42 protein-coding genes and 1 pseudogene are annotated in these 50949 nt (G+C 40.2%); 27 read left to right on the top strand and 16 right to left on the bottom strand.

Going from position 1 to position 50949, the window contains the following annotated elements:
- The 6 genes and pseudogenes from trxB to BUC45_RS07550 form a co-directional block, all read left to right on the top strand.
- Positions 1 to 1243: thioredoxin-disulfide reductase (trxB, locus tag BUC45_RS07530; protein WP_296971345.1), on the top strand; the 1243-nt coding region annotated here is incomplete at its 5' end.
- Between the two features lie 366 nt (positions 1244 to 1609).
- Complete coding sequence (locus BUC45_RS07535; protein WP_296971347.1) at positions 1610 to 2365, top strand: exodeoxyribonuclease III; 756 nt, start codon at positions 1610 to 1612, stop codon at positions 2363 to 2365.
- Between the two features lie 127 nt (positions 2366 to 2492).
- A complete protein-coding gene (locus BUC45_RS07540) occupies positions 2493 to 3404 on the top strand; it encodes a metallophosphoesterase (protein WP_296971348.1) in 912 nt (303 codons plus the stop codon).
- Between the two features lie 119 nt (positions 3405 to 3523).
- The gene (locus BUC45_RS07545; protein ID WP_296971350.1) at positions 3524 to 4555 is read left to right on the top strand and encodes a Na+-transporting methylmalonyl-CoA/oxaloacetate decarboxylase subunit beta; all 1032 of its coding nucleotides are present in this window, start codon (positions 3524 to 3526) and stop codon (positions 4553 to 4555) included.
- A gap of 98 nt (positions 4556 to 4653) precedes the next feature.
- Positions 4654 to 4731, top strand: a pseudogene (locus BUC45_RS12005) (GNAT family N-acetyltransferase); the annotation flags it as partial.
- A gap of 58 nt (positions 4732 to 4789) precedes the next feature.
- The gene (locus BUC45_RS07550) at positions 4790 to 5122 is read left to right on the top strand and encodes a hypothetical protein (RefSeq protein ID WP_296971353.1); all 333 of its coding nucleotides are present in this window, start codon (positions 4790 to 4792) and stop codon (positions 5120 to 5122) included.
- A 19-nt stretch (positions 5123 to 5141) separates the two neighbouring features.
- Here BUC45_RS07550 and BUC45_RS07555 read toward each other — a convergent pair whose 3' ends face one another.
- The gene (locus BUC45_RS07555; protein ID WP_296971355.1) at positions 5142 to 5582 is read right to left on the bottom strand and encodes a YaiI/YqxD family protein; all 441 of its coding nucleotides are present in this window, start codon (positions 5580 to 5582) and stop codon (positions 5142 to 5144) included.
- A gap of 218 nt (positions 5583 to 5800) precedes the next feature.
- Here BUC45_RS07555 and BUC45_RS07560 point away from each other — a divergent pair, with 218 nt between their 5' ends.
- Positions 5801 to 6367, top strand: a complete 567-nt coding sequence (locus BUC45_RS07560) for a biotin transporter BioY (protein WP_296971357.1) — start codon at positions 5801 to 5803, stop codon at positions 6365 to 6367.
- Positions 6368 to 6382: 15 nt separating this feature from the next.
- Entirely contained in the window at positions 6383 to 7378 is a 996-nt protein-coding gene (gene bioB, locus BUC45_RS07565) for a biotin synthase BioB (protein ID WP_366749939.1), read from the top strand.
- Positions 7379 to 7425: 47 nt separating this feature from the next.
- Here the strand turns inward: bioB and amrB are convergent, their stop codons facing one another.
- Complete coding sequence (gene amrB / locus BUC45_RS07570; RefSeq protein ID WP_296971360.1) at positions 7426 to 8307, bottom strand: AmmeMemoRadiSam system protein B; 882 nt, start codon at positions 8305 to 8307, stop codon at positions 7426 to 7428.
- Entirely contained in the window at positions 8304 to 13145 is a 4842-nt protein-coding gene (locus BUC45_RS07575; protein ID WP_296971362.1) for an Ig-like domain-containing protein, read from the bottom strand. Before BUC45_RS07575 ends, amrB begins: the two co-directional genes overlap by 4 nt.
- Positions 13146 to 13343: 198 nt before the next feature.
- On the opposite strand from BUC45_RS07575, the gene BUC45_RS07580 reads away from it, so the two are divergent.
- Together BUC45_RS07580 and BUC45_RS07585 are read left to right on the top strand one after the other, a co-directional pair.
- Complete coding sequence (locus BUC45_RS07580) at positions 13344 to 14075, top strand: DUF1538 domain-containing protein (RefSeq protein ID WP_296971364.1); 732 nt, start codon at positions 13344 to 13346, stop codon at positions 14073 to 14075.
- Positions 14076 to 14089: 14 nt separating this feature from the next.
- Positions 14090 to 14419 (top strand): P-II family nitrogen regulator, encoded by a 330-nt coding sequence (locus tag BUC45_RS07585; protein ID WP_296971365.1) that lies wholly within the window; start codon positions 14090 to 14092, stop codon positions 14417 to 14419.
- Positions 14420 to 14479: 60 nt separating this feature from the next.
- On the opposite strand, the gene speE is transcribed toward BUC45_RS07585, so the two are convergent.
- Entirely contained in the window at positions 14480 to 15343 is an 864-nt protein-coding gene (speE, locus tag BUC45_RS07590) for a polyamine aminopropyltransferase (RefSeq protein WP_296971366.1), read from the bottom strand.
- A 263-nt stretch (positions 15344 to 15606) separates the two neighbouring features.
- Here speE and BUC45_RS07595 point away from each other — a divergent pair, with 263 nt between their 5' ends.
- On the top strand, positions 15607 to 16110 hold the full coding sequence (locus BUC45_RS07595) for a flavin reductase family protein (RefSeq protein ID WP_296971367.1): 504 nt from the start codon (positions 15607 to 15609) through the stop codon (positions 16108 to 16110).
- Positions 16111 to 16269: 159 nt separating this feature from the next.
- On the opposite strand, the gene BUC45_RS07600 is transcribed toward BUC45_RS07595, so the two are convergent.
- The 3 genes from BUC45_RS07600 to BUC45_RS07610 form a co-directional block, all read right to left on the bottom strand.
- Positions 16270 to 16923 (bottom strand): endonuclease III domain-containing protein, encoded by a 654-nt coding sequence (locus tag BUC45_RS07600; protein ID WP_296971369.1) that lies wholly within the window; start codon positions 16921 to 16923, stop codon positions 16270 to 16272.
- A gap of 17 nt (positions 16924 to 16940) precedes the next feature.
- The gene (locus BUC45_RS07605) at positions 16941 to 17771 is read right to left on the bottom strand and encodes a DegV family protein (RefSeq protein ID WP_296971371.1); all 831 of its coding nucleotides are present in this window, start codon (positions 17769 to 17771) and stop codon (positions 16941 to 16943) included.
- A gap of 166 nt (positions 17772 to 17937) precedes the next feature.
- A complete protein-coding gene (locus tag BUC45_RS07610; RefSeq protein WP_013779569.1) occupies positions 17938 to 18669 on the bottom strand; it encodes an NAD-dependent deacylase in 732 nt (243 codons plus the stop codon).
- Positions 18670 to 19824: 1155 nt separating this feature from the next.
- Here BUC45_RS07610 and BUC45_RS07615 point away from each other — a divergent pair.
- From BUC45_RS07615 to BUC45_RS07635, 5 genes are all read left to right on the top strand, one after another.
- Positions 19825 to 21600 (top strand): sigma 54-interacting transcriptional regulator, encoded by a 1776-nt coding sequence (locus BUC45_RS07615; protein ID WP_296971373.1) that lies wholly within the window; start codon positions 19825 to 19827, stop codon positions 21598 to 21600.
- Between the two features lie 534 nt (positions 21601 to 22134).
- Positions 22135 to 23409: an L-serine ammonia-lyase, iron-sulfur-dependent, subunit alpha gene (locus BUC45_RS07620; RefSeq protein ID WP_296971374.1), complete on the top strand. Its 1275-nt coding sequence runs from the start codon at positions 22135 to 22137 to the stop codon at positions 23407 to 23409.
- 117 nt (positions 23410 to 23526) lie between these two features.
- Positions 23527 to 24720, top strand: coding sequence for a dicarboxylate/amino acid:cation symporter (locus BUC45_RS07625; RefSeq protein WP_296971376.1), 1194 nt, complete (start codon positions 23527 to 23529; stop codon positions 24718 to 24720).
- 278 nt (positions 24721 to 24998) lie between these two features.
- Positions 24999 to 25913 carry a 4-hydroxy-tetrahydrodipicolinate synthase gene (locus BUC45_RS07630; protein ID WP_296971379.1) on the top strand — a complete coding sequence of 305 codons (915 nt, stop codon included), beginning with the start codon at positions 24999 to 25001 and terminating at the stop codon, positions 25911 to 25913.
- A 181-nt stretch (positions 25914 to 26094) separates the two neighbouring features.
- On the top strand, positions 26095 to 27459 hold the full coding sequence (locus tag BUC45_RS07635) for an FAD-dependent oxidoreductase (protein WP_296971381.1): 1365 nt from the start codon (positions 26095 to 26097) through the stop codon (positions 27457 to 27459).
- Positions 27460 to 27466: 7 nt separating this feature from the next.
- Here the strand turns inward: BUC45_RS07635 and BUC45_RS07640 are convergent, their stop codons facing one another.
- From BUC45_RS07640 to BUC45_RS07650, 3 genes are all read right to left on the bottom strand, one after another.
- Positions 27467 to 28438 (bottom strand): HD domain-containing phosphohydrolase, encoded by a 972-nt coding sequence (locus BUC45_RS07640; protein ID WP_296971382.1) that lies wholly within the window; start codon positions 28436 to 28438, stop codon positions 27467 to 27469.
- Positions 28439 to 28536: 98 nt separating this feature from the next.
- Positions 28537 to 30642, bottom strand: a complete 2106-nt coding sequence (locus BUC45_RS07645) for a PAS domain S-box protein (RefSeq protein WP_296971384.1) — start codon at positions 30640 to 30642, stop codon at positions 28537 to 28539.
- 395 nt (positions 30643 to 31037) lie between these two features.
- Complete coding sequence (locus BUC45_RS07650) at positions 31038 to 33056, bottom strand: methyl-accepting chemotaxis protein (RefSeq protein ID WP_296971385.1); 2019 nt, start codon at positions 33054 to 33056, stop codon at positions 31038 to 31040.
- A 304-nt stretch (positions 33057 to 33360) separates the two neighbouring features.
- On the opposite strand from BUC45_RS07650, the gene BUC45_RS07655 reads away from it, so the two are divergent.
- Positions 33361 to 34029 (top strand): GntR family transcriptional regulator, encoded by a 669-nt coding sequence (locus tag BUC45_RS07655; protein WP_296971387.1) that lies wholly within the window; start codon positions 33361 to 33363, stop codon positions 34027 to 34029.
- A gap of 6 nt (positions 34030 to 34035) precedes the next feature.
- Here the strand turns inward: BUC45_RS07655 and BUC45_RS07660 are convergent, their stop codons facing one another.
- The gene (locus BUC45_RS07660) at positions 34036 to 35529 is read right to left on the bottom strand and encodes a PLP-dependent aminotransferase family protein (RefSeq protein WP_296971388.1); all 1494 of its coding nucleotides are present in this window, start codon (positions 35527 to 35529) and stop codon (positions 34036 to 34038) included.
- A gap of 185 nt (positions 35530 to 35714) precedes the next feature.
- Between BUC45_RS07660 and pdxS the strand changes: the two genes are divergently transcribed.
- Positions 35715 to 36569: a pyridoxal 5'-phosphate synthase lyase subunit PdxS gene (pdxS, locus tag BUC45_RS07665; RefSeq protein ID WP_296971390.1), complete on the top strand. Its 855-nt coding sequence runs from the start codon at positions 35715 to 35717 to the stop codon at positions 36567 to 36569.
- Positions 36570 to 36864: 295 nt separating this feature from the next.
- Complete coding sequence (locus tag BUC45_RS07670) at positions 36865 to 37329, top strand: chemotaxis protein CheX (RefSeq protein WP_276792124.1); 465 nt, start codon at positions 36865 to 36867, stop codon at positions 37327 to 37329.
- Positions 37330 to 37667: 338 nt separating this feature from the next.
- On the opposite strand, the gene BUC45_RS07675 is transcribed toward BUC45_RS07670, so the two are convergent.
- A complete protein-coding gene (locus tag BUC45_RS07675; protein ID WP_276792122.1) occupies positions 37668 to 38747 on the bottom strand; it encodes an ATP-dependent 6-phosphofructokinase in 1080 nt (359 codons plus the stop codon).
- A 335-nt stretch (positions 38748 to 39082) separates the two neighbouring features.
- Between BUC45_RS07675 and BUC45_RS07680 the strand changes: the two genes are divergently transcribed.
- The 6 genes from BUC45_RS07680 to ilvD all read left to right on the top strand — a co-directional run bounded on the left by BUC45_RS07680 (position 39083) and on the right by ilvD (position 44537).
- The gene (locus tag BUC45_RS07680) at positions 39083 to 39499 is read left to right on the top strand and encodes an ATPase, T2SS/T4P/T4SS family (protein ID WP_276792120.1); all 417 of its coding nucleotides are present in this window, start codon (positions 39083 to 39085) and stop codon (positions 39497 to 39499) included.
- Positions 39500 to 39602: 103 nt separating this feature from the next.
- The gene (locus tag BUC45_RS07685; protein ID WP_276792117.1) at positions 39603 to 40661 is read left to right on the top strand and encodes a type IV pilus twitching motility protein PilT; all 1059 of its coding nucleotides are present in this window, start codon (positions 39603 to 39605) and stop codon (positions 40659 to 40661) included.
- A gap of 106 nt (positions 40662 to 40767) precedes the next feature.
- Positions 40768 to 41148, top strand: coding sequence for a type II secretion system protein (locus BUC45_RS07690; RefSeq protein WP_296971391.1), 381 nt, complete (start codon positions 40768 to 40770; stop codon positions 41146 to 41148).
- Between the two features lie 300 nt (positions 41149 to 41448).
- A complete protein-coding gene (locus BUC45_RS07695) occupies positions 41449 to 42192 on the top strand; it encodes an A24 family peptidase (protein WP_276792113.1) in 744 nt (247 codons plus the stop codon).
- A gap of 153 nt (positions 42193 to 42345) precedes the next feature.
- On the top strand, positions 42346 to 42882 hold the full coding sequence (ilvN, locus tag BUC45_RS07700; RefSeq protein WP_296971392.1) for an acetolactate synthase small subunit: 537 nt from the start codon (positions 42346 to 42348) through the stop codon (positions 42880 to 42882).
- Positions 42879 to 44537, top strand: coding sequence for a dihydroxy-acid dehydratase (ilvD, locus tag BUC45_RS07705; protein WP_296971394.1), 1659 nt, complete (start codon positions 42879 to 42881; stop codon positions 44535 to 44537). Before ilvN ends, ilvD begins: the two co-directional genes overlap by 4 nt.
- Before the next feature lie 150 nt (positions 44538 to 44687).
- Here the strand turns inward: ilvD and BUC45_RS07710 are convergent, their stop codons facing one another.
- The 4 genes from BUC45_RS07710 to BUC45_RS07725 form a co-directional block, all read right to left on the bottom strand.
- Positions 44688 to 45686: an ABC transporter permease subunit gene (locus BUC45_RS07710; protein ID WP_296971395.1), complete on the bottom strand. Its 999-nt coding sequence runs from the start codon at positions 45684 to 45686 to the stop codon at positions 44688 to 44690.
- The gene (locus BUC45_RS07715) at positions 45679 to 46632 is read right to left on the bottom strand and encodes an ABC transporter ATP-binding protein (RefSeq protein WP_296971398.1); all 954 of its coding nucleotides are present in this window, start codon (positions 46630 to 46632) and stop codon (positions 45679 to 45681) included. The genes BUC45_RS07710 and BUC45_RS07715 overlap by 8 nt, the downstream gene beginning before the upstream one ends.
- 2 nt (positions 46633 to 46634) lie before the next feature.
- On the bottom strand, positions 46635 to 47810 hold the full coding sequence (locus BUC45_RS07720; RefSeq protein ID WP_296971400.1) for an NEW3 domain-containing protein: 1176 nt from the start codon (positions 47808 to 47810) through the stop codon (positions 46635 to 46637).
- 250 nt (positions 47811 to 48060) lie between these two features.
- Positions 48061 to 48435, bottom strand: a complete 375-nt coding sequence (locus tag BUC45_RS07725; RefSeq protein WP_296971402.1) for a LysM peptidoglycan-binding domain-containing protein — start codon at positions 48433 to 48435, stop codon at positions 48061 to 48063.
- Positions 48436 to 48773: 338 nt separating this feature from the next.
- On the opposite strand from BUC45_RS07725, the gene BUC45_RS07730 reads away from it, so the two are divergent.
- Positions 48774 to 49277, top strand: coding sequence for an NAD(P)H-dependent oxidoreductase subunit E (locus tag BUC45_RS07730; protein WP_296971405.1), 504 nt, complete (start codon positions 48774 to 48776; stop codon positions 49275 to 49277).
- The coding region (locus BUC45_RS07735; RefSeq protein ID WP_296971406.1) for a NuoF family protein at positions 49261 to 50949 on the top strand (1689 nt) is incomplete at its 3' end. The genes BUC45_RS07730 and BUC45_RS07735, both read left to right, overlap by 17 nt.

Below are 50949 nucleotides of genomic sequence, written 5' to 3' on the forward strand. Positions count from 1 at the left end.
GCCGGACAAAAAAGTTGAAAATTATGATGTCATAGTCATCGGAGGCGGAGCAGCAGGCATGACGGCAGCGATATATGCCGGACGAGCCAGGCTTTCCACGCTGCTTATTGAAAAGACGCTTATGGGAGGTCTTGCAACTTATACTAACGAAATAGAAAACTATCCGGGTTTCCCTGAAGGCATCAACGGGGAAGGTCTTATGAAACTTTTTGAAAGCCAGATGAAAAAATTTAATGTCAAGACAAAGCTTGCTGATGTGCGGCAGGTGGATTTAAGTGGCGATACTAAAATAGTAAAAACCCTTCGCACTGATTATCATGCAAAAGCAGTGGTTATTGCCACAGGCGGCAAACCCAGACTTACCGGTGCAAGGGGAGAGGATAAGTTTTTATTCGGTCGCGGCATATCATTTTGCGCAACCTGCGATGCAGCTTATTACACAGATAAAGAGGTTCTTGTAGTGGGCAGCGGCGATGCGGCTATTGAAGAGGCGATTTTCCTTTCAAGGTTTGCCAAAAAAATATATATCTCGGTAATTCACGATGAGGGAATCATGGACGCCAATAAAGTAGCCCAGGAGCAGGCTATGAAAAATGAAAAGCTGAGCTTTATCTGGAATAGCGTAGTAGATGAATTTGTAGGCGAAGAACAGCTGGAAAAGGTAATGCTGAAAAACATAAAAACCGGAGAGAAGATTCCAGTTAAAGTCGATGGTTGTTTCTTATTCATCGGTTACCTGCCGAATACCGAGATTTTCCGCGGTATAGTAGATATGAATGAGCGGGGCTATATAATTACCGATGAAAACATGCAGACAAATATTCCCGGGGTCTATGCGGTAGGAGATGTGCGTGAAAAATCTCTGCGTCAAGTTGCAACGGCTGTAGGGGATGGAGCCGTAGCAGGCTACATGGTTGAAAGATATATTGAAGAAACCAATGTTTTTCAGAGGGAATTCAAAGAATACACAGGTATGCAGCTTGTTATGTGCTATGACCCTACTGATGCAGTAAGCCGAGAGAAATTAGCTATTGTAGAGAAATTTGCTAAAGAAAATCCGGAAATCAAACTCAACAAAATCGATGTATATAAAGGCAAAAGCATGGCTAAAAGACTCGGCGTTGAAGGCGATCCCTGCCTTGTAGTTATGAATGACGGCTATACAGATTATACAATACCGCTTGCAGAACTTAACGAAGATATGCTAAAACATCTCGATCACAAGCAAGCTGCCAACCTGTAAATTTTGTAAAATTTTAAACACCTTCCGAGGTTATCAAACACAATCCCGGAAGGTGTTTTTATAATGGAATCATTTCTTAATTATTCAGGATTTTATGATTGCAGCTTCTGCACTGTACGGTATAATTTAAAAAGATGGATTAAAGCAATATCTTAAGAAAGATTCTACCGTAGAAAGTTAATTTTAGCCCAGAAATGTCAATATATTGTTTTAGATTTAATAAAAACGCTATATGTTGACCATCAATTTGAGAAAACAGGGTTTTTACATTAGAATCCATAAATAATATATAATCAGTATATCGCGATATCGTGGAAAAAATTTTTGACTTATATGAACTTAAAACTAAACTGGAGGTTTGTTATAGTGAAAGCAGTTTCATGGAATGTCAACGGTCTTAGAGCGTGTTTAGGTAAGGGCTTTTTGGAGTATTTCAAAGAGGTTGATGCCGATATATTTGCAATACAAGAAACAAAACTGCAAGAGGGGCAAGTAGAGCTTGAACTGGAAGGCTATGAGCAGTATTGGAATTATGCGGTCAAAAAGGGATATTCCGGAACAGCAGTTTTTACAAAGATAAGTCCCTTATCGGTTGCATATGGGATAGATATAGAGGAACATGATGCGGAGGGCAGGGTTATAACCCTTGAATTTGAGGATTTTTATTTTGTAAATGTGTATGTGCCCAATTCTCAAAGAGGTCTGACCCGCTTAGATTACAGGATGAAATGGGAGGATGATTTTCGAGAATATCTCATAAAGTTAGACGGTATAAAACCGGTGATCTGCTGCGGGGATAAAAACGTGGCTCACCAGGAAATAGATTTAAAAAACCCTAAAAGCAACAGAAAAAATGCAGGCTTTACCGATGAGGAGCGGCAGAAGATGACAGAGCTGCTCGATTCCGGTTTTATCGATGCCTTTAGGTATCTTTATCCGGACAAAAAAGATGCTTATACTTGGTGGTCTTATATGTTTAATGCGCGAGAAAGGAATATTGGTTGGAGAATTGATTATTTCATCGTATCCGAAAGATTAAAAGATAAAATAAAGGATGTGGAGATTCACTCACATGTCATGGGAAGTGACCATTGTCCGGTGCTTTTGGATATCGACATTTAAAAGCGAAAAAGGCGAATCCGCCGCTAGATAAAATGAAAAAACATAGAATCGGGAATTTTTATTCAAATAAGCAAAAAACGAACAAAACCATATCACAGATTTATTATTCTGACAGCAGGAGAGGAAAATGAAAATTACAGGCAAATATAGTAAATTGCGTATCGGAATTGTTTCAGGCATAATAATCGGCATTCTTGCGTTTCTTTATGTTGAAGCTAACAGCCTACAAATAACCGAATATACTATTACATCCCCTAAAATCCCCGAGGAATTTGAAGGTTTTAAGATACTACAATTGTCGGATTTGCATAGTAAGGAGTTTGGAAGGGATAATATACGTCTTATAGAACAAATCAAAGCTCAAAACCCTGACATTATTGTGGCAACTGGTGATATGCTAAATTCAGGCAATGATAACGGACAGGTATTTTATAATTTGGCAAAAGAACTGGTGAAAGAGTTTAAACTGTATTACATAAAAGGGAATCACGAGCAAATAGCTGAGTTTAAGGCGCAAGGAGCAGGCTCTGGCTGGTTTGACTCTTATATGGATGAATTGAGAAACTTAGGTGTCATTATATTAGATAATGATAAAGTCGAGTTAAAAAAAGGCGATGCCTCAATAAATCTTTATGGTCTTGAAATTTCGCTTCTCCTTTACAGGGGAAGATACTCTTCCAATTATAATGGAGAGAAATCCATAGATGTACCTGGCATTGAAAAAAAATTAGGCGGGTGTGAAAGAAAAAAATACAACATACTGCTCACGCATAACCCGGCGTATTTCCAGATATACAGCCAGTGGGGTGCAGATCTTGTTTTGTCAGGTCATATTCACGGAGGAATTGTAAGGCTGCCGTTTTTAGGCGGACTGCTTTCCCCTGACGCCACATTTTTCCCAAAATACGATGCGGGTGAATTTGAACTTGGCGACTCAAAGATGATAGTAAGCAGGGGATTGGGCAACAGCACTCTAAAACTTCGAGTCTTCAACCGCCCTGAAATAATAACCATTACCCTATGTAGGGGCGGTCATTGACCGCTTGGCAACACAATTTGCTGATGATGACATGTATTATAGGGCTTAGATACCATTATTATTGTTATTGGTACATTAGCGCTTTTGACAGCTACGTGATTAGAGCAGGAGGTTAATTAATGAAAGTATATTTTACTTCAAGTTTATGGTGCAAAGGTAAAGGGTTTTGGGGGTTTAGCCAGCGGACAAACTGGCAGTTTGAATATGAAGGGGCGAAATGCTACATCCCTGCTGTATATCGTTTTTCAGGCGGTATTGTTTTTGACATTATTACCATTTTAGATGAAATAAAACTACGCAAGTTTTTTGAAAAGTATGTGGACATTGAAGCAACATTAACACCTTTACAGCGGCGCTGTTTAGAACAGGAGCATCCTTATCAGGCGATACCAATAAGTGAAATATGGATAAACGGCAAGCAGGTAATAGACGGATATTCGTCTAGCAGCGCTATGAGCATACCATGGATTGGGCAAGATGAAAAATTGACACTTGTGCAAAAGGCATACTCATCGATTTTAAAGGATGGAACCTGCTTTGCCTGTGAACGTTTTTGCGTGCCATATCCTCCGGCAGATTCTAAAATTCAAAAGCTGCTGCGCTTTTTACGTATGGACAAAGTAAGCGGAATAAAGCTGCTGACATACCCTGTTAAACGATTTATACCTTTGGACATACATTTTGAAATGTCAGTTGATGAAAAGGAGAAACAGCTTTGCTTTAATCATCCCATTACAGGAATAAAGCATATACTGTATTTTCAGGGGGCAGAGTTCATAGAACTTCCCGTTGAAGCAAGCGGCAACCGCAATCTTTACATTCTGCAGTCAATGTATGAAATAGAGCCTGCCTTGCCGCAAGGAGACAATTTGCAGTTTGGAAGCAGTATTGACAAGTTGCTTGAGATAACAGATGATAAATTCATGCCAGCATCTAGCGCGTCTATTGGCATTATTGGCGGAGCTGACGGTCCCACTTCAATTTTCATTTCATCAAAGGAAGACGAAAAGCCTCAGCCCCACGGTTTACACGGACTTCCGTTACACAGTTGCTATTGTGTACCAAGCTTTCAAAAGGAAGATACCTTCCACTTTGTCCTTGAAGGCATCAATATCAAAGACTGCGACAGCAAAGAATATAATTTTCAATAACTTGTTGCATAATTGTAAAAGTTACAAAAGCAAAGCACTGTCATCCTGAGCGAAGCAAAGAATCTTATGACGCATTCTCTGTATAATGTATATCAGTGGGATTTTACGATATTGAATCGTATGTGTATAATCCAATTGAAGGAGCAAGATATATGGAGTTAAAATTAAAAGATTAATAAAACAGCTTGACTATCACCTTGAGTGTTAGCTTATGATTGTCTTGAGGTGATAATTATGTTTATTAAAGAAGTATGCACAATAACAAAACTGACTAATCAAAAAGAATTAAGTCTTGACCGAGAAAAGGCAAAACAACTGCTGCTTGATAAGCTAAGAAAAGGTGATAAAAATGTTAAAACGAGCATTGAAATTTGCTATAGGACCAAGCTTAGGAATAACTTTGGGAGCGTAATCATCCCACGGATTATATTCCCACACCTATATAATGAAACGTATCCACCAATACTCCTACAGGCCGGTTTAAATTTTGTTGTAATTTATATTGTGTCCTCTTTAGTTTCTCTGCTCATTGAATGGATAAAATCAAGGGCACAAAGCAAGCAATAATGTCTTTTCGAAACACTTTTCAGTGAGAGAGTTTTTCTATTAAATACCGAAGATTTCTTTCAAATTTTGCGTCTTGTTCCGGTTCTCTTTTTTTAAACTTTGTGTATTTGTGGTGCCTGCTGCGGATTTCCCTATTGATATGCCTTCGGGTAAGCAGCTGCTGGATATTTTCAGAAGAAATTATCAGGCCGTTTTGATTGATACAAAAAGCTTCCTTGGCAAGTGCCATTGCTGCTAAACCATAATCCTGAGTTATGACGATATCGCCTTTTGAAGCGTGATTTGCGATATAGTAATCTGCACTGTCCGGCGACTGGTCCACCGTAACAATTGTTGCGTAATTATCTTCCAAATAATGGGAAAAGTTTTTAACTACAACTATTTTCAAATCGTAGGATTTAGCTGTTTTTATGGCTATATCTACAACAGGGCAGCCGTCTGCGTCTACAAAAATTTTCATAATAATCACCGTCTCCATTATATCATATCAAGTAACTATAAATGGCTAGTAAAATTCCAAAATACTTGAAAATATTAAATACTAAGCTGTGTAAAGAAGTACAGCCACATCAACATGTAATATCCACATGTATTGTCAACCATAAACTAAATTTAAGTTGACAATTACCTCTCCCTTTAGTATTATAAGAGAAAATATTCTAGGAAGGGGTAATTTTTATGAACATAAAGACTAGAGATATGGTTTTAATAGCTTTATTTGCCGCACTTACGGCAATCGGGGCATTTATCAAAATACCTACCCCGCTTGTCCCTTTTACGCTGCAATATTTGTTTTGTGCTTATTCAGGTATTCTGCTGGGTGCAAAACGGGGTCTTTGCTCACAACTTTTGTATTTAGGCGTTGGCTTGATGGGTTTCCCGGTTTTTACTCAGGGAGGCGGCCCCATGTATATTTTCCAACCGACATTTGGCTACATAATAGGTTTTTCACTTTGTGCATATATTATAGGCAAACTTACAGAAAGATTGGATAAAATCACACTGACCAGCCTACTAAGCCCCATTTTGGCGGGTATGTCTATTGTGTACTCATGCGGTATTATTCACTTATATTTAATTATGAATTTTTATTTGGGCAAACCTATGTCATTTAAGGCAGCTGTAATTGCAGGATTATTCCCATTTGTGTTTTCTGATTTGATTTACAGTGTAATAATCGCCCTTACAGCTACGGCAATCGTGCCTTCACTCCGAAAATTAGGTTTAGCAGGTGAATCTCATTAAATTTATTAAAACCTCATGGAGGTCATATATTTGAAAAGCCTTATTCAAGCAGTCACAGACAAAATCTTGTCAGGTGAAACGATAAATTTTGCTGAAGCTGTAAAAATGATAAATATTGCTGAAAATGATGAAATTGCACTAGAAGCTTTATATGAGGGTGCCAATATAATTCGAGAAGACTTTATGGGTAAGAAAGTTGATTTATGTGCAATCATTAATGGAAAATCAGGCAAATGTTCAGAAAACTGCCGCTTCTGTGCCCAATCGGCCCATTATGATACTAAAATCGATAATCACGGGTTTCTGGAATATGAAGAAATATTGAAAAGGGCATTGGATATGGAAGACCAAGGAGTAGTCAGGTTCTCAATAGTTACTTCTGGTAAAGGCATCCACAATGAAGATGAATTAAAAAAGCTGGGGGAAATTTATTGGCAGCTTAAAAAAGATACAAATCTCAAATTATGTGCCTCACATGGCATAATATCCTATGAACAGGCAGTATATCTTAGGAAAGTAGGTGTAACTACTTATCATCATAATCTTGAAACAAGTAGGTGGTTTTTTCCAAGGATATGCACCACCCATACCTATGATGAGCGTGTAAACACCATAAAAAATGTGCAGAAAGCGAGCCTTGATGTGTGCTGTGGCGGTATCATAGGTATGGGAGAAACCCTTGAGGACAGGATAAGTATGGCTTTTGAGATGAAAGAGCTTGGAGTAAAGTCTGTTCCAATAAATATATTAACTCCCATAAAAGGTACACCACTTCAAGACAAACAGATTTTATCACCTTTTGAAATATTGAAGACAATGGCTGTATTTAGGTATATCCTTCCAGATGCTCATATACGTTATGCCGGTGGACGAATGGCTCTTGAATCCCATCAGATTAAAGGATTCAAAGCAGGGATAAATGCCGCCTTGGTCGGTAATTACCTAACTACATCGGGAAGTAATATAGAGGAAGATAAGAAAATGATAAAGGCGGCAGGCCTTGAACTGTAAGATCAAAAAAGAGGTATTCTTTTAAATTTAGGATACCTCTTTTCTATCTATTTTTGAAATAAGATGGTCATGTAGCTTGTAGTTTCTATCATATCATTGCCCAGCAAAATACCTGAGTTGGTATTGTCAAGGACGGTAAAGTCAGTGATACCCATGTTTTCCATGGCAAAAAACAGGATGCCCAGAGCCGAAGGAGAGTCCAGGTGGTCGTTGTCCATGGCAAAAATGCGATCCCAGTCTTTTTCCCTTATAGCTTTCAGGGTTTCAGAGTCCATCTGTACTGCCTCTTGACTTGCCAGATAGTGTGAGAAATCGACAGATGCTACTATCACCGCATCTTTTCTGAGCAAGGGAGAAAGGTGCTCAGCCAGTTGTTCTGCCTCCTTTTTTGGTACATCATGGTGGCATATGATGGGCACAACTTTGGTGTTTGGCAGATAATACTTTACAAAAGGCATGAGGTTACCCATGGAGTGTTCGGTGCTAAAGGCATAATCGTCCTGCTTTACCATATGTGTGGCCAGCAAATAGTCAACTGCCTCTTTATCTACCTCCACAGTGCCAAAGGGTGTCTGCCATCCCAGGCTGCTGACAAGAATTCGAGAGCCGATGTTTTTATGGTTTGGCCCCACCAAAATTAGCAAGTTGGGCGGTGCATCCTGTATTTTTGAAAAGACATCGGCTATCATTTGGTGTGCCAGCAGATGATGAGGCACTACGGCCCCGCAAATCTTTTCATTCCAAAGCTCTTTTTTGACTGAGTATTCCGGGGTAAAATACCTTGGGTCAAAGAAGTTGTTGGGGTGGGTTGGTGCGGGGGCAGAGGGGGCAAAAGTCGGAAGCGTTTCTGCCCTTCTCGTCTCCCTTACGATGCCCGTCAATACCAATCCAAGGCAAATAATTATAAAAAGTGTAGCAACTTTTTTCATTTAATACTCATCCTATCCCCTTTAGTTACACTGTAAACCACACCGCTATTCACATGTTGTATTATGGCAGGCTCAGCCGCAAATTCTCCGGGATTGATGACCCTTGCATAGTAATTCAAGTTCCGATTCTTCTTTTCATAAACTGCAAATATCACCTTTTGGCCATCTACCTGCACAGGATATCTTGTGTAATCATTACCCGCACCATGATAGTGCGGCCTTTCAACTATCTTTAATCCTGCCGGAAGAAAATCAGTTATGATATATGGACCATCGGGGGCTGTCTGGCCGAACTCATAAGCGATGTTTACCTTTATTAAATCACCGGCATTAAAAGAAGTCTGGGCCCTGCCTGAAACCGCTTCATAGCTACGTGTTAGTTTAACGCCATCAGTAATGGATACTAAAGAAGTGTCAAAGGCAGCGGGATAAACAGCGGTAATTCCTACTTTGCCCTTAATATTTTCAAATTTTAGTTTAGCAAGTTTTTCTGGCGAAAGCAGCAGGCAAAAAGTTTCTTGAGGTTCAAGCACTACCTTTTCGCTTTTACCGTCCACGCGATAATCAAAACTTACGGCGTTTTTCGAAAGCCTGGGCAGAGCTTTTTCCAAAAACATCAACTGCTCCGCATAAAGAAGGATATCCTTTGTTGAGTTATCCAAGACATAGGCTGCAAGCTTGTTTTGTTCATCCAGATTCAGTCCGGCACAGACTATTGATGCAAGTGCCGTAGCCTCCAGTATGTCATCCTGATCCTGGCCACACTTTATCCGCATTTGAGTTTTCAGGTCTTCTCCATTTTGCTTTAAAATGCTCTTTATCCACTGAGATGCTGAAGGCTCATCACCGATTTCCAAAAAGGCCATGGCAAGATAGAGCTGCTCTTTTACAGTCAAGTCCTTTTGTGTTGACAGAAGTTTAAGCTCTGTAAGCACCGGTTCGTTTAAAGCTGAAAGACCGTATAGAGCAATAATGCTTCTTTCCCGGCTTTCTTTAGGATCTTCTGCAATTTTATAAAAGTAATCGGCAAACGATGATTTGTCAAAGACGCTACCGTAAAGTGAAACAAGTTTTGCCGAAAGCTCTAAATCTTGATCACTATAAGGTAAAACGGCAATGCCGCCTTCCTGTGTTTGATATTCCAGTAGATTCAAATTTTCGCCGCTTTTACCAGGCAGCGCCAAATTCAAATCCGGGAAATACTCCTCCAGCAGGCTTTGCGCTTTAAGTGGTGCGATTTTCTGGTCTATGCGGCTGCCATCGGACCAACTTAGTTTAAGCAGCATTCTTAAGTATTGGCTGCGCTCATAATCTGTGAATGTTAAACTTGTAGGTGTATTTTCTGCTCCCCTTATTTGAAGGTTTTCCTCCATCAGCCAAAAATCAACTTGCTGTTTCGTAACAAGGCTGTCTACAACATTAAAACTCAGTGTCAGCTTGTCTGTAAGCCCATCCGCAGTTTTTCCGGTTACGGTCAAGTCATACTTGCCCTTTTGTAAAGCCGGCAGCTGCCAATAAGCAGCGTCAAAGGCATTTTTAGTCAGTGTCTCGGATATAGTTTTTCCCGGGCCTTTAAGCGCTGTTTCATAAGCAACCGATGTACCGGATTTTAGTTTGTTGCCAAAGGCACGCAGGGGTATCATAGGCTGATCGCCTGTTAGATATGTGTCATTTATAACTGTGCTTACAAAAAAGGGCAGCTTGACGATAACCGGTGCAGTTTTGGTGGCAGCAAAAAGATCATCGGTTACCGCTTGGCAAGTAAGCCTCCAAGATGTAAGATTATCCGGCACTTTAAATGAAAACTTTGCCTTTCCCTGCCTGTTGGTGCTTACTGTTTTGAATAGCACTGCATCTTTAAAGTCTTTTCGTTCAGAACCTCCCTCGCCGCCGCCTTCAGCACCACCCGACAACGAATCGGCGGTTTCATGAGTAAAGCCGGTTATATATATGCCTGAACCATAAATATCGCCATAAATATCACCTAGTATATCCGCATACTGCTGGCGTAGAGCATAGAGCGCCTCATCCACCAGGTTTAAATTCACCAGTGCCTCAACCGGTCTGCCGCTGCTATCGGTGACTTCTACTTCAACGTTAACAGTATCTTTGGGATTATATTCCTTTTGGTCTGTCTTAATGTCAATGTTAAGAGCCTTTTCGGTCCTGTCATACATTACAATAAATTCATATGCCTCATGATAATTTCGGCCGTCAAAATAGACTCCCTTGACCCAAAAGTTAGGAATGAGCTCCTGCTTAAATGCCGTATTAAAATCGGCAGTATCTTGCACATGACTTTCGAGTATGCCGTTTTGAGCTGTAAAGAACAAGAAACCATTTGGCCTGGAAGAAATTGGCGACTCATTCTGCTTCATGGAAAGTTCGACCGCTTCATTGGTTTTATATGAGGCTTTGCCTTCCAGGTAATACCATGTATAATCGTAGATCCTAGGCCTACCGTTTCCTGAAATCGTATATTCATATACGGCAGGATTGCCCTTAAAATCTATGGCGGTAAGTTCAACTCTATAGGATTCCTCATTTTTCACAGGGAAAGTAAAGGTAGCCTTACCCTCTTTGTCGGTGGTTACCTGAGTTTCGGATTCCAAGACCTTGCTGTATTCGTATTCATACCTGGTTTGCACCTTTTTATTTATAAAATCATAGTATTTTCCTGCCTCGTATTTTTCCCACACATCCCGGTAGATGCGAACATTTACCGGGTGATTGGCAGCAGGGCCGCTTTTATATGCATCTTCATCCCATGGATCTGCCTGGCCGCTGTTTACCTTATCGATGGTAAGCCTGTCTATGTCTATTCCAATGGCGGCAGTACCATTTTTTACATCGCCTGAAGCGTCAATGCAGATATCATTGTTTAACACAAATAAAGCAGTTTCAGTTTCAATTTCCCCGGCTTCCGGCAGCTTAGCAGTGAGAAATAGGCAGGAATGCTGCAAAAAGCCGTATTGCTCCTGTTTGAATTCAGGAGAAAAGCTTATTATGGCATTGCCCTCGCTATCTGTAGTAGTGCTGCCGTTTCCATAGTTTCGGATATAGTATTCCAAAGGGGTATCAGGTACAGGTGTTCCCTCAAAAAAAGCTGCCTTAACCTGAAAATCAACCTTATCGCCTACATATACGGCTTTTTTTGAGGGAACCACTTCCAACTGGTAGGATGGTTTGCTGTAAGTTGCAACTTCAAAGCCTCTGGAGGTAATCACAAGGTCTTCGAACTTTACCTCTAGGAAATAATAACCGGGAGTCAAATTGGGAAGCTTCATATTTCCTATGAAACTAAAATCATCTAAGGGAATTTCTTTGCTGTCTATAGTAGGGTTATCCCGTAATTCTGACGATAGCAGCGATACCGTAACTTTATTAATATTCTTTGCCTTGTCGGCCCTTGGCTTTATAATACCCCAGAAATTGACAGTACTATCTGGTTTATACAGTGTTCTGTCAAGATAGAGATATTTCCAGTAATCTTTTGCAAAATCATCTTCAAGCTCGGTATCAGGATACATTTGATAGTAGGGATAAATAGCGGCTACTGCTTCCTTATTGTCTTTAGAAACAACAGCATATACTCCGTCAATGGCATCATTAGAAGTGGACAGCTTAGCCAACCCCGTATCATCAGTGGTTGATGATTTGCCATTTCCATAGAACTGTACCTTTGCTCCCGATACCGGCTTGCCGGATGATAAATCATTTACCCAGACAAGGTTTTGTTTTTTGCCTACGGCTGCATAGATGGCAAGGTCTGTAACTTGAAACCATATCTGGCGAATGTTGTTTTGCACATTAGCCTGAGCTATGTAGTAACCGGCAGGCATGACCTCGGGAAATTCGATAAATTTGGTAGATTCAACATCCATAACCGGTGCTGAGAATTTAGCCACAGATTGCAGCTTGGAAACATCTTCTAAATAAGTTTGCCGGCTGCGAAATGCCCAGAAAGGTATTTTTTGCTTTTCCTGAAGGGCTCTAATATAATCATTTGCAGTTTTATATCTGTAAACGGTAAAATCTATATTTTTGGGCAACTGCATGCTGTCCCAGCTATAATAGCCAAATTGGAAAATAGGTTTTTCAGAAGTTGAAAATTCACTGATGGATTTGTGAAAATTAAAACCTAAACCATCTTGGGATTCTTCCTGAGTTTCAAACTGAAATGTAAAGTCTTCTTTAAGGGTTTGGCGGCTTGCGGAAAGCGGCAGGCCTTTCTTAATCGTAACGGTGTAAAGGGTGTCCGGTTCCAAGCTTTTAGGAACAAATACGGCTGTCTTTTTGTGTAACTCAAAACTTCCCTCGACATTTGGGCTGATAGTAAAAAACTCTGACAGCTTGTCAAAATTCAGATGGCTGAAGGTGATTTCTATTCCGGTGTTTGTGGGCACACCGGTGGCTTGGTGGCGGGGAAGAGTAGATACGACCTTAAAATCCCCCTTGGTCTGAAACGCCCATTTAAGAGGGGTTTCATCGCCGACAGACAGGGTGAACTTATAGATTTTTTGCGGTTCAAGAGGCGCTTTTGGTGTTACAAGCACCTTTTGCTTATCTTTACTATCCCTTGCCACAGTAAAATCCACGGCAGGTTCAACGGAAAGGTTTTCGCGGATGAATCTCGGATCTAGAGCAGATTTTGCAGAAAGAATAAATGCTGTATCAGAGTCAGCGCCTGCGCTGTCCTGTTTAGTAGGTTCCATAGTGATTTCTGATGCCAGAGCGGCTGTAGTAGGGTTATTCCTATTTATGTATAAACTTGCGCCAAAAACCAACAGTATCACTACTGCAAGAGATAGGGCCAAATAACGCTTTGATTTTTGCATTTTGTCATCTCCTCAAAAACACCTTTTCATAATACAGACGTTAAGTCAAGCAAAATAGTTCCAAGTTAAAAAAATAAAAGAGAAATATGCTCAAAAGGAAGTTTCAATTTTCTATACATACTTGACACAAGCTGATTATATGGATAACCTGATAATATAAGGTATAATAAGGTGTGGGGATTTAAAAAAAGAAGCAAATTGAAAAAAGCGAGAGGAGTTGGTATATGGATGAGCTTTTTTGATGTATTAAAGGCTTTTTGGGAAACAGCAAAAAATGTTTTGCCGATAGTAATATTTTTATGCATTTTTCGGTTAATTGTTTTGCGGAAACCTATTGAAGAAATAAAGACATTGGTATTAGGGACACTGCTCAGTATTATAGGCCTTCATTTGTTTTTAAAGGGAATATCCCTTAGCTTGATTCCTTTAGGGGATTCCGTAGGGAGAGACCTTGTAGTATTGAATAATAAATACTTAATAGCAATATTTGCCTTTGTGGTAGGGTTTTTTGCAACAATGGTCGAGCCGGGTCTTAAGGCACTTGCTTTGGAAGTCGAGGAGATTTCCACCGGAGCCATACCGATGAACGTGCTGATAAATGCTGTTGGCATAGGATTTGGCCTGGGGATGAGTATTGGCATTGTAAAGATATTAAATAATATCCCAACTAAAACCATTCTTTTTCCCGTACTGCTTTTGGCAATGATTTTAGGCTATTTTGCGCCCAGAGAATTCGTCGATATCGCCATAGACTCAGCCAGCGCTACTACCGGTCCGGTTAATATACCGCTTAACATGGCCATTGCCTTAGGCCTTTCAAAAATACTGGAAACTTCAGATCCATTGCTCAACGGCTTTGGAATAATAGGGCTAACCTCTATGGGAGCGGTGATTTCAGTGCTGGTGCTGGGTATATTGAGCAGGATTTAAGAGGAGGGGTTAAAATGTCTGAAATTATGGCTGTTGTTGCCATCGTGGAAAGGGGCAAAGCCGATTATGTGGTAAACCGTGCCAAAAAGGTAGGTGCACAAGGTGCTACTATATTATACGGCAGGGGTACAGGAGAAAGTGAAGCAAAGAAATTTTTGAATGTGCATATCGAGTCCTCGAAGGAGATTATCATAATTTTAACTGAAAAAGAGAAATGCAAGCAGATATTTGACGAGGTAGTGGAAGCGGGCAGGCTTAAAGAGCCAGGAACGGGCATTATTTTTACATTTCCCGTATCAAATCTGGTGGGCCTGCATCATCGTGAAAACTTTTCACTTAACTAAAAATGCGGCACTGTTTCGGCCTCTTAAAGGCAGGCAGTGCCGCAGCAATGGACTAATCAGTCAATTATCATCTAATAGTTTTTCTATAAATTTTGGGAGGATAAAACAGCTTTCCAAAATTTCTTTGTTTATATATTGAGTATCTTTATCGAATTTTTCGGGATCTGGTTTCCAGTATTTTTTAGAACCCATGGTGAAGGTCCAGAATCCACCTGGATATGTCGGTACCGTAGCCATATATGTTTTTACAATGGGGAAAAGACTGTTTAAGTTTTTGTATATTTTGACCATCATCTCAGAATAGAAAATGGGAGATTCGCTCTGACACACCATCAATCCATCTTCACGCAAATTGCGGTATATATCTTTGTAAAATTCAAGCTCAAAAAGCTTAACTGCCGGTCCGACAGGATCTGAAGAATCAATGATAATCACATCATACAAATAATCCCGCTGCTCCTTTACAAAGGCGGTGCCATCTTCAAAGATAAAATTCACTCTTGGGTCAGACAGGTTTCCCGACACTTTCGGCAAATACTTCCTGCAGGTCTGAACTACCATTTCATCTATTTCTACCATGTCAATTCTTTCCACATTGGGATACTTGGTTACTTCCCTAGCGGCACCACAGTCGCCGCCGCCGATTATGAGCACATTTTTTGGGTTGGGATGAATATTTAGGGGTACATGAGCAATCATCTCATTGTATATATATCCGTCATTGCTGGTTGTTTGAATAGCATCATCCAGTACCAGCATTGGGCCGAAGTCGTAAGAATCAAGTATCATTATCTGCTGAATTGGGGAGTTCCCTTGGTATATGATTTCCTTTATGCGGTAATCAATTTTAAGATTATTGCGGTCAACTTCGGTGAACCATATATCATCACCTATTTTCTTCAAACATTCTTCCATTTGCATCATAGAAAAACCCCCTCGTGTTTTTTGAGTTTCAATGTTCCTATAAATGATAGCATGTATTATTAAATTTATCAAAAATCACAACAAAGATACTTCACTACGTTCAGGATTACAAGTCGTTTTCAGCCTCTGAATAGTAACAATATTTTTAGTTTATTTTGCAGGAAAAAAGAACTGGCGTAGAAAAAACCAGCAAATTGATATATAATTGAAATAGTGGCACAATAGTATAAGAAAGAAGCAATGTGAATTGGAGGGGATTTATCGTGAAAGAACTACATATTGCTAAGGTATCTGAAAAAATAATAAATGAGCTGCCGGATGGAGCCTTACTTACAGTAGAATCCAACGGCAAGTTAAACACAATGGCCATAGGCTGGGCCACCTTAGGCCGTGTATGGAATAAGCCTATATTAACGGTTATGGTGAGATTTTCCCGATTTACTCATGATGTAATCAAAAATGCCGATTCCTTTACGGTGAGTTTTTCGACGGAAGGTAAGCTAAAAGAGATTATAGCCAAGTGCGGAAGCAAAAGCGGAAGGGATATTGATAAGTTTAAAGAATATAATCTCACTCCCAAATATGTGGAGGGCATAGAATCACCCTACATCGCCGAAGGGGATTTGCATATTGTCTGCAAGATAGTTTACAAAAATACCATGGAACCGGAACTGCTCTCAGACGAGATAAAAGACCGTTGGTATAAAGACAACGATTACCATACCATTTATTACGGAGAAGTCGTTAAAGTGCTTAAGAATGAATAAAAAACACATGCCCGCATCTTTAAAGTAATGATGCGGGCATGTATTTAGCAAAGTCGGGGAAACAACACCTTTGAAACAAGGCCATTTTAGAACAACAGGCCTTGCTTTAAGTTGTATACCATTATCTTTGCAGGGGGAGCTTTCTATGCTTAAATTGATTTATATGTTTGAACAATGATTTTTTACAGGACACTCGTTACAAAGAGGTTTTTTGTTTTTACAATAGTCCTTTCCCAGACGCACTATTAAAGCATGATATTCATTGAAAAGATTCACATCAGAGGGAAGGTTACTCATAAAAAAATCCTGCATTTGGCTATATTTTACATCATCAGGCAAGAATCCCAGACGAGAAAAGATTCTTCGCGTATAGGCATCAACTACGAAGATGGGTTTTTCAGCCGCATATAAGATAATTGAGTCGGCAGTTTCCGGTCCTATGCCTTTAATGCTCAGAAGCTCTGCACGCATGTTGGGAATGCTTTTTTCAAACAGGGAATAAATATCCCCGCCATAGTTTTGTTTGATATATCGACAAAAGTTTTTCAGCTTAAGGGCTTTTTGATTATAATACATAGTGGATTTTATAAGAGCGGCAAGTTTATCTTTATCTACTGCAAGTACGGCATCTAATGACAGAAGGCCTTCTGCCTTTAGGTTATCAATAGCCTTTTCGACATTTTTCCAGGAAACACTCTGAGTTAAAATAGCCCCGACAATGATTTCAAAATCATCATCAGCAGGCCACCAGTGCTGTGGACCAAAAGCTTCAAGCAATTTGTCATATATTTTTACTAAGGTTTCTTTCGGCAAAAAATCTGACCTCCCTGCTAAAAAGTTATAACAAGGCCGCCTACGCCTGTGTAAGCTCCAACAGTGGGGCCTGTTGGATAAACCAGGACTTGTAAAGGATTATATCTATTTATAAGTTCGGCCTTCAAAAATTCTGCATCCTGAAGATTTTGGGCATGTGTAATGTAAATGGTTTTGTTTGAAAAATCCTGCTTTCCCCTTTCGCCGATTAAGGAAATAAGGCGCTCCAAAGCCCTTTTGTTGCCGCGGACTTTTTCCAAAGGCACAACCTCACCTTCGATACCCTCACATATGAGTTTGATATTCATTATATTAGCAACGGTTCCCTGAAACCGAGTTATGCGGCCGCCTTTTACGATATTCTCAAGGGTTTGCAGGTATATAAATATGGTCATATTTCGGCGAAACTCTGAAAGAGCATCAACAATCTCATCCATGCAGTGTCCAGAGTCCCTAAGTTCCACTGCCTTCATAATTTGCAGGGCGTGTCCCGGCGATGCGGCAAGTGAATCAAAAACCGTAACAGGGATGGATGTCATGGTTTTTGCCACGTTTGCCGACTGAAAAGTCCCGCTGAGCTTTGAGGAAATAGTAATACATAAAATTTCATCTCCAGGTGAAGCCGTTTCCTCAAAGACCTTTAAAAAAGCTGCCGGAGAAGGTTGAGCTGTCTTAGGCAGCGTGCTTGACGCTGTCATTTTACTGTAAAATTCTTCCGGAGTAATATCTATTTTTTCCTTATATTCTTCGTCTGAAAACCTGATAGTTAAAGGAACAATAGGGATATTATGGCGTGCAAGAAATTCATCTGGCAAGTCGCAGGAGCTGTCGGTAACAATGTGTATCAATATTTATCCTCCTCGTTATAATAAAGTTATAGTTTGACAACTATATATCTTTTATATCTCACTATTGTTGTGAGATAATGTTTGTACAGATAGAAGTCGTAGGTTTCCACCCTGAAGCATAGTCTTCCGCCTTAAGGTATGCACCTTCTTAAGATGTATTAATTTACTAATAGTAGATATCTAATTTTTCCGCAATACTTTCAAAGACTTTGCCAGCAGTGTCATGAATTACCACTTCAGCTCGTTCATCGAAAGGAGTGGGTTCCCGATTGATTATGATGAATTTTTCACAGTAGAGCGGAATTTCTGCCACAGGATAAACCTGCAAACTGCTGCCAGCGATTATCAAAAGATCGCATTTTTGTACTTGTTCCAAAGCCCTATAAAAATCTCCGCTCATAGGGTCGCCAAAAAGCACCACATCAGGCCGTATCAGACCACCACATGTACATCGAGGGGGATTTATCCCCTTGGAAAATTGATTAACCAGTTCATCAAATTCGTATTTTTTGGCACAATTCATACAGTGGGCTGTACGGAGATGCCCATGAACCTCAAAAAGGTTTTTTGAGCCTGCCTTGTAGTGAAGATTATCGATGTTTTGAGTGATGATGCCACGAAGATAGCCCGCCTTTTCCATGGCAGCTATTACACGGTGTGTTACATTAGGTTCGGCATCCGCATATTTAGACCATTGAGTGATATTAAATTCGAAGAATTCCTTCGGATTTGACAGCATATACGATATACTGGCCATTTCGGCCGGATTGACTTTCTCCCAAAGCCCAGTGCCCTTACTGCGATAATCGGGGATGCCACTTTCAGTGCTAATTCCGGCACCGGTTAGAGCCATTGCGTATCGAGCGGATTTTAAAAGTTGAACTATCCTGTCAATCATTAAAATCACCTCTTTACTACTGACTATAGTTCACTACTATATTATAGCGAAATTTGCTATCTTTTTCTACTTTATTATATTAATCTGGCTGTCTCCTGCCGTTATGACAGAATAAAAAGGCAAAAAATGATTATAAGGTAGAAATCTTTTTTAAAATTTATGGTAGCATATAGCGTGTCTGACAATAATTAGGGAATAAAATATTGATATTTTTAGGTCAAAATCAACTTTGTACAGCAGAATAAAAAGTAAATTAATTTTGATTCCAGTACGGAAACCCTCAGAATTATCAATATCTGTAGGGGAGACCATTGGTCTCCCGCGTTTTTATAACAAAAACAATATATAGATATTTTACGGTAAAACTGACTTTTTACAGTGGAATCAATGTTGTTTTAGTCAGATTAAAAAAGGGAATTCGAGCAATTTATAGAATATTAGCTTAGGGCAAAATGTTTCCCAAGTAAAATGATGCGCTATCGTGAAGCTGGCGGTCAGTGACTGCTTCTACAGGACTGAGAATCATGCGTTATTGTAAGGGGATAGTCTGGTACAGCGGGCGGTCGATGACCGCCCCTACTGGGCAATACGTATGTTATATGCGCAAAAACCAGATATGTCGGCATTACATATATTGCATACGGAAAACCAGACATGCTGGTAATACGTATATTGCATACGGAAAGCCCGACACTGTTGACAATACGCATGTTGTATACAAAAAAACCAACATAGCTGGCAGTTCATATAAGGTTATATACGGAAAACCCGATATGCTGGTAATACGTGCGTTTATATGCGCAAAAACCCGACATGCCAGTAATACACATGTTACGTCCGGAACCACGACATGTTGGCAATACGTATGTTATATGCGCAAAAACCAGACATGTTGTTAAATCGTTTGTTTCTGTAGGGGAGACCATTGGTCTCCCGCCTATTGCACAATATTAACTTTATTGGACAGCCTGTTGTTACACGTGATTATCTTTGTTTTCCTGATCATAACACATTATTATCCTTGGCATCTGGCCTATTCTTGCCATATATTATTGACTTTGGTGGTTGGTCTGCTCTTGTTATGAGATGTGGCCTTTTATCCACATATACAATACATATTTTTAATAAAAAGAATGAGTAAGTGGAGGTATTATAATGCCTTTAGAAAACCTAGAAAAGGAACTGCAGGAAATAGCTGAGGCGATAATGTCTGTTACAGGTCTTGATGTAACTATCCTTGACGGTTCATTGAAACGAATTGCCGGAACAGGTAAGTATTATGCAAAAATAGGCAAATATGCAGCAAAAAATTCTGTTTTCGAAAAATGCATAAAAACCGGCAAACAGTATGTTATTACAGAACCAAGAACATGTGAAGAATGCGTAAACTGCAGCGGCAAGCAAAACTGCCGTGAAGAGGCTGAAGTTTGTTATCCCATAGAAAGCGACAGCGGTATTGCGGGAGTAATTGGCATGATAGCCTTTAGCCCTGAACAAAAAGAGGCCTTCATAAAAAACCGGCTTAACTATATGAACTTTGTAAGCCGTATGAGCAAACTCATAGCTTCAAGTATTAAGGAAAAAATTTTACATCAGGAGTTGCAGTATAAGTCTATTGAACTTAAAACAATTATCGATTCAGTAGATGAGGGAATTATTGCGATCGACGATGATAGGAAAATTTTATGCATAAATAATTGGACATGCCGGATGTTCGATATAAACGCTGAAGATGTTGTGGGGGAAGACATAGACGAAATTCTTCCAGGTAATGGCATAACGAAGGTTTTGAAGACAAACAATGAAATAAAAGACCAAGAGGAAATAATAAATGTAAACGGCAAAAGCCATCGATTTCTGCTTTCGGCAAAGCCAATAATTTTTAAGCATAAGGCAGCGGGAGTAGTGGCTAGCTTAAAAGATTTTAACAAATTACGCCGCTCGATTTTCAAAATCAGTGAAAACCCTGAAACCTTTACATTTAATAAAATCTTAGGCAGCAGTCCCACATTTACCATGGTAAAGGAGCAGGCAAGGCAAATAGCAAGCCAAGATATAACAGTATTACTTCTCGGCGAAAGCGGCACAGGGAAGGAACTTTTCGCAAGGGCTATACATCATGAAAGCTTGAGAAGGCATGAAATATTTTTGCCTATTAATTGTGGCGCCATTCCCGACAGCTTGATAGAAAGCGAATTGTTCGGCTATGAGAAGGGTACATTTACCGGTGCAAATCCAAAAGGGAAAGTAGGTAAATTTGAAAGCGCAAACGGCGGGACAGTTTTTTTAGATGAAATAGGTGATTTGCCGCTTCATATGCAGGTTAAAATTCTAAGGGTGCTCCAAGAGAAAGAAATATATAGAGTGGGAGGAGTTTTGCCCATTAAAGTAGATGTGAGGATAATAGCCGCCACTAATAAAGACCTTCAGGCGATGGTGCAGAGAGGTGAATTTCGCGAAGATTTATTCTATCGATTAAATGTAGTTCCAATTAAAATTCCGCCACTTAGAGAGCATCCTGAGGATATTTTGGAACTAGCTGAGGTCTTTTTCAGGCGATATACGAAGATTTATCACAAGAATCTTAAAGGAATTTCAAAAGAGGCAAAAAAGATTTTATTGAATTATACGTATCCCGGAAACGTCCGAGAACTAGAGAATCTCATAGAGTATGGCATAATTTTTGAAAAGAGCGAGTTTCTTGAGGGCAAAACGCTTCTAAAAAAAATTGGTGTAGGAAATACCCCTGATACGGCGGAAACGGGAGGACTTAAAGAAATGGTGGCAAGATATGAAAAACAAATAATCCAGGATTTGATGCGCCATTATGGAGAAAGCACAGAAGCCAAACAAAAAATAGCTGAAAAACTCAACATAAGCACCGCTACATTATACCGCAAGTTAAAAGAATTAGATTTGACAAATCAATAGGTGTAATTTAAGAACAATAACGGTCCAGCTTAAAATGGATCATTTGCCGTAATCTTCATATCAGAAGAGTTTTTACACTGGAATCAAAGTTGATTTTACTGTAGAAACCTTCTTTTTTTGTGCTATTCTAAATTAAAAACTTTAATAAATATTTTAATGTCTGAGTTAACTTTTTAGTAAGTAGGGTCAAAATTACTGAAAAATGTAAATAACCTGTCTTGAATTCTCATAAATGATAATTCTACTATCAAATTTGAGAAATGACGCATTTTAGCCGCTGGAGATACTTTATGCATTTGCCTTTTCGCATTTTTGATAATAATAAATTAATTTTTTAATATTATCTGAAACTACTTATTGTTATTTAATCCCCTGCAAATGTTGATTGTATGCAATTTCTAGGCATATTAGAATATTTAATTGCATTTATGGCACATAATTTGCATTAATATATTTACGAAGATATGCGCACAAAAAGTTTAAACAATTCAATATGCCAAAAATACTAATTATACAGTCACAAGGAGGGGTAATATGGCGATAGTGATAAATGCACTCTTACTTGACATACTAAAAGACCAGGTAACTCCTGCACTGGGTTGTACAGAGCCCATAGCAGTAGCTTTAGCCGTAGCCAAGGCCAAGGAAACCCTTGGTAGCTTACCAGAAAAGGTAGAAATTAAGGTAGACAGGAATATATTCAAAAACGCCCTTGCCGTTGGAATACCCGGAACCAAAGAAAAGGGCCTTTATATGGCTTCGGCGCTGGCGCTTGTGGCAGGTAAGTCGGAGTATAAGCTAGAAGTATTGAAAGATATAACTGAAGAAGATATACTAAAGGCTCATGAAATTATAGATAGCAATATTATTTATGTTGCCATTGCCGAAAAAATAGTCGGATTATATGTAGAGGTTACCGCATTTTGCAATCAAGAAAAAAGCAAAGTCGTTATAAAAGATAAACATGATAATATAGTTTTGGTAGAAAAAAACGGCAAAATTATATTTAAACAAGAATCGGTAGGCACAGATAAGGTTTCATTAAAAGAGAATATTAAAAAAATGAGTATAAGGGATTTTAAGGAATTTGTAGAACAAATAGATACGAACGATTTGGGCTTGGTTGCTAAAGGAATCAAAATGAATAAAAAGATGGCCGAAGCAGGTATAAGCAGCAAATACGGTAGAGCTTTAAGCGGCGGGGTCTGCATCGAAGATATGAATTATAAAGAATATGCCAAATTTCTCACCTCAACTGCAAGCTATGCGCGTATGTCGGGCTATCCTCTTCCCGTTATGAGCTGTGCAGGCAGCGGTAACCATGGTCTTACCGCCATACTGCCCGTAGTTGCCGTGGGAGAGAAAAAGCAAATGGATGACGAAAAGATAATCAGAGCAGTCACTTTAAGTCTACTGGTTACCATCTATGTAAAAAGTTACACAGGCACTCTTTCCCCTGTCTGCGGGTGCGGGGTGGCCGCGGGGGTGGGTGCCAGTGCAGGTATTGCATATATATTGGGAGGCAGTCTCGAACAAATTGAAGGTGCTATCAAAAACATGATAGGCACTATGGCGGGAATCATTTGCGACGGCGGCAAACCTGGCTGTGCTTTTAAACTTTCCATCTCTGTAGATGCTGCATTGGAGTCGGCCTCGATGGCATTAAATGACATTGTAATATCCTCTGATGATGGAATTGTAGACGAAACGGCCGAAAAAACCATACAAAATCTTGGCAAGGTGTCAACTGACGGTATGATAAATACCGATAAAACAATTTTGGAGGTGATGTTGGGGAAATGCCAATAATTATGGTATTATTGATGATATACTGATAATTTTCATCCATAACCACATTTTGAAGGTATGGATGATGTTGTTAAATACCATATTATATGTATAAATTATAATTAGGAGGTGTTTTTAATGTCAAAAAACAAAGGGGGCAGCAGTTTAATAGTCAAACTGCTGGTAAGTATTGTTATCGGTATTATTCTCGGTCTTATAGTTCCAGAAAATGTTATGGTAGTCATAGAGACTATTAAGTATTTCCTAGGTCAGATAATCTTCTTTACAATTCCTTTGGTGATCCTGGGATTCATAGCACCTGCAATAGCTGAACTTAAATCTAATGCTAGCCGATTTATGACTGTTACTATTTTATTGGCATATCTATCATCGGTAGGAGCTGCAGCATTCGCAATGATTTCAGGATACGCTATAATACCGCATTTATCGATTGCTTCAAACTTAGGTAATTTAAGAGAAATTCCAAATCCTATAATAGAACTTAACATACCTCAAGTATTCAGTGTAATGAGTGCGTTGGCATTAGCTTTAATGGTAGGCATTGCAGCTGCAAATACTAAAGCTGAGACTGTAAAGAAATTATTGCAAGAATTTCAAAAAATGGTCTTATATATCGTTCAAAATATCGTGATTCCTATACTGCCTGTTTTTATTGCTTCAACTTTTGCGGGCCTTGCCTATGAAGGTAGTATAACAAGACAACTTCCTGTTTTTCTACAAATAATAGTCCTTGTTATACTTGGCCACTTAATATGGCTTACAGTACTGTATACACTGGGCGGGGTTATATCCGGCAAAAATCCTTTAAATGTTGTAAAACACTATGGCCCCGCATATATGACAGCGGTAGGTACCATGTCAAGTGCTGCAACACTGCCGATAGCTTTAGAGTGTATCCATAAAAATAATGAAATACCGAGGCATATTCAAGATTTTGTAATACCGCTTTGCAATACTGTTCACCTTTGCGGTTCTGTACTTACGGAAACATTTTTTGTAATGGCTGTTTCTAAAATCCTCTATGGCACGATGCCGCCGCTTACGCAGATGATAACATTTATCTTTCTTTTAGGACTTTTTGGTGTTGCTGCACCGGGAGTGCCGGGCGGAACGGTTATGGCATCCTTGGGCCTTATTACAAGTGTACTTGGTTTTGATCAGGCAGGAGTTGCCATGGTGCTTTCTATCTTCGCACTTCAGGACAGCTTTGGAACAGCGTGTAATGTCACAGGGGATGGTGCAATAGCTCTTATGGTAACAGGAATTGCAGAGAAATATATGAAGGATGATGGGTCGGAAGATTATGCCTGATAAATGCTTCTAGCGAAGGGTTTTAAAATAATTCAGTATTAGTAAAGCAAACATAAAATGGAATAAAGAGCAAGACTGATGCCTTGTATTATAGGTTAGCGAAAAAGCCCGTATCTGAGATAAAGGTGCGGGCTTTAACCTTTATTTTACTATTAAGAAATCTCCCCTTTATTTATACTAATAAAAAATATATAATTAAATGAACTTGATAAACATAAAGAGTATACTTTGACCCAAACAATATCTAAATTATACAAATATTTCCAGGAGGCTAGAATATGTATAAACCTATTGGCTCTTGGGTGGCCATACCTACACCCTTTAACGAATCAGGAACAATTGACTGGAAAGGTTTTGAGATTCTTATTGACCATCAAGCAGCACATGGTACATCAACATTGCTAGTGATGGGATCTGCAGGGGAAGTTACTTTGCTGTCAGAAGATGAGCGAAAAGAAATTGTAAGGCGTGTATCGAAATACGCAAAAGGGAAGATACCGGTATTTTTCGGAGCTACATTTCCTACAACTGAGGAAACCATAAAATTCAGCCAGTATGCTGAAAGTGAAGGGGCCGATGGCTTGGTATATACCGCACCGCCTTATTTGCTGCCACCACAGACAGCCTTGGCGGAACACTTATTAGCCTGCACCAAATCGGTATCGATACCTGTTGCCATCTATAACAATCCAAGCCGAGTAGGGGTTTTTATTAAGCCTGATACCATTGGACGTTTGGCTGATGAGTGCCCTAATTTTGTGGCAGACAAAGAGGCCATGGGAAGCGTTCAGCATCTGGTAGAGGTTAAGCGGCGGGTAGGGGACAGAGTGCATATACTGTGCTGTGATTTCCCACAGTACTCCATTTTATTGCCAACGCTCGCCATAGGAGGTCATGGAGCTGCAAATATAGGCGGGAATATAATTCCTGAAGAGATGGCTATTATTGCAAGGCCGTGGGACAGCATAGATAAAGTTGAGGAAAGCCGCAGGCTGTATTTTAAGTATTATCTTCTGCTGGAAGCATTGTATTGGTTTTCAAATCCAATTGTAATAAAGGCTGCCTTGAATATTCTCGGTCTCCCTGCCGGAAAGCTGCGCAGGCCTTACCCGGAGTTAAGAGGGGAAAAGCTTGAGGAGTTAAAGAGATTGATGGATGAAATGGGCATTATTGAAAAATATGGTCAAAGATAAACTTGTCATTACTTTAAAAAGTCAATGTTTACCTAAAATCTCAACATATTTTTCTTGACTATTTTTCCATCAGGGCGAACAAAAGTCTACTGGCAAAAGCGAATTTGTCTAGGTAATTTGCGGGGATATGAGTCTGTTATAGAATTAAGATGGATATTCGGCTAGGGAGGTAAGTTTTCTAATGGATAAACATTTAGTTGTAATCGGAGGCACTGCAGCAGGCATGAGTGCAGCTGCTAGGGCGCGTAGAGGCGATCCATCACTCCCCATAACGGTATTTGAACGCACAGGGCATGTAACTTATGGTTCTTGCGGACTGCCGTATTATATAGGTGATGTTATAAAGGATGTTAATAAACTGATTACATATACTCCTGAATATATGAAAAAAGAAAGAAATATTGATGTCTATACATTGCACGAAGTTACGAATATTAATACTCAAGAAAAATATGTAAAAGTAAAGGATCTTAAAAGCGGCGACATATTTAAGCAGCCTTACACTCAACTTGTGATTGCCACCGGTGCAATCCCCGTAGTTCCTAAAATATTGGGCGTTGAGCATAAAAACATTTTTACATTGAGAAATGTAGAAGATGGGCTGAGGATTAAGGAGCTTTTGTCTTCCGGCAGGGTGAAACGAGCTGCTGTTCTTGGAGCAGGTTTTATAGGGCTTGAAGTATCTGAAGCATTAAGAAACTGGGGAATAGAAGTGACTGTATTTGAGATGCTACCTGCCATACTCCCGCAAATAGATAAGGAATTTGCTATACTGGTAGAAGATGAGTTACAGAAGAATTCGGTCAAGCTATATAAAAATACAAAAGTTGTGGAGTTTCAGGCTTCTGACGAAAATGTTATAAAAATATTGACTGAGGACGGAAGAACTTTTGAGTCAGATATAGTCATTGCTTCGGTTGGGGTCAAACCTAACACGGGGCTTGCTAGAAATGCAAATATAAGTATTGGTCCTCTGGGTGGCATAGCAGTGGATAAATACATGCGGACAAGTGCTCCGTATGTTTGGGCTGCAGGAGATTGCACAGAGACATACAATTTGGTGACAAGAAAACCTGCTTATCTCCCTCTGGGCACTACGGCCAACAAACAAGGTAAAATTGCAGGTGAAAATGTAGTAGGCGGCAGTGCTGCCTTTCCCGGTATTCTGGGAACGCAGGTAACTAAGGTTTTCGATACCTATGTAGCAACTACTGGCCTTAATGAAATGTCGGCGAAAGATGCCGGGATTGCTGCAGTCTCAGCTAAGATAGTTCACACAGACAAGGCATCATATTACCCCGGCTCAAAATACATTCACACAAAAATCGTATTAGACAAAAACACAGCAAAAGTTGTTGGAGCTCAGATGACGGGAAGTGAAGGCATTGGAAAAAGAATTGATGTCTTTGCCACTGCTATCACTGCCGGTATGACGGCTTACCAGCTAAATGAACTGGACCTTGCCTATGCACCCCCGGTATCACCTGTTTACGATCCCATTCTTATTGCCGCATCAGCAGGGATAAAGGCATTGGAAAAGGCATAAAAGTTAATCATCCTTCCTCCAACAGTTGCAGCATTACATCAATAATATTGGAGTCATACTTAAGACCTCGGCCGCTCTTAAGTTCGTCAATAACTTCTGCAATGCTTTTTGCCGGCCGGTAAGGTCGGTGAGAACCCATTGCTTCTACCACATCGCAGACCCTTATAATGCGGTTTTCAAGGTTTAATTCATCATCCTTAAGGCCATCCGGATAGCCTGAGCCATCTAACTGTTCATGGTGATGCAGCGCAACATCTGCTACTGGCCATGGCAAGCTGCAATTCTTTAAGATTTCATAGCCTCTAATTGTATGTGTACACATGAGCGCCCACTCTTCTTCGCTTAAACTGCCGGGTTTACAAAGAATACTCTCAGGTATTGATATCTTGCCTATATCATGAAGCAAGCCGCAAACATAAAGCCCATTAATTTTATCCCTATCCAATTCCATTTTCTCACCTATTTTACGGGCATATTCGGCTACTTTGCGAGCATGTCCGGCTGTATATGGATCGCGGGAATCCATTGCCCGAGCAACCGTTTCGGCCAGGTCAAAAAAAGAGTGCTCAAGCTGCTTTTCTGTTTCTCTTTTCTTATGCCTTATCTGCGCTTCGCCTAATTCCCGCTCAATGGCAGCGACCAATCTTGCCAAGTTGTCCTTCATGATGTAGTCATGAGCACCGGCTTTCATGGCAGCGACTGCTGTTTCTTCTCCAATAGCTCCAGATACGATAATAAAAGGAATGTCAATACCGCTTTTTTTAAGTATGGCAAGAGCTGCAAACGCATCAAAGCGCGGCATATTATAGTCGGAAAGTATTATATCCCATGTGTTTTTAGATAAAGCATCTTCCATGGCCTCAGGAGTATCTACGCGTTCAAAAGTTGGATTAAAACCATCGCGCTTTAATTTGCGCACCAACAATAGGGCGTCATCTTCTGAATCATCGACAATAAGTACACGAAGCGGTTTATTCATTCAAATCTCCTCTCTACAAGCAGTAAATTCATTTAAAAATACAAATCAATCCTTTGTATACACACGGCAAAAACAGACCTGCTTTTAGGTCATACATCTTACAAAGGGAGAGTAAAATAAAAAGTTGTACCTTTGTTTTTCTGGCTTTCAGCCCATATCTTTCCGCCGTGACGCTGAATAATTTTGTATACGGTTGCTAAACCCACACCTGTGCCGGGAAATTCAGCCTCGGTGTGCAGCCGCTGAAAAGGCTTAAACAATTTATCCGCATATGACATGTCAAAACCTGTGCCATTATCGCGCACAAAATATATGGGGCCATCCTCAGAGTGCATAACACCAAATTCTATCTTAGCGTTAGGATTATTTCCGGTGAATTTCCATGCATTTTGCAGTAAATTTTCCATAACTACTCGCAATAAGTTTTTATCTCCATACGCAGTAATATCTTTAGCAATCACAATTTTTACCTGGCGCTGTGGCTCAAGGTCTTTAAGCTCTGCCGCAATCTCGCAGCATATTTCGCTTAAGTTTACACTGCTCATACATAGCTCTGCTCGTCCTAATCTTGACAACTCAAGCAGATCATCGACAAGCTCTTCCATACGTTTTGCCGCTGCACAGATTCGTCGGAGGTAGTCCGCACCCTCGGCATCCAACATATCCTCATAATCTTCCAGCAATGCTTGACCAAATCCCTTGATACTTCTTAAAGGTGCTCGCAGATCATGCGAAACGGTATAGCTGAAAGACTCAAGCTCTTTGTTAATTTGTTCCAGTTCAATCCTTGACTTGGTATCAGTTATATCTACGATATTAAACAGAGTTGCTATATTTCCATTGTATTCAATTAAAACATTGCTGATTAGTGCATAAAAAAAGCTGCCGTCATTTCTTAAAAATCGGATTTCATAAGTATCCGGCTCACTGCTGCCGCTTTGTCTTCGCGCTGCCCTTTCCAAAATAAAACTGCGCTCTTCAGGGTGAATAATATCAGCAATCCATCTGCCTGTTACATCTTTTCTTGTATAACCCAGCATTGCTGCGAACTTTTCATTGGCATAGACTATCTTGTTATTCTGATGTATTCCAATGCCGATTAGAGCATGTTCAACTAAGTTCCTGTACTTTTCCTCGGATTCCCGCAAGTCCTGCTCTATCTTCTTGTGTTCTCGAACATCCCTGGCATTGATGACTATGCCTGTTGACTCGCCAAACTTATCTTTTACTACTGATGCCGAAATCCAGACGGGTATATTTTCACCATTTTTTGCTTTTAAATACATTTCATGGCTATTGATATCGGTGAACCCTGCAAGAAGTTTGCCAATAATCTTTTCATCTGCCGTAGGAGCAGTAATTAAGCCAAAAGGCTTATTTTGTAGTTCATCAGGTGAATAGCCCAATAAATCATAGGCGGCATTGTTGGCAAAGGCGATTTTATAATCAGGATCCAATAAGATAAGGGCGTCACTCATTGTTGCGATTATTTCATCGGCAGCACCTGCTGGAGTTAGTTCCATCAACTTATAATTTGATATTGCAAAAACAAAGCCGTTTGCCCAAATAAGAATAAATACAACTCCGATGGGTGGCACGGCAGCAATTTCAAAAAGCGGAAAGATTATGTCCGTAAGCGAACTTAAAATAACCGTAAGTAAAGGTGTAATAAAAAATAATCTGGCAGCTTTTTTATCTCGCTTTGTTTTTGCTTTGCGCCCATAATCGTATATTAAATAAATACTGGTGGCAACAAAGCCGATATAGTATAAAATAAAGAAAGCGAGAGGAAGTGTTGGCTTTATTATGTAAGACCATCCGTAGGGCTGCTTGATAATTCCTGCAATGATATAGCCGGCTTGCTGCCAGTAAATGCAAAATAAAGCGGGAACTATGCACAATATCATCATCAGCGGATTTCTAACCACCCCGTCATATCCGGTAAATTCCATATAAAAAAACAATACGAAGGAAGGGAAACTGCACCATCCTATGGAAGCGATGTTAAGCCATGCCATGGCTTCATCCGGCGTAACAGCACTGTTAAAAAATATGAATGCAGTGCTCCAGATTGCAAAAGGTAAAATTGCTAATGCACAAAAACGGTTTAACCTGCTCCTTGGATTTTTGTAGAGCAAAAAAACAATTAACAATATATAGAATACTGAAGCGAAATAGCAAAGCAAAATATTAAATAATCTCAAAACATTTCACCCTTTTTGATGAAATTTGAGCAAGCTAGAAAATCATATTTTTGGGATAAATAAGTTTTTTGTTTATCTGCTGTACAGCTTATTATAAAGTAAACCTTGAACAAATACCAATCATTTTGTCTAAATGGCAGGTTTGAAATTACTAATTCAAGCACTAAGTTGATACAATCTAAACATGACTCCAATATAAAAATCAATTTTTATCTGGCGAGATTGACATCCTGTTAATATGATGATGTACAAGATATGCTGACCGTAGATTTATAAAACGAAGATTTCTAAAGTAAAATCAATATATTCTGCCAAAAATGCATAAATAGTGATTGAGTCCGATGTTTTTGAAATATCCAGACTCAATCACTATTGTTACATAATAATCTACTAAATTACACTTTAAATACCTTAGTTGCATCTGACAACTCTTTTATCATCCTTGCAAGTTCATTTATTGAAGCCGTTATTTCTTCCATAGAAGCTGCTTGCTCTTCAACTGCTGCGCTGACTTCTTCAGTGCTGGCGGCAGATTCTTGAGTGATAGCGGAAATGTCTTCAATAGCACTTATAACATTTTGCTTATTTTCATCGATTTCTTTAATTTGTTCAATAAGTAATGCCAAATACTTGATTGAATCATTTACAGCTTTTTGTATTTCCTTAAATATGTCAGATGTATTGTCCATTGAAAGGGTAAAATTACCCATCAGGTTTTCTGCATTTGCCATAGATGTTTGTGCCTGCCGTATAACAGAGGTGATTTCATTTATCATACTGCCGATATCTTTTGTTGCAATGGCAGTTTGTTCGGCTAACTTCCTTATTTCATCTGCAACTACTGCAAATCCCCTTCCCGCATCTCCGGCTCTGGCCGCTTCAATGGCTGCATTTAGTGCGAGAAGATTTGTTTGGTCTGCTACAGAAGTAATTGTTTCAAGTATATTCGAAATGGAAGCTGATTTTTCAGTGACGGCCTTTATGGTTTGAGATACCTCTTCTATTGCCATGCTGCTTTGCGCAAAGTTGCTTTCCAGTTCGGTTATAACCTTTAGACCGCTTTCGCTTTTTGCACCTGTCTGCATTGTAAAATCACTGGTATCTTTAGCAATGCTGCTTATGTTGTCAAGTTTCTTGCCAAGCTCTGCAGTTAAATTTACTGCCATTTCGGCATCTTTTGCCTGCTCGCTTGCTCCTTCGGCTATTTGTTGAATGGTTGCAGAAACTTCTTCACTGCCTGCGGCTACTTGCTCTACAGATTCATTTAAAGCACCAGTGGTATCTTCGGAGATTTGTGCTATTTTCTGTATATTTGTTACTATATTTTTAAAACTTACTACTGCGGTGTTAAGTGCTCTTATTGCCGCACCAAATTCATCCCGCCGCTTAGTATCGATAGACCTGGTAAGATTGCCTTCTGCAAGCTCCGCGGCATACTTCTGCACCTCTAATAGAGGGGTTTTTATAGCTTTAGAAATGTAAAACGCAAACAGTATTCCAAGTGCTATAAAAACAATTGTCATTATGATAGTATTTCGTCTTATGGAATTAAGACCTGCGAATATCTCGCTTTTTTCCTGAGTCAAGGCAATTGACCAATCAGTTCCCTCGACCGGCGCAAATGCCATATACTTTACTACACCTTTGTACTCGTACTCTCCAAAACCGGATTCGCCTTCGGCCATTTTTTGCTCCAATATTGCCAAACCCTGAAGCTCGGGCGTGCTTTCAGCACTCTGTACAGTATTATCCTTGTCTACGACAAGCTGTGTATCCCGATGTGCTATGGTTATTCCTTCACTGTTTATCATATACCCATAGCCGGTCTTGCCGAACTGAACGCCGGCAATCATATCATTCATTTTTTTATGATCTAATGCTGCTACTAATATGCCAACCTGCTTGCCCTCATTTTTTATCGGAGCTGCCAAATATATAATCAATTGATTGTTTTTATAGACAGGATCTGAAAAACTTGTTTTACCAACAAGTGCATCTTTAAAGAATTTTTCACTATTTACGGTATCCTGCGTTTCGTCAATGTATACAACATTGCCGTTCAAGTCTGCTACTCCTATATTATAGTAGCCTAAACGTTCTTTATCTTCTAATAAAGCCGGTTTTTGTTCGTCCCAAACCATATTGCGTACCCTTATTTTTGCAGCACAACTTTCAAGCTCGGCTGCTATTTTTTCGTTCCACATTTTTATAGATTGTGCATGAGCTTTAGCTTGTGCCAGTAACAGTTCCGAAACACTGCTTTGAATCGTCGACGCCGCACGCATATATGACATATATCCTAAAGTGCTGCAAATGATTACTATCAGTATAGAAATGCTGAAAGTGATAAACCTGCCGATACTAGTGCTTTGTTTGAACTTTTTACTGTTGAGCATGCCGCTTTTTTTTGGCATTTTTGACCTCTCCCTTCTCATCCTGCTGTTTGTTTATACAGGTAATTGTAGGAATTTGTAGAAAATTGTAGGTTTGGCGTAATTTTATTATAAACCAGCTTTTATGGCAAATCAAGTAAATTTTGTAATTTCCCAAAAGAATCAATTGTATAATAATGTGTTAATATTAATAATTAATAGAAATATTGTAAGTGAGAGCTAAAAAGAAGAGCATAAGATTTGCTTTAAAAAACTTTAAATGTATAGTAGAATTGATATGGAACTCTTGAGAACTTTATTGTTAATAATTCAGGGAGGTTTTTATATGACATCCGATATTCAGGATACCGGGTATTCCCTTAGAGCCAGAATATATAATAGTCTAAAAAAAGCAATATTAGACGGAACTTATAAACACGGTGAAAGCCTGATTGAGATGAAGCTGGCAAAAGAATTAGGTGTTAGCCGCACACCTATAAGGGAAGCACTCAGACAATTGGAACTTGAGGGCTTGGTATCAAGTATTCCAAACAAAGGCGTTATCGTTGAAGGAGTTACCCTTCAAGATATTGACGATATTTATACTATCCGAAAAACGATAGAGGGTTTGGCCGCCAGATGGGCTGCAGAAAAAATTTCCGATGCTCAACTAAAGGAACTAAAAGACACCTTAGACCTTATGGAATTTTATACTAAGAAAGGGAATACAGAAAAGCTTTCGGAATTGGACTCTAAGTTCCATGATATAATATTCCAAGCAAGCAATAGCAGGCCACTTGAATCGGTGCTTACTAATTTTCACCAATTTATTCAGCGGGCGCGGCTGGTTTCCGTAAAAGCTGCAGGAAGAGCAGTTCACTCGCTAGAAGAGCATCGGGATATTTATGATGCCTTAGCAGCTCATGATGCTGATGCCGCCGAGAAAGCAATGACAAACCACGTAGGAAATGCCAGAGTAAATCTCATACCATTTTTTGAAAAAGAAGAATTATAGTTAGAGCTATAATAACGGCCGGTCATTCGGGCCTTGAAAGACCTTATGGGGATTATCGATGAGAGACCGAATACTTTCGGCTAGCAGGGCAATCCCCTCTTCGATATCTTTTGCCGAAATCTGTGCAATACTTAATCTAAAACCTTCGGACGGTCTTTGATCTATAAAAAATAACTCTCCGGGCATTATGGAAACCCCTTTTTTCAAGGCTTCGTAGTAGAGACTGGTGGAGTATATGCCTTTTGGAAGATTAATCCAGAAAAAATGACCTCCTTTAGGATAGAAATAATTCACATCGCTAGGCATGTAATTTTCCAATGACTTTGCGGTTTCTTGCCATTTTTTATAAAATATTTTTTGAAGATGGCTCACGTGTTCGGCCCAAAGGCTTTTCCTTAAAAACAAATCCAAGATTCTCTGTGAAAGCCCTGAAGTAGATATATCCGAAGAATATTTAGCAAGAGCGATCTTATCAAAATGGCGCCTTGGAACCCACAGAAAAGCTATACGTAAGCCTGGCAAGAACAGTTTGGAAAAACTTTTGATGTAAAACACCTTGTCAGAATCGTCGAGAGCCTTTAGCAGAGTGGGTTTTTCATCGTAATAAAGGTCGCTAATATGATCGTCTTCAATTATATAGAAATCATATTCCTTGGAAAGAGCTATCAGCTCTTTCTTTTTTTCTATACTGTAAGAATAACCGGTAGGATTTTGGAAAACCGGCATTGTATAAAAAAGCCTCGGAGGATTTGACATTATATTTTTTTTCAAATCATCAAGATCAACTCCATCCTCCTGCATGTTAATTTCAACAATGCGGGCATTTCTAGACTTAAAGGCATTGACGGCTCCCGGATAAGTGGGAGCTTCCACATAGACCACATCCTTGTAATTTAAAAAAGCCTTTGCAACTATATCAATTCCTTGCTGAGCTCCTGATACTATCTGTATTTCCTCAAGGGGGATATCAAGGTTATGCTGTGCCTTCATAAAATCACGGATAGATTCCCTAAGCGGCTGATATCCGCTGCTTTCTTGATATTCTAATGCATAACCGCCGTCCCTGTCCAAGACCTCGTTGATTACCTCTTTAAAATCTTTTACAGGAAAGTATTTTGGCGAGATAGATGCACCGGCAAAATCAAACTTTATAAAACCGTCTTTTTTTACATATACCGATTCTGCAGCAGGATCAGGAGAAAGCATATTTTCGATTGGAACATCGAATTCTCCCAAATGCGTTTTTTTACCGATAAAACTCACATAAGTTCCGCTGCCTATTTTAGATTTTGCATAACCATCTGCCTGCAGCTTTTTGTATGCATTAACTATTGTAACTGTATTAACATCGAAAAAAGAAGCCATGCGGCGAATAGGCGGAAGTTTTTCTCCATAAGTTATAGCACCGCTTTCGATAAGTTGTACCATGCCGTTGTAAATTTGGATATAAAGCGGAACATCGGAAGTCCTATCCAAATGTATCGATACGAATTTATCCATAATGCCCTCCAAAGCCTAAATTTTACAAAGTGTATTGACAAACACTTTGTAAAATGGCATAATATTGTATGTACAAAATGATTAAAGTGTACCATGAACTGTAAAAACTCAACTCACTAAACATTTTGTACCGATACATTGATTATACCACATTATTTAAGCAGTGAAAACAAGGAGGTTAAAACATGTCAAGTCAAATCAATGCTAAATTAATGGGTGGCGTCATAATGGATGTCACTACTCCGGAACAAGCCGAGATCGCCGAACAGGCCGGAGCTGTAGCGGTCATGGCTTTAGAGCGCGTACCTGCGGATATCAGAAAACAGGGCGGAGTTGCTCGCATGTCAGACCCAAAAATTATTAAGGAAATTAAAGCAGCGGTATCAATACCCGTTATGGCCAAATGCCGAATTGGGCATTTCGTAGAAGCCCAGATTTTAGAGGCATTAGGAATTGACTACATAGATGAAAGCGAAGTTTTAACTCCCGCGGACGAAGCCTTTCATATTGATAAAACTAAATTCAAAACACCTTTTGTATGTGGGGCCAGAAATCTCGGTGAAGCCCTCCGCCGTATAGGTGAAGGGGCTGCCATGATTCGGACCAAAGGTGAAGCGGGTACCGGCAACGTAGTTGAAGCAGTAAAACACATACGAACCGTTATGGGGCAAATCCGCAAACTTGCCAGCACGCCTGAAGAAGAGCTCATGAGTGCTGCCAAGGAGATGGGTGCTCCCTTTGACCTAGTTAAGTATGTAGCCAAGGAAGGCAAACTTCCTGTTGTAAACTTTGCCGCCGGCGGCGTTGCAACTCCTGCTGATGCAGCTCTGTTAATGCAGCTTGGGTGTGACGGAGTATTTGTAGGTTCCGGTATCTTCAAATCTGCCAACCCGGAGAAAATGGCAAAGGCTATAGTGGATGCTGTTGCAAACTATAACAATCCTGATGTTTTAGCCCAAATATCCGAAAACTTGGGTGAGGCCATGCAAAGCATTGAAATAGATAAATTAGAAGACCACTATGCCGAGCGTGGGTGGTAATTAATCGGCAATATGTTGCTGACATTTATAAGTTTTATCTATATACCAAAATAAAAACAGTCCCTAAATAAAAGTTTTGACGCTTTTATTTAGGGACTGTTTTTTAAAGTTCCAACTTATTAAAAGCTGGTATTCATTAGCGCATTAATCTGTTTAGTTATTTTAGTTGTAAATCGGTCGAGAAGTTGGTAATATTATATATATTATCGACAAAACTTAAGACTTCTTTAATAATTGTCGATGCAGAATTCGGTAAAATGCTTTTAAATACTGGCTTTAGCAGGAGTGATTCTGAATGGATGCAAAACATGTAAACCCTTTTTTGATGGCGTTTCAAAATGTGATGCCGCAAATAGGATTTCAAAGTATTAAAAGGGGCAAATTAAGCGTTAAAGGGGAACAATTGCAGACGGACGGTATACTTATAATAATAGGTCTTGTCGGGGATTTAAAGGGAAATGTAGTATACTTTATAAATATGGATGATGCAAAAAAAATTTCTTCAAAAATGATGATGGGTATGCCGGTCGATGAATTTAATGAAATGGCTCAAAGTGCTTTATCTGAGCTTGCCAATATGCTTACCGCAAATGCAAGTACAGAGTTTTCTAAGGAAAACATAAGAATCGGTATTTCAAGTCCTACACTTATGTATGGAGAAAACATTACAACAAAATTAAGTACTGAAAAGGTTTTGTGTGTGGAAATTATTGTTGATGATGATATAATTATTGAATTAAATATATCAATTGAAAGCTAAATCTTGTTTCATAAATTGAATTCATAATTGTTACTGTAGTCCTTGATATTTTAGCAACACTGATAATTCTAAAAATTATAATATATGTAAAGGGCAATGCTGAAATAGCAGCTAAGGATGAAAATAAGAAAATGATTAGAAACGTAATGGAAAGATACTATGCAAATAATATGGAATATCCGAACTCAGATTCAGGAAATAAGCTGTCGAAAGAAGTGCTGAAAGATTATCTGAATTTGTAAGAAGTCCATGTCCAAATTAAGAAATATATACAACTGCCTTCATTTGAGTAGCTTTCTCAGATAAAAAGCCAGTTAGAAAAACTGGTGGATGATAAATTAATCACCGAAGCTGATTCCCAAACTTTTGGCTGCTTTTATCAAAGAGTGCTCTGCGGGGATTACTCTGCAACCTGAGGGAATTTCCTCAAAAGTCAATGAAGTAATTTCACCATTTTTAAGGGATACCATTTTGCCGAATTCCCCGGCAAGCGCAAGCCTTGCGGCGGCCTCGCCGTAGCGTGTGGCCAAAATTCGGTCAAAGGGCGACGGAGAACCGCCTCTTTGTAAGTGTCCCAATACTGTTGCACGACTTTCAAAACCGGTGGTATTCTCTACCATACGGGCAACCAGATGACCTATACCCCCTAGGCGAATAGGGTCACCACTACCTTTTATAGTGTCCCTTACCACCTGTTCGCCTTTGGGGGTTTTTGCACCTTCGGCAACTACTATGATACTAAAAGGCTTACCTTCTGCCTTCCTAGAAATTATCTTTTTTGCCACATTTTCAATTGACCATGAGATTTCTGGTATCAGAATCACATCTGCACCGCCCGCCACACCGCTATAAAGCGCTATCCAACCGGCGTACCTTCCCATGAGCTCCAAAACCATCACCCTATGGTGAGATTCGGCCGTGGTATGGAGCTTGTCTAAGGCATCGGTGGCTGTTGTTACAGCAGTGTCAAAACCGAAGGTCTGATCTGTGCCCTGCATGTCGTTGTCGATGGTCTTTGGAACACCTATTATGCGGGCGCCTTTTTCCGCGAGTTCCCGAGCAATGGCAAGACTTCCGTCCCCGCCGATGACTATGAGACAGTCGATTTGGAAAGTTTCAAGGTTTTCCACGGCTTTATCAGACATATCCCTATAAACAGTTTTATTACCCTCTTTAACAGGAAAATTGAAAGGGTTGTCCCGATTGTTAGTGCCCAGAATTGTACCACCACGGGGCAATAGTCCTGAGATGTGCTGTTTTTCCAATCGCAAATAATCTCCTCGAATGAGGCCGCTATACCCGTTTCTAAAACCATAAAGCTCTGCGTCTTCCGCCGCTGCCACTTTGGCAACCGCTCGAATCACCGCATTCAATCCGGGAGCGTCCCCGCCACCGGTGAGAATTCCCAATCTTTTCATGCTTTATAACCTCCCCGGTATTAATTCGAAGATGTATAAGATGATATCAAAGTAATTATAGTAATTGTGGAAGTACATTCCATTTTATAACTTTAATGTAATTAGTCAACAGATTTACAAAAGGTTTTTAATTAAATAAATTATATATCATATTTTTGTTTTTGTGCCATAGAGTGTTGAAAAATAGATGATATTGATATATATTACAGTTAAAACATAGATTATCAATTTTTGCATATTAAAAAAATATATGGATACAATCTGTTGACGACATCAAACTTATTTCTGGGCTTAATGTCAAGCCGGTACTAGCCGATGAAGACGATATACTCACAGTGATCAACCAATATTATACCATGAAGGAATCCATAGAACAGGTTATTGACGAGCTGGCCGGTGCAGATATGGGTAAGGACACTACTACAGAAAATGAACTTGAGGCTTCGGAACGAGCACCTGTAGTTAAGCTTGTAAACTCCATCATTCAGCAGGGAATACGGGATGGGGCAAGTGACATACATATAGAACCATGGGAAGATGTTGTAAAGATTCGTTATAGAATAGACGGCATATTGCATGAGATCATGAAGTATCCCAAGCATCTGCACAATGCCGTAACAGCTCGAATAAAGATAATCTCCGATATGGATATTACAATAAAGCGTCTACCCCAGGACGGAAGAAAAAATTTTGAGTTTGACGGAATAAATGTAGATTTGAGAATTTCTACACTTCCTATAAGAACGGCATGAAAACCTTAAAGGAAAGCGGAGTGGATTTAGTCTTAAAGGGTACAACCACTACTGACGAAATTTTGAAGGCTTCGACAGTAGAAAATTAAGGGGAATTGAATTTATGCTAACTATTAATAATTTATTGGAAATGGCTACCAAAAGCAACGCATCAGACCTCCATCTGACCGCTGGCGTGCCTCCGGTCATGCGCATATACGGGAAGTTAGTTTTTTCCGAAATGGACATATTGACCCCCAAATCCACTCAGGCTCTGGCCGACGAGATTTTAAACGAGAAACAAAAAGCGGTGTTAGAACAAGAAGGGCAGATAGACTTGTCGTTGTCCCTGGCTCAAACTGGGAGATTTAGGGTAAACGTCTTTAAACAGCGAGGCTCCATAGGTCTTGCCATAAGACTCATACCTTACGAGATTCCGTCCCTTGCAAAGCTGCACTTACCGCCAATTATACGAACTTTGGCCGAAAAAGAGAGTGGTTTCATCTTGGTAACGGGACCGGCTGGAAGCGGCAAATCTACTACATTGGCAGCAATGATAGATATTATCAATACTGAGCGAAGCTGTCATATAATAACACTAGAAGATCCCATAGAGTTTTTACATAAACATAAAAAAAGCATCGTAAATCAACGGGAAATAGAAACTGACTCACAAAGCTTTTCAGCGGCATTGAGGGCAGCCTTAAGGCAGGACCCTGATGTGATTCTTGTTGGAGAAATGCGAGATTTGGAAACAATTTCAACAGCTATTACAGCTGCGGAAACCGGTCATCTGGTGCTTTCTACATTACACACCAATGGTGCGCCCCAGACCGTGGACAGGATTATCGATGTATTCCCGCCTCATCAGCAGCAGCAAGTGAGAATCCAACTGGCCAATACATTGCTCGGGGTTATTTCACAAAGGCTTGTAACTCGGATGGACAGGCAGGGTTTGGTTCCTGCGGTGGAGGTCATGATATCCACACCGGCCATAAAAAACCTGATAAGGGAAGGGAAAACCCATCAAATATATTCATCCATACAGACAGGGAGCAAATACGGAATGCAAACTATGGAAAGCTCTGTCCGTGAGCTGTATGACAGAGGCTTAATCAGTCCTGAGCAAGATATAAACAGCGTGTACAGATGGGGTTTTAAGCCACTTGATACCCAACAATAATGATTTATGCAATATCTGCCGCTTATTCATTGGCTTTAAAATAGCATAAGCATCAGGGACTTCTTCTTGCCTATTTTCGTAGAAATGGCGGCTATAAAGGAATGGGGTGAAAGATTTGATTATAAAAATTGGAAGAGCTTCCCATAAGAGAGTAAAGGGAGAAAAAGGTTTTACGCTAATTGAGCTGATTGTTGTTATCGCAGTGCTGGGGGTTTTGGCGACGCTGGTGGTACCGAAGGTTGCCCATATAAAAGATGATGCAGAAGATACCATAAACGATGCCAATAAAAAAATTATTATAAATGCATTGGAAAGATACTATGCTGAAAATATGGAATATCCGACTGACGATACTGATAATAAACTACCAAAAGACAAACTAAAAGATTATTTAGATCTAAATGATGATGAAATAGCAAAGTGGAAATATGAAAGAACAGGGAAGGATAGTTATAATTTAACCTCTACCGCAGAACCTAGTTCATAGTAGTAATAGTAATAGTATTCCCATCGTAGTTAAAATCCTACTACGATCCTGCTTTCTTCAATAACCCCTCGAATAAGCATAATTGATTCTATTGTGGGATCTTCTTTTGACAATTATATGTTTAACACATATTGCTTTCTGTTTGCTTTCTGTATCTGTATAGCAACTACTCTAAGGCAAAGGGCCGGTAGACCTTTAGTTGGTATGGTCGTCATGCGGGCGGTCATTAACCGCACCTACAAAGGGCAAACGTCGAGATTAGAACCATATCAGATTTTCCCCACGGAAGGGGCTGACCTATTGAACCTTTTCATCTTTATATTAGGCACTGTTATCGGCAGTTTTATAAATGTATGCATATACCGTATCCCTCGGGGCGAGTCGGTGGTATACCCACCGACTCATTGCCCCAGGTGCGGTTATAATCTTGGGCCTTTAGATTTGATTCCACTTTTAAGCTATTTTTGGCTTCGGGGAAGATGCCGAAGATGTGGTGAATGGATTTCCCTACAATATCCATTTGTGGAACTTTTAACAGGTATTATGTTTGTTTTGAGCTTTATTAAATTTGGGTTCACCTTTGACTTTTTGGCGGCAATTATATTGATTATTTGCCTTATAATTTCTACTTTTATAGATTTAAAGCATCAAATCATACCTGATAAAGTCGTATTGCCTACCATGGCTGCAGGTTTATTGATAAATATTGTGTTTCATTGGAAAGACCTACCTAATTATCTGCTGGGTTTTGTTCTGGGAGGCAGCATCATTTTCTTGATAGCCGTCCTTTCCCGAGGCGGCATGGGCGGGGGCGATATAAAGCTGTTTGCAACAGTGGGAATGTTTCTAGGCTTAAGGCTTACCGTTTTATCCCTGCTGCTTTCATTTATCTTTGGCAGCATCGTCGGTATTTTCCTTATTGTATTAAATTGCAAGAAAATGAAAGATGCCATTCCCTTTGGGCCTTTTATAGCTTTAGGCAGCGTTGTCAGCTTGTTTATGGGTGAGAGCATTATTTCCTGGTATTTGGGTTTGTTTTTTTAGGAGGGAGGAGTTTTGTATCAAAAAGGATATACCGTAATTGATATGATACTTGTAAGGTCTTATAGAAAAATCCTACTTCTGACATTGAAAGCGGACGAAGCGATCCCTTTGCCGCAATATAAGTTAATGAAAAATTAAAAAGAAGGTGTTAAAGTGCGTAAAGCAATTTTTTCGGTGCTTGTTCACAATGAGTATGGTGTTGTTACAAGGATTTCAGGGCTTTTTACAAGAAGAGGCTTCAATATAACCAGCTTTACTGGTGAGGAAACCGATGACCCAAAGATATCCCGTATTACTATTGTAGCTGAAGGTGACGAGAGGGAGCTTTCTCAGATAAAAAGCCAGGTGGAAAAACTGGTAGATGTGATAAAGGTCGTAGAGCTCGATGCAAAAGCTTCTGTTCAGCGGGAACTTGCCCTTATCAAAGTAAGAACTGATGATGTTAACAGAACTGAAGTATTTCAAATTGTTGAAACATTTAGGGGTAAGATTATAGACATTGAGCCTGAATCGGTAATTGTAGAGCTTACGGGAGATGTAAGCAAAGTCAAAGCATTTTTAAATTTGATGAAACGCTATGGTATAATTGAAATAGTAAGGACCGGCGGCATAGCATTGCAGCGAGGCAAAGAGAGCATATATGATGCACCGGACCCGGATAAGACACTGGCAAAGGAGGAAATCCAATGATAAGTGATAGAGTAAAAAAAGGAGTTATGAGAGCACCGCACCGCTCGCTATTTTATGCAATGGGATATACTAAAGAGGAACTGGCAAGACCCTTAATAGGCATTGTAAATGCACAAAATGATATAATTCCCGGACATATTCACTTGGATACTATAGCACAGGCAGCAAAACTGGGTGTTGCAATGGCCGGCGGCACGCCCATAGAGTTTCCTGCTATAGGGGTATGTGACGGGATTGTAATGGGGCATATAGGTATGAAATATTCCTTGGCCTCTCGTGAACTCATAGCAGATTCCATCGAAGCAATGGCTATTGCTCACGGGTTTGACGGCTTGGTGCTCATACCTAACTGTGATAAAATCGTGCCGGCAATGCTCATGGCGGCGGCACGCATTAACATACCGGCTGTTGTTATAAGCGGCGGGCCTATGTTTGCAGGCAGATATAAAGGCAAGGACATAGACCTTAATACCTGTTTTGAAAAGGTGGCTGAATTTACTTCGGGAAAGATAAGCGAAAAAGAGCTTGAGGAAGTAGAACAACAGGCTTGTCCCGGGTGTGGTTCATGCTCCGGTATATTTACGGCAAATTCCATGAACTGCCTGACTGAGGCTTTAGGCATGGGCCTTCCCGGCAACGGAACCATACCGGCAAGTTCGGGAGCACGTATCGGTTTGGCAAAAAAGGCCGGCATGCAGGTTATGGAAATGGTAAAACAGGATATAAAACCGCGGGATATAATGACAAGAGAAGCTTTTGAAAATGCAATCACCGTTGATATGGGTATGGCAGGTTCAACCAATACGGTGCTCCATCTTCCGGCGATTGCCCATGAAGCCGGCATAAAGCTTGAGCTTGATATTTTCGATAAGATAAGTCAAAGGACTCCCTATCTTGCAAAACTTGCTCCCAGCGGCCACTATCATGTCCAGGACTTTCATGAAGCAGGGGGAATATCTGCGCTTATGAAGGAGCTTTCGCGTAAGGGACTGCTCAATCTGGATTTAATTACAGTTACCGGTAAGACGATCGGCGAAAATATTGCCGATGCCGAGATTGAAAATACCGATGTGATTCATCCGCTGGAAAATCCGTATAGAGAAACAGGAGGTCTTGCCATACTTCGCGGCAACCTTGCTCCAAACGGCGCAGTAGTCAAGGAAGCTGCTGTGGCGCCGGAGATGCTCTATCATGAAGGCCCGGCACGGATTTATAATTCTGAAGAAGAGGTTACTGAGGCAATTTTTTCCGGCAAGATTCAAAAGGGCGATGTGGTGGTTATCCGCTATGAAGGGCCTAAAGGGGGCCCGGGCATGCGGGAGATGCTATCGCCAACCTCGGCAATAGCAGGTATGGGCCTTGATAAGGATGTGGCACTTATCACCGATGGAAGATTTTCGGGGGCTACCCGAGGTGCATCCATAGGGCATATTTCTCCTGAAGCCATGGAAGGCGGCCCCATAGGCCTACTTCAAGACGGCGACATAATCCGAATAGATATAAATAACCGAAAAATTGAAGTGCTTCTTTCAGATGAAGAACTGGCACGCCGCAAGACCTCATGGCAGCAGCCTGAGCCCAAGGTAAAAACGGGATACCTTTCCCGCTATGCACGCCTTGTAACATCTGCCAATACCGGTGCGGTGCTAAAATAAAATATTAGGTACACAACATTTGATGCATACCTATTAATATGAATACCCCTTAGCTTTGAAACTTAAGCTTAAGGGGTATTAATTTGCTCCAAGCCGCCGGTGTCTTATTTTGTGCCAAAATAGCAAATATACTGGGCAATATTAGATAATTCAAGCACGGATTTCCTGCCGTATGAAGAGCGTATAAGTTATGCCAAATATAATTACAGTTCCTGCTATAAGACCTGTAAGGTGCGGCCATATCAGAAGCAGGCTCTGGCCCAGAGGCAAGAAACCCGGTATGGCTCCATAGGCCTGCTCCATCAATACGGGTCCCAACGTCCTGACACTTGGCGAGAGAATAGTTATCGCCGCTTCGCTGTAAAGCGTTGACGGTGATAGCCTGCTTATGCCCTGAGCAATCCTGATATTATTTAGCTGTGTCAGAGCATCTGCTTTATCGGTTATGGGGTAGAGGGTGTCAGCTACCATGCCTGCAAATATAGGTAGAAATATGGTAAGAAACAGCCATAATGCGATGCCGGAAAGAGCCGAAGTTGCCGTTTGGCGAAAGATAACTGAAAACAGCATGGAAAGTGCCAGCCAAAAAGCCATGTAAACTATGCTTAATAATAAATATATTAAGAGTCTTACGATTTCCTCACCCTCCGGTGCAACTCCCGTCAATATAATACCCATACCTGCCACAAAACCGCCAAGCGCAAATGTCATCAGAGCCAGTATGAAAAGCCGTGCAAGAAACTTTCCATTGATAACATCATCCCTGTATATGGGCTGTGCCAGCAGTCTTGTCAGTGTCCCGCTGTTTTGCTCTGCATTTATGGCATCAAAACCCATGGAAAGCCCCACAAGCGGGCCGAGCAATGACAAAAACCATGTAAAAGAGGGCAGGGAAGTTCCTGAAGTTGCAAACAGCCGAATAAGTATGAAGTTTGCTCCTGAATCTTCACTTACTGCCCCTATATTAGAGGCTGCCGAGTAAAATGAGACAATCCCTGTAAGCGCAATCAAGGCAAACAGAATAAGGCATCTTATGCTTGAAAGCTGGTCGGCCAGTTCCTTTATAAATACCACTTTTACGCCGCCGGAATTTTCTTCGGAAGAAGAGCTTTTGAATTTTTTCAAGAGAAAATCCTTTAACTTATCCATTGCTACTTGCACCTCCTTCCTGAAAATACCGATGATAAATATCATCAAGATCGGAACCGCGTATCTTCAAGTGGTAAATATCCATATTTTGTGCCACAAGTTCCCTTACTATTTTGGGTGCAAGTTCATGCCCTGCCCCGTCAATAACAATCATGTCATTTTGCATGCTGATTGAATTAACGCCGGGCATCGACCTTACCACATCAGACGGAAAGGCCTCTATAGGGCTTGCCTTAATTTCAATCGCCCGCTCGCCGCCTATTTTTTGGGCAAGTTCAGAAATGGTGCCTGCCGCTACAAGTTTGCCCTTTACAAAAATTCCAACTCTGTCGCAAATAGCCTGAACCTGATGAAGGAGATGAGAGGATATCAGAACGGTTTTGCCTTCTTTTTTGCCAAGCTCCGTTATAATGTCCAAAAGCTCTGCAGTGCCTTCCGGGTCAAGACCTAAAGTAGGCTCATCCAGGAATACCACTTCAGGGTCCTTTAAAAGCACATCGGCCACACCCAGCCGCTGGCGCATGCCCCTTGAATACTCGCGGACTTTTCTGTCTGCTGCATCTTTAAGGCCTACCTTAGCCAGAAGGCTGTCGATTAAGTCATCCTGCCGTTCTTCGGGAATCCTGTTTAGTTTTGCAGTATAATAAAGGTTTTCCCTACCTGTCATATCACCGTAAAACCCAATACTATCCGGCATATAGCCAACTATCCGCTTTACTTTGATTGGCTCGCGGGTCGGATTTAAACCTGCCACACTGATACTGCCGGAAGTGGGCTCGGAAAGCCCCATAAGCATCAATATTGTAGTGGTCTTTCCAGCGCCGTTTGGTCCGAGCAGGCCGAATATCTCGCCCTTCGATATCGAAAGATTCAAATTATCCACTGCAGTGATGGAACCGTAACGCTTTGTAAGGTTTTGAATTTCAATTATATTTTGTCCGTTCATGGTTATCGCCGCCCGTATTTCCTAAAGGTTGTAACTACCCAGGCCACTACTCCTATGATTATTACAACCCCTACCAAACCCCAGAGCGTAGAGGTATGGATGGTTGTCCTAATATCGGCACTGTCAGATGTTTCTGCAGCTGTAGCATTTATTGTAACCATATAGTCTCCTGCAATGGCCTTGGCGCTGGGAGTAATAAAGGCGGTAACCTGTTTCTTTTCTCCACTCTTTAGCATCTCAATGGTATTCGGTTCAAAGGTTACGGTCCAACCGGACGGTGCCTTTGCAGAAAGATTTATTCCTTGCAGGTTTGCACTTCCACTGTTTTCGAGTTCGAGAGTTAGTGCGCCCTTTTTACCGGCAGTTAAGTCCTGATTTAATCGACCCGACGGCGTAGACAGTTCGAGACGATATGTTCCGGAAATTACTACCTCCAGATCTGCCTTGGCAACCTCGCTACCATAGACCGCCGCTGCCGTTATAGTATATTTGCCTGCCTTAACTCCTTTTGGAGGTTGTACAATTATGTCAAGGTCTTGAGACTTGCCGGCCTCTAAACTAAGACTTGTAATTTGATTGTTTTGATACGCCGGCTTAAAGGATACCTGCCAGCCCTCGGGAGCATCGGCACCGAGACTGTAAAATCTGGGGCGGCCGCTGTTATTGTACAATGTGCCTCTAAAACTGAAACTTGCCGTATCCGGTCCCGAAAGCGAAGGATACTGAACTTCTATCTTGTCGGCGCCGCCTGCATCGTCATCGATTCTAATACTCAAAGGAAGGTTAGCAGTTCCACTGGCTCCAGAAGCTTTAACCGACAAGTTATAGCTGCCGCTTTTTGCATCAGATGGAATTTTGACTCTAAGCTCTGCCTCTGCGGCATTATCTGAAGGCACATAGACCCGATGTATTCTCATACCGTTGCCATAAATTCCGGCTGTCCACCCGGAAGGCACGGAAGTTACTTCAAGGTCTACGAATCCCGAGCCCTTTACTGTGAGAGGGAATGTTATATTACTGCCCGGTTGAGCCGAAATCCCCGGATATGGAGTATAGAGAACTAAAGCATTTGCAGCGTAAGCTGTTTCACATAAAATAAAGCATAAGATAAAAAATATTACTGCTAATTTTTTTACTCTCCTCAAGCTTGAGCCCTTAAATTCAAGTTGCTTTAACAAACCTCATCACCTTCCTTATTAATATTTTTAATTAATATTTCTCAATTAATATTTTAAAATAAAATTTTGAAAAAACTGTGAGGAATTTGTTACAATTTTATAAAGCTGCATAAATGTGCTATATGAATCAGTTTTGCCATCTTTTCATATACTTGAATCACATTTTTGTCTTTAAGTTTTAATAAAATAAAGAATCACCCCCTCATCTAAATAATAGTTATATTTCTATAAGATGAGGGGGTAGTTAATTTTACCGAAACCCGATAATTGGAATTCTGAGAACTTGGCCGGTATATATTGTGGCACTGGGGCCTTCTAAGTTGTTGGCTTTTACAACGGCGTCTACTGTACTGTCAAACCTTCTTGAAATAGTGGGTAGGGTGTCTCCGCGCTGCACAACATAAAGGACTTCCTGTTTAATATAAGGCTTTAGCATTGATAGAGGATCCATAGCATCTTCTGCATCACATGCATGTTGGTCTTTGGGGATGAAGAGAATTTGCCCCGGAACAATCATCATATCAGTTCCGACCCAATTGTTTTCTATAATTTTTTGGACGGTAACATTGAATCGATTTGCTATCATGCTGAGAGTGTCGCCGGATTGTACAATATATATTATCATACCACCATCCTCCTTTTTATACTTTAATAGTATATTATTCAATTGGCTCAAAAAGTTTACACTAATTAAATTGACTTTGCATTAACCTGGGGGAACATTGCTTTGCCGGCATTTTTATTATACAGTCCATAACGCATATGATTTTATTTCGTTTTTTGAGAAAAATAAAGTATAATATATATTGACAAATATTTAACAATAAAATATAATATCTATCAAAGATAAAAGACACGGGTAACCAATATTTTACGGCTTTATTTTTTGCTCTTATTTGTGAAAGTATTAACAATCACATATGCATTGGATTTCAAAATACCGTGATAAAGGAGGACTTAAATTTGGTAAATGATATTTCATGCAGAAACTTTGAAAAGGTAAACGAGATTCTTGAAAAATATGATTATAAACCGTCAAATCTTATAAGCATATTTCAGGAAGTGCAGGAGATTTATCGCTATTTGCCGGAAGAAATTCTTGTTTACATTTCCACTGCTATGAGAATAGCGCCATCTAGAATATTTGGCGTTGCTACTTTTTATGAAAGCTTTTCACTGGAGCCAAAAGGGAAAAATCTGATAAAGGTTTGTGATGGAACGGCATGTCATGTGCGAAATTCGGATAAAATCCTATCTACTACCAAAGAAATACTGAATTTAAAAGGTGATGCAAAAACGACCGATGATATGCTCTTTACGCTAGAAACTGTTTCGTGTTTGGGAGCATGCGGTCTAGCCCCTGTGATTGTTATAAATGACAAGGTATACGGCAATGTGACACCTGAGAAGGTAAGGCAGCTGATTGATGATATAAAGGAGGTAAGCTGCAATGATCAGGACAGTTGATGAGTTGCAAGGGAAATATGATGAATTGAGTAAAATGGTGCAAGGCTACCACATGCGTATTCTTGTATGCGGAGGAACCGGGTGTATTGCTAACGGTTCACTGGAGGTCTACGAAAAGTTCAAAGAAGTTTTACACAAAAAGGGGCTTTATACTGATCTAAAGCTAATTCAAGAAGGGAAAGAAGGAGTCGGCATATCTTCTAGCGGCTGCCACGGATTTTGTGAAATGGGCCCTCTTGTTAGAATTGAACCTGAAGGCTATTTATATGTAAAGGTAAAGGCCGAGGATGTTGAGGAGATTGTTGAAAGCACAGTCTTGAGAAAGCAACCTGTTAAGCGGCTTTTGTTTAAAGACTCTGCCGATAAAAAAGAGTTTCTAAAAGAAGATGAAATTCCTTTTTATCGCCGTCAAACGCGCCTTGTGCTGAAAAACTGCGGCAAAATTGATGCCGAAGACATAAGAGATTATATTGTATGTGGCGGTTATAAAGCACTTGCAAAGGTGTTAACGGAAATGACACCTGAAGAGGTCTGCGATGAGATTTTAAAATCCGGACTTAGAGGGCGCGGTGGAGCAGGGTTTCCGACAGGGAAAAAGTGGAAACAAGTTCTTATGCAGGATGCGAATATAAAGTATGTGGTGTGCAATGGAGATGAGGGAGATCCCGGAGCCTTCATGGATCGCAGTGTAATGGAAGGTGATCCTCATCGGATGCTTGAAGGCATGATAATAGCAGGATATGCATCTGGAGCCAGGGAAGGCTACATATATGTAAGAGGTGAATATCCTCTGGCGGTTAAAAGACTGCAGGTGGCTATACAACAAGCACATGAATGGGGATTTCTCGGGGAAAACATATTAGGCAGCAATTTTGATTTTGATATTCATATCAACAAGGGAGCAGGTGCGTTTGTATGCGGTGAGGGTTCGGCGCTTACTCAGTCCATTGAAGGCTTTAGGGGAATGCCTCGCCCCAGACCGCCTCGCACTGTTGAAAAGGGCCTTTTTGGGAAACCTACGGTTTTAAACAATGTAGAAACCTTTGCAAATGTACCTCTTATAGTATCTAACGGAGCTGATTGGTATCTGACTATAGGTACTCCCGGAAGCCCCGGAACGAAAATATTTGCATTGACAGGCAATATAAACAACACGGGCTTAATTGAAGTGCCTATGGGTATTACACTTCGCCAAATAATATTTGATATAGGTGCAGGCATAAGGAACGGCAAGAAGTTTAAGGCGGTTCAGATTGGAGGGCCATCAGGCGGATGTTTGACCGAAGAGCATCTTGATATTTCTATGGACTTTGATTCTCTGGAGGCTGCCGGTGCTATGGTGGGTTCAGGCGGTTTGGTAGTTTTAGATGAGGATAGCTGTATGGTAGAAGTGGCCCGGTTTTTTATGGATTTTACCCAAAGAGAATCCTGCGGCAAATGTGTGCCGTGCCGAGAAGGAACAAAAAGGATGCTGGAGATTTTAGAAAAGATAGTGTCAGGTAATGCGAATATAAAAGACTTACAACTTTTAGAGGAGCTTGCCGAAGTAGTAAAAATCGGTTCATTGTGCGGTCTTGGGAAGACTGCGCCTAACCCGGTATTGACAACGATGAAATATTTTAAAGATGAATATATGGCACATGTAGTTGAAAAAAGATGCCCCTCAAAGGTA

The organism is Tepidanaerobacter sp. EBM-38, from assembly GCA_001896545.1.
Taxonomy (GTDB): Bacteria; Bacillota; Thermosediminibacteria; order Thermosediminibacterales; family Tepidanaerobacteraceae; genus Tepidanaerobacter.

Coding starts and splice junctions, on each gene's coding strand:
- BUC45_RS07555 (WP_296971355.1), bottom strand. CDS start 5,582: ATGAAAATTTTTGTAGACGCAGACGGCTGCCCTGTTGTAGATATAGCC.
- BUC45_RS07585 (WP_296971365.1), top strand. CDS start 14,090: ATGTCTGAAATTATGGCTGTTGTTGCCATCGTGGAAAGGGGCAAAGCC.
- BUC45_RS07620 (WP_296971374.1), top strand. CDS start 22,135: ATGGCGATAGTGATAAATGCACTCTTACTTGACATACTAAAAGACCAG.
- BUC45_RS07660 (WP_296971388.1), bottom strand. CDS start 35,529: ATGGATAAATTCGTATCGATACATTTGGATAGGACTTCCGATGTTCCG.
- BUC45_RS07675 (WP_276792122.1), bottom strand. CDS start 38,747: ATGAAAAGATTGGGAATTCTCACCGGTGGCGGGGACGCTCCCGGATTG.
- BUC45_RS07560 (WP_296971357.1), top strand. CDS start 5,801: ATGAACATAAAGACTAGAGATATGGTTTTAATAGCTTTATTTGCCGCA.
- BUC45_RS07685 (WP_276792117.1), top strand. CDS start 39,603: ATGCTAACTATTAATAATTTATTGGAAATGGCTACCAAAAGCAACGCA.
- BUC45_RS07725 (WP_296971402.1), bottom strand. CDS start 48,435: ATGATAATATATATTGTACAATCCGGCGACACTCTCAGCATGATAGCA.
- BUC45_RS07640 (WP_296971382.1), bottom strand. CDS start 28,438: ATGAATAAACCGCTTCGTGTACTTATTGTCGATGATTCAGAAGATGAC.
- ilvD (WP_296971394.1), top strand. CDS start 42,879: ATGATAAGTGATAGAGTAAAAAAAGGAGTTATGAGAGCACCGCACCGC.
- BUC45_RS07710 (WP_296971395.1), bottom strand. CDS start 45,686: ATGGATAAGTTAAAGGATTTTCTCTTGAAAAAATTCAAAAGCTCTTCT.
- amrB (WP_296971360.1), bottom strand. CDS start 8,307: ATGAAAAAAGTTGCTACACTTTTTATAATTATTTGCCTTGGATTGGTA.
- BUC45_RS07540 (WP_296971348.1), top strand. CDS start 2,493: ATGAAAATTACAGGCAAATATAGTAAATTGCGTATCGGAATTGTTTCA.
- BUC45_RS07610 (WP_013779569.1), bottom strand. CDS start 18,669: ATGATTGACAGGATAGTTCAACTTTTAAAATCCGCTCGATACGCAATG.
- speE (WP_296971366.1), bottom strand. CDS start 15,343: ATGATGCAAATGGAAGAATGTTTGAAGAAAATAGGTGATGATATATGG.
- BUC45_RS07625 (WP_296971376.1), top strand. CDS start 23,527: ATGTCAAAAAACAAAGGGGGCAGCAGTTTAATAGTCAAACTGCTGGTA.
- BUC45_RS07630 (WP_296971379.1), top strand. CDS start 24,999: ATGTATAAACCTATTGGCTCTTGGGTGGCCATACCTACACCCTTTAAC.
- BUC45_RS07715 (WP_296971398.1), bottom strand. CDS start 46,632: ATGAACGGACAAAATATAATTGAAATTCAAAACCTTACAAAGCGTTAC.
- BUC45_RS07655 (WP_296971387.1), top strand. CDS start 33,361: ATGACATCCGATATTCAGGATACCGGGTATTCCCTTAGAGCCAGAATA.
- BUC45_RS07545 (WP_296971350.1), top strand. CDS start 3,524: ATGAAAGTATATTTTACTTCAAGTTTATGGTGCAAAGGTAAAGGGTTT.
- BUC45_RS07670 (WP_276792124.1), top strand. CDS start 36,865: ATGGATGCAAAACATGTAAACCCTTTTTTGATGGCGTTTCAAAATGTG.
- BUC45_RS07550 (WP_296971353.1), top strand. CDS start 4,790: ATGTTTATTAAAGAAGTATGCACAATAACAAAACTGACTAATCAAAAA.
- bioB (WP_366749939.1), top strand. CDS start 6,383: ATGGAGGTCATATATTTGAAAAGCCTTATTCAAGCAGTCACAGACAAA.
- BUC45_RS07615 (WP_296971373.1), top strand. CDS start 19,825: ATGCCTTTAGAAAACCTAGAAAAGGAACTGCAGGAAATAGCTGAGGCG.
- pdxS (WP_296971390.1), top strand. CDS start 35,715: ATGTCAAGTCAAATCAATGCTAAATTAATGGGTGGCGTCATAATGGAT.
- BUC45_RS07650 (WP_296971385.1), bottom strand. CDS start 33,056: ATGCCAAAAAAAAGCGGCATGCTCAACAGTAAAAAGTTCAAACAAAGC.
- BUC45_RS07635 (WP_296971381.1), top strand. CDS start 26,095: ATGGATAAACATTTAGTTGTAATCGGAGGCACTGCAGCAGGCATGAGT.
- BUC45_RS07575 (WP_296971362.1), bottom strand. CDS start 13,145: ATGCAAAAATCAAAGCGTTATTTGGCCCTATCTCTTGCAGTAGTGATA.